Raw genomic sequence first — 46,380 nt, 5'->3', positions numbered from 1 at the left:
AGGTCTTTAACCGCCTGTCTCTGGTAAGCTTGTTGGATACGATGACTCGGCTTCAGAGCCAGCCATGAACCGCCGTATACGGAACCGTACGTACGGTGGTGTGAGAGGACGGGGGAGGTAACTCCCCCTCCTACTCGATCCAGTCTGAAAAAGGTTTGCCATGAAAATGAATTTTGCCGGGCGGGAGCTGGATATGTCCCGCTGCCACGTAATGGGGATTTTAAACGTAACGCCGGATTCCTTTTCCGATGGAGGGAAGTTCAACCGGCCTGGCGTGGCTCTCCAGCGGGCCAGGCAAATGGTGGCCGATGGTGCGACATTTATCGATATCGGTGGTGAGTCGACCCGTCCGGGTGCGACGCCGGTGTCGGTTCAGGAAGAGCTGGATCGGGTCTGCCCGGTGGTTGAAGCGGTTGCCCGAGAGCTGGATGCCGTGGTCTCGGTGGACACCAGTGCGCCGGAAGTGATGGCGGAAACGGCGAAACTCGGGGCAGGCCTGATTAACGATGTGCGTGCGCTTCAGCGGGAAGGCGCGCCGGAGGTGGTCGCCCGGGCTGCCATACCGGTGTGTATCATGCATATTCAGGGCGAGCCGGACACCATGCAGGATTGCCCGGAGTACCGGAATGTCCGCCGGGAGGTGAGTTCGTTTCTCTCGGAGCGAATGCGTGTAGCCGAAATGGCCGGCGTTCGTCCGGAGAATATTCTGCTCGACCCGGGCTTCGGTTTTGGCAAGAGTCTCGAGCACAACCTGCAGCTGCTCGCTTCCCTTGAGCAGATGCATATCCTCGGGCACCCGCTGCTGATTGGGGTTTCCCGGAAGTCCATGCTCGGCCATATCACCGGACGCGATGTGAATGAAAGGTTGCCCGCAAGTCTCGCGGCCGCGACAATATCCGCCATGAAAGGTGCCAGCATAATTCGCGTGCACGATGTCAGGGAAACTGTGGACGCCGTCCGTGTGGTGACGGCAGTGAAGGAGGCAGGCTAATGTCCGAAAGAAAATATTTTGGCACCGACGGCATCCGCGGCCGTGTCGGTGAGTTTCCGATTACCCCCGAATTCATGCTCAAGTTGGGCTGGGCCGCCGGTCAGGCGTTCAAGCGCGATGGCCATCGCAACAGTGTATTGATTGGCAAGGACACCCGCCTCTCCGGTTACATGTTTGAATCCGCCCTCGAGGCCGGACTTTCAGCCGCCGGTGTTGATGTAAAACTGCTTGGCCCGATGCCGACACCAGCCATCGCCTATCTCACCCGTACATTCCGGGCCTCGGCCGGTATCGTGATCAGTGCGTCCCATAACCCTCATCACGACAATGGCATCAAGTTTTTCTCGGCTGACGGCACCAAGCTCGATGACGCCCTGGAAGCGGAAATCGAGCGTTGGCTGGACATGCCGATTCAGGTGTGTGAGCCGGCGGAGCTTGGCAAGGCCTCTCGGGTGGACGATGCCCCGGGCCGGTATGTGGAATTCTGCAAAAGTACCGTGCCGAACGAATTCACCCTGGATGGCATGAAAATCGTGCTGGATTGCGCTCACGGTGCCACTTATCACGTTGCCCCTAAGGTATTCAGTGAGCTTGGCGCCAGGGTGTCGGTGATTGGCGCCGATCCCGATGGTCTGAATATCAACCTGAACGTTGGCTCTACCCATCTGGAAGCGCTGAAGGCAGCTGTTGTTGGAAAGGGGGCGGATCTTGGCATCGCTTTTGACGGCGACGGTGACCGGGTGCTGATGGTGGACCGCGACGGCTCCGAAGTGGATGGCGATGAACTTCTCTACGTGATTGCCTCCCAGCGCTTTGCGGAGGGCAGCCTGAAAGGCGGGGTTGTCGGTACCCTGATGACCAACCTTGGTGTCGAGCTGGCACTGAATGAGATTGGCATCGAATTCGAGCGCGCCAATGTCGGCGATCGCTACGTAATGGAGCGCCTGGTGGCCAACAACTGGGTACTCGGCGGTGAAGGCTCGGGTCATATGGTTATTCGTGACTGCACGAGTACCGGAGATGGGATTGTCTCGGCGTTGCAGACCCTGCTGGCGGTCAGAAAATCGGGGAAGACGCTTTCCGACATCCGTCTGGGCATGAGCAAGCTGCCTCAGAAGATGATTAACGTGCGTGTAAGCCAGCGTTTCGATCCGTTCAGCCGAGACGACATTGTTGCTGCGGTGCAAAAGGCCGAATCTGATCTGGGCAGCTCCGGGCGAATCCTGCTCAGAGCCTCTGGAACCGAACCGTTGATCCGGGTTATGGCCGAAGGACAGGACGCAGAGGATATCCTGCGGGTTGTCGAGGAACTGGCGAAAGTGGTGGAGAATTCTGCCGCTTAATTTTGTGTTTTCAGGCGGTTGTCTGCCGGGAGGGAGTGCTGTATAGTTCGCCCTCCCTCACGTTCGGGAACTGTTATGCGTCGTAAGATCGTAGCCGGAAACTGGAAGATGAACGGGTCAAGAGACCTGGCCCAAACGCTGGTAGGCTATGTGCGATCCCAGGTCGAGTCTCTTGATAATGGCGTTGAGGTTGTTATCATTCCTCCCGCAATTTATATCGGAGATGCGGTCGCCCAGGCCGGTGATGCGCTGGCATTGGGTGTTCAGAACGTCGGGCAGTGGGAATCCGGAGCCTATACCGGTGAGATTTCCGCTGGGATGGCAAGAGATCAGGGTTGCCGTTACGGTCTGGTGGGTCACTCTGAACGTCGTCAGATCTTTGCTGAAAGCGACGACATGGTGGCTGCAAAAGTTGAGCGCCTCGTTGGCAATGATCTGGACGCCATCGTCTGTGTCGGTGAAACGCTTGAACAGCGGGAGGCTGGCGAGGCGGAGTCGGTTGTTGCAGGTCAGGTCCGGAAAGGGCTGGCAGCAGTGACGCCGGATCAGTGGTCGCGTGTTGTCGTTGCTTACGAGCCTGTATGGGCTATTGGCACCGGCAAAACAGCCACCGCGCAAGATGCCCAGGCCATGCACGCGTCGATCAGAAAAGTGCTGGCAGGGATGGGTGCCCCGGCGGAAGAGATATCGCTGCTTTACGGGGGCAGTGTAAAAGCGGATAATGCAGCGGCGCTTTTTGCCGAGCCGGATGTTGATGGCGGCTTGATCGGCGGAGCGTCGCTGATAGCAGAAGAATTTGTAAGTATTTGCCGGGCGGTTCCGGCAGATGCCTAAAGTTAAAGGTTCGCGAGAGTCGTTATGGATTGGTTAGAGACACTGGTTGTCGTTGTGCACGTCGTGATCGCGGTGGCGCTGGTGGGTCTTGTGCTGATCCAGCAGGGCAAGGGTGCTGACGCAGGAGCTGCCTTTGGTGGTGGTGCCTCTCAGACAGTATTCGGTAGTCAGGGTAGTGGCAGTTTTCTGACCCGCTTTACGACTCTGCTCGCCATTGTATTTTTTGTGACAAGTTTCTCGCTGGCGGTCTTTGCCAAGCAGCGCGCCGAACTGGCCGGGGAAGCAGGTATTCCTGTAGTCGAGGAATCCGCTGCCACCGCACCGGCTGACAGTGCCGCTGGAAATGGTAAGGCTTCCTCCAGCGAAACCGGGGGCGGGGAGTCTGGTCTCCCTGAACTCGAGTAAGAATGTTGCCCGGGTGGTGAAACTGGTAGACACGCTATCTTGAGGGGGTAGTGGCGAAAGCTGTGCCGGTTCGAGTCCGGCCCCGGGCACCATATAGAAGAAAAGCGGCTTGGACTCTCCAGGCCGTTTTTTTTGGTCAGTCCTTGACCACTCTGCCCGGCGTCTCTATACTCCGGCGGAGATTGGGACCTGCCGCGTGGTGCTGGCGGGTTTCTGGCAGGCCAGGTGTCTGTCAGCAGGAAGCGGTACATCGGTTTGCTTCCTGCGAGTTCTTGCAACAAAAGGCCCCATTGTTCGGGGCTTTTTGATTAAGGGGCCTGGCGCAAAGGGCCCTGGTGCATAAAAAGGGCTGATAAAACAGCCCTTTTTTTGTTTTTGGGGCCGGTAAATCTGATAACGGAGAAGGCGTAACTTGTCAGCCAAGCTTAAACAACTGGAAGACATTCTTCGGCCTGTAATTGAGGGTCTGGGGTATGAGTTCTGGGGCATTGAATTCCGCTCACAGGGCCATCATTCCCTGCTGCGGGTATTTATTGACGATGCCGAGAACGGTATCGGAATCGAGGACTGCGAAAAAGTCAGTCGCCAGATCAGCGGTGTGATGGATGTGGAAGATCCCATCCAGACCGAATACACACTGGAGGTTTCATCCCCGGGGATGGATCGCCCGCTGTTTCGTCTGGAGCAATACGAAGCCTTTGTCGGCCACCAGGTTCAGATTCGTCTCCGGATGGCATTTGAAGGGCGCCGGAAGTTCCAGGGGCTCATCAAGGGTGTCGAAGGTGATGATGTGGTGGTGGTTGATGACCACGAATATCTGTTGCCTTTTGACAGCATCGAAAAGGCCCACATCGTACCGGTATTCGAATGAACGATATGAAAAAGTCAGTGGACGCACAGTTTATGTTGAGGGCAGGGCAATCCAATGAGTAAAGAGATCTTGCTGGTGGTTGAATCCGTCTCGAACGAGAAAGGTGTCGAGAAGGATGTGATTTTCGAAGCGATCGAGCTGGCACTGGCCACCGCGGCCAAAAAACGCTTTGATGACGAAGAGGCGGATATCCGGGTTTCGATCGACCGGAAAACCGGGGAATATGAAACCTTCCGCCGTTGGCTGGTTGTGGACAACGATGCGGTTCCTGCGCTGGGTACAGAGCTCACTCTGCAGGAAGCCGAGGAAATCGACACGGCGCTGAAGCCGGGCGATATTCATGAAGAGAAAATTGAATCCGAGGCCTTCGGTCGGATCGGAGCCCAGGCTGCCAAGCAGATTATCTTCCAGAAGGTCCGTGAAGCTGAGCGCATGAAAATTGTCGACAGCTACCGTGACCGTGTTGGTGAGCTGGTGTCTGGTACGGTCAAAAAAGTGACTCGCGACAATGTCATTGTTGATCTGGGCAGTAACGCCGAGGCGCTGTTGCCCCGGGAGCACCTGATTCCCCGGGAAACCTTCCGTATGGGCGACAGGGTGCGCTCCCTGCTTCTGGAGATCCGTACCGACCATCGCGGCCCCCAACTGATCCTGAGCCGCACCGCAGCGCAGATGCTGATCGAGCTGTTCCGCATTGAGGTGCCGGAAATCGCGGAAGAGCTGATCGAGATCCGTGGTGCCGCAAGGGATCCTGGCTCCCGGGCCAAGATCGCAGTAAAAACCAATGATCGCCGCATTGATCCGGTTGGCGCCTGTGTTGGTATGCGCGGGTCCCGCGTTCAGGCCGTTTCCAACGAGCTCGGTGGTGAGCGTGTCGACATCGTACTCTGGGACGATAACCCGGCCCAGTTGGTGATTAATGCCATGGCCCCGGCGGAGGTTGCCTCCATCGTAATGGATGAAGACCGGCACACCATGGAAGTGGCTGTGGCGGAAGACAATCTGGCCCAGGCGATTGGCCGGAACGGCCAGAATGTTCGCCTGGCTACCGAACTGACAGGCTGGACCCTGAACGTGATGACCGAAGAAGAAGCCGGTGAGCGTCAGGAGCAGGAGTACAATCGACTTGTCGAGCATTTCACTGGCAACCTGGATATTGATGAAGAGTTCGCCGGTGTGCTGATTGAGGAAGGGTTTACTTCGATCGAGGAGGTAGCCTATGTGCCAATGGAAGAGATGCTGGCGATCGAAGGTTTTGACGAAGAGACCGTCACTGAACTGCGTCGTCGTGCCAAGGATGTCCTGCTGAACCAGGCCCTGGCAAGCGAGGAGGCACTTGAGGGTGCCGAGCCGGCAGAGGATCTTCTTGGTATGGACGGCATGGACCGTAGCCTGGCCTTCAAGCTGGCTGGCATGGGTGTGCGCACCATGGAAGATCTGGCAGAGCAGTCCGTTGGCGACCTGCTCGATATTGATGGTATGGATGAAGAGCGTGCCGGTCAGCTTATCATGACCGCACGTGCCCCCTGGTTTGAAGACCAGGCCTAATTCGGGAGGAGGACCAGTATGGCTGAAGTAACGGTAAAACAACTGGCCGAAGATGTAGGCGCTCCCGTGGATCGTTTGCTGAAGCAGATTGTGGAGGCTGGCCTGAAGGCCCGCTCCGAGAGTGATTCTGTCTCCAGCGATGAGAAGCAGCAGTTGCTGGCCTATTTGAGAAAGACCCACGGTGAGGCCGGTGCCGAGCCGCGCAAGATTACCCTGAAGCGCAAGACCACCACGACCCTCAAGGCGGGCAAGGCAAAAACCGTCAATGTTGAGGTTCGCAAGCGCCGTACGTACATCAAGCGGGCTGAACTGCAGCCTGAAGCTGAAGCGTCGAAACAGGAAGAGCTGGTCGTAGAGCAGGCGCAAGAGCAGCCGCCGGTGGAAGAAGCGCCAAAGGCGGCAGCCGAGCAGGCTCCACAGGCGGAGGCTGAGAAGCCGTCCCCGGCTGAGGCAGCGACCCCGGAAGAGGCTGCACAGCAGGAACAGGCCGGGAAGGCAGAGCCGAAGAAAGCAGCAGAGCCAGCTCCCGCTCCGGAAGACATTCCCATGCCACCGCCTGAGGGCGAGGGCAAGGATCGCAAGCCGAAGAAGAAGAAAGAAAAGGTTCGCGAACGCAGCGACGAGGTCGAAGAAGGCAAGCCCAAGAAAAAGCAGGCTGGCCATCGCGGTCCTCGCGCTCGTCCGGTGGAAGAGCCGCTGGTGATCTCCGAAGACGAGGAAGATACCACGCTGCGTAAGCCGCTACGTGCGAAAAAGAAACCCAAAGAGAAGCGTCATGGCTTCGAGAGGCCGACCAAACCAATGGTCAGAGAAGTAGAGATTCCGGAAACGATTACTGTAGGAGACCTTGCCCAGCGCATGGCGGTCAAGTCGGCTGACGTAATCAAGACCCTGATGGGTATGGGCGTTATGGCCACCATCAACCAGGCACTGGATCAGGAAACTGCCGTTCTGGTGACCGAAGAACTGGGTCACACGCCCAAGACAGTCAGCGATGACGCGTTCGAAGAGGAGGTTCTGAGCGAATTCTCCTTTGAAGGCGGCGAAAAGACCCAGCGCGCTCCGGTTGTGAGTGTGATGGGTCACGTTGACCATGGCAAAACGTCACTGCTGGACTACATCCGCCGTACCAAGGTGGCCTCCGGTGAATCCGGTGGCATTACCCAGCACATTGGTGCCTACCACGTTGAAACGGATCACGGCATGGTGTCCTTCCTGGATACGCCGGGCCACGCTGCATTTACTGCGATGCGTGCCCGTGGTGCCCAGTGCACCGATATCGTGGTCCTGGTGGTTGCAGCCGATGACGGTGTGATGCCCCAGACCAAGGAAGCTGTCCAGCATGCCCGTTCAGCCGGTGTGCCCATCGTGGTTGCGATGAACAAGATGGATAAGGAAGAAGCCGATCCGGATCGCATCAAGACGGAGCTGGCCGGTATGGAAGTGATTCCGGAAGACTGGGGCGGTGATGTCCAGTTTGTGCCGGTCTCTGCTCACACCGGTGCGGGCATCGACGATCTGTTGGAAGCTCTGCTGCTGCAGGCCGAAGTTCTGGAGCTGCAGGCGGTAACGGACGCCCCGGCCAAAGGGGTTGTGGTCGAGTCCAGTCTTGAGCGTGGACGCGGCTCCGTTGCAACCGTACTGGTTCAGAATGGTACCCTGCGCCAGGGTGACATGGTTGTGGCCGGTGCCTACTTTGGTAAGGTCCGGGCCATGACCGATGAAGCCGGCAAACAGGTCAGGGAAGCTGGCCCCTCCATTCCGGTCGAAATCCTCGGTCTGAACGGAACACCGGATGCCGGTGACGAATTCTTCGCAGTTGCCGACGAGAAGAAGGCCAAAGAGCTGGCCGAGTTCCGCCAGACCCGCGAGCGGGAGCAGCGTCTCCAGCGCCAGCAGGCGGCAAAGCTCGAGAACCTGTTCGAGAATATGGGCAAGGACGAGGTCAAAACCCTCAATGTGGTGCTCAAGACCGACGTTCGTGGTTCTCTGGAAGCCATTACCAAAGCCCTGCAGGACCTTGGTAATGACGAGGTTCAGGTGAAGATTGTATCGTCCGGTGTCGGTGGTATTGCCGAGACCGACGTCAGCCTGGCCATGGCAACCAACGCCGTTATCTTCGGCTTCAACGTTCGTGCCGATACAGCGTCCAAACGCCTGGTTGAGCAGGAAGGTCTGGATCTTCGCTACTACAGCATCATCTACAACCTGATTGATGATGTGAAGGCAGCCCTGACCGGCATGCTGGCACCGGAATTCCGTGAAGACATTGTCGGCATTGCCGATGTTCGCGACGTCTTCCGTTCGCCGAAGTTTGGTCAGGTGGCTGGCTGCATGGTGACCGAAGGTACCGTTTACCGGAATAAACCGATCCGGGTTCTTCGGGACAACGTGGTTATCTTTGAAGGTGAGCTGGAATCCCTGCGCCGCTTCAAGGACGACGTTCCTGAAGTCCGTAATGGCATGGAGTGCGGCATCGGTGTTAAGGGTTACGACGTGAAAGTCGGCGACCAGATCGAAGTATTCGATCGCGTCCGGGTCGAGCGCAAGCTTGAGTCCACCGGCGCATGATGCGCCTGAGGTTAAGGGAAGCCTGATGCCAAGAGAGTTCAGCCGGATTGATCGCATCGGCGATCAGATGCAACGGGAGCTGGCCCAGCTCATCCAGCGGGAAGTCAAAGACCCGCGGGTGGGCATGGTTACGGTAAATGCAGTCAAGGTCAGTCGTGACCTTGGCTACGCCGATATCTACGTGTCCCTGCTTTCCACCGAAGAGCTGACGGAGGAGTCTCCGGAAGTCAAAGAGTCTATCGCTGTTCTCAACAAGGCGTCGGGCTTTCTTCGCGGGCAGGTGGGGCGTGCCATGAAGCTGCGGGTTGTGCCGCAGCTCCGGTTCCATTTTGATGCTTTGCAGGGCTATAGCCGCAAGATGGACAGCCTCATTCGCGAAGCTGTTGGTGACAAGCCCGCCGTGGACCGTGATGAAGGTGAAGGCCAGGACGATCCGGAGCGTAACGCTTGAGCCGCAGACGCAAGGGCCGTGACGTCAACGGCATTCTGGTGATCGACAAGCCGCTGGGTGTCACCTCCAATGGCATTCTGCAACAGGTTAAGCGTCTGTTCGGTGCGGCCAAGGCGGGTCACACCGGTGCGCTGGACCCGCTGGCCTCCGGTGTGTTGCCGCTGTGTTTCGGTGAGGCCACCAAGTTCTCCCAGATGATGCTGGACAGCGACAAAGCCTACATTGCCACCGCACGGCTCGGGATCAGCACCGAAACTGGCGACAGTGAAGGGGCCATCGTTGCCGAGAAGCCGGTACCGGCAGGTCTTTCCTCTGAGGTGCTGGAGCCGGTTCTGGACCGGTTCCGGGGCGATATCCTGCAGGTCCCCTCCATGTATTCGGCGCTTAAGCACAAGGGGCGCCCGCTCTACGAATACGCCCGGGAAGGCATTGAAGTGGAGCGACCGGCCCGGCCAGTCACCATCTACGAACTGACACTTCTGGACATTCGTGAGAATGAGCTGGATATCGCCGTCAGTTGCACCAAGGGTACGTACATTCGCTCACTGGTTGAGGATATTGGCGAAGCCCTCGGTTGTGGCGCCCATGTATCGGCCCTGCGCCGTACCATGGCTTCGGGGTTCACCCTGGCCAATGCCCATGTGGTCAAAGACCTGGAAGACATGCGAGAGCGTGGCGAAAGCCTGGACGGCCTTCTGGTCGCCCCGGATGCCGCGCTGTCCATGTTCCCGGAGCACCATCTGGCGGGGCCGGCGCTGGTATCGATATTGAACGGACAACCGGTTAGAATACCGGGTCAAGCCCATGAAGGCTTCGTGCGTGTCTATGCAAAAGAGAACCGCAGTGAAGGTTTTGTCGGGCTGGCAGAAGCATTCCCGGAAGGTGAGGAGACCAGTCTGGTCCCCCGCCGGCTGGTGAAGAGCAGCGGCAAGCCATAGGCGCAACGCTGTTTAGCCGGGCTGTAGAGATGCGCGGTTCGGCCGGATCTGAAAGCATCGCAACAATGAGGTGAGTTATGGCACTCTCTGCCAATGAGAAAGCACAGATCGTTAATGATTTTCAGCAAGGTGATGGCGATACCGGTTCTCCTGAAGTTCAGGTTGCACTGCTGAGCGCCAACATCAACAAGCTGCAGGATCACTTCAAGGTCAACAAGCAGGATCACCATTCCCGCCGTGGCCTGATCCGGATGGTAAACCAGCGCCGTAAGCTGCTGGACTACCTCAAGCGCAAGAACGCTGACCGTTACCTGGAGCTTATCCAGCGTCTGGGTCTGCGTCGCTGATCCGGGTCTTTACGACCTGAGGGCTGGGCCGGTAACGCCGGTGGCAGTCTTCAACCAGCAGGTCCTTTTGCGGGGCTTGCTGGTTGTGCTTGTCTCGCACTGCAGTTGTATTGTCCGTGGCACCGAAGGATTCCTTGTCGTAATGGAAAGCCGAAATTGATAGCAGGTTGTTGAAAAAACCCGGGCCCGGCGGCCTATGGAATTGCCGCCCGACAGACCGGGGTTTTGCAACAGCCTGTTAGCTTTCAGACGGGTTGCCCTTCGGATCACATCACATCATCTGCAGAACAGCGTGAATTCGGGGTATGAACCCGGGGTCAGATGAAAGCTTTCATCTGACCCCTTATTCGAAGCTTTCGACCCCGTCTTCGCGATCTATCCAATCTATATGAAGAATTAATGCAGGAGTTTTTTGTGGATCTGAAACCTTTCAAGAAATCGTTTGAGCTTGGCGGCAAGACCGTCACTCTGGAAACCGGCCGTATTGCCCGCCAGGCCACCGGTTCGGTGCTGGTAACCGTTGATGATATTTCGGTGCTCGGTACCGTTGTTGGCGCCAAGGAAGCCAAGCCTGGCCAGCCGTTTTTCCCGCTGACCGTGAACTACTTCGAGAAGACCTACGCCGTGGGCAAAATCCCCGGTGGTTTCTTCAAGCGTGAAGGTCGTCCTTCCGAGAAGGAAACCCTGACGTCCCGCCTGATCGACCGTCCGATTCGTCCGCTGTTCCCGAACGGCTTCATGAACGAAGTTCAGGTCATTACCACGGTCATGTCCTCCAGCAAGAATCAGGATCCGGATATTGCCGCGATGCTGGCCGCCTCGGCGGCGCTGTCTATCTCCGGCATCCCGTTCGATGGCCCGATCGGCGCCTCCCGCGTTGGTTACACCAACGAGCGCGGCTACTTCCTGAACCCGACGTTTGAAGAGCTGCAAACCTCCCTGCTGGACATGGTGGTGGCCGGTACCGAAGACGCGGTTCTGATGGTTGAGTCCGAAGCCAAGGGCCTGACGGAAGACCAGATGCTGGGTGGTGTTCTGTACGCCCATCAGGAAATGCAGGTGGCCGTAGCCGCGATCAAGGAATTTGCCGCTGAAATCGGCAAGCCGCGCTGGGACTGGCAGCCAGCGGCAGAGAACACTGAGCTGCTGAATGCCGTCAAGGCCGAGGCCTCCGCAGCCATCGAGGAAGCCTACGGCATTCGCGACAAGATGGAGCGCTACGCGCGTCTGGGCGAAATCAAGACGGCACTGGTTGAAAAACTGGCCGGCGAAGAGGAAGGTCAGCCTTCCGCGGATGAAGTCAAAAAGTATTTTGGCAAGGTGGAGAAAGCCATCGTTCGTCATCAGGTTATCGAGGGCAAGCCCCGCATCGATGGCCGTGACAACAAAACCGTTCGCCCGATCGAAATCGAAGTGGGTGTTCTGCCCAGTGTTCACGGTTCCGCCCTCTTTACCCGTGGCGAGACCCAGGCCATCGTGACCACTACGCTGGGTACCTCCCGCGATGTGCAGATCATTGATGCCCTGGAAGGCGAGCGTAAGGACCCGTTCCTGTTCCACTACAACTTCCCTCCGTATTCGGTTGGTGAAGCAGGCCGTGTTGGCACCCCGGGCCGTCGTGAGGTTGGTCATGGTCGTCTGGCCAAGCGGGGCGTTCTGGCGGTTATGCCGACTCTGGAAGAGTTCCCGTATGCAATCCGTGCGGTTTCCGAGATCACTGAATCCAACGGTTCCAGCTCCATGGCTTCGGTCTGTGGTTCCAGCCTGGCGCTGATGGATGCGGGTGTGCCGATCAAGGCACCGGTTGCCGGTATTGCCATGGGTCTGGTCAAGGAAGACGACAAGTTTGCGATTCTGACCGACATCCTGGGTGACGAAGATCACCTGGGCGACATGGACTTCAAGGTTGCCGGTACCCAAGAGGGCGTGACTGCCCTGCAGATGGATATCAAGATCAACGGCATCACCGACGAGATCATGGAGCTTGCTCTTGAGCAGGCGCACGCAGCCCGTCTGCACATTCTGGGCGAGATGAACAAGGTTATCTCCGCTCCCCGCGCCGAGCTGTCTTCCCGTGCGCCGAGCATCACCACCATCAAGATCAATCCGGAGAAGATCCGTGACGTTATCGGTAAGGGCGGTTCCATGATTCGCTCCATCTGTGACGAAACCGGTGCTTCCATTGATCTGGATGACGACGGTAACGTGAAGATCTACGCGGATAACCAGGAAGCAGCCCAGGCGGCGGTGAACCGGGTGAAGGAAATCACTGCGGAGATCGAGGTTGGCGCTATCTACAAGGGCCGCGTTGAGCGCATTGTGGACTTCGGTGCCTTCGTCAATATCCTGCCTGGCAAGGATGGTCTGGTGCACATTTCCCAGATTTCTGATCGCCGCATCGAGAATGTGACTGACGAGCTGAGCGAAGGTCAGGAAGTTCTGGTTAAGGTTCTGGATGTCGACAACCGTGGCCGCGTCAAGCTGTCCATGAAGGAAATCAAGGAAGGCGACCAGCCGACCGATTTCTCTGCCTGATAGCAAACCCTGAAAACGGGGTCAGATGAACGCGTTCATCTGACCCCAGCTTTACCCGCTGCCAAATTCGGGGTCAGAAGAACGCTTTCTTCTGACCCCATCTTCACCTGTCCCCGCGTTCTGCAATAAACTCCAGCACGGCCTCCTTATACCCCGGAATCACAAACGTCGCCCCATGAGGCGTATCCGTCTGCAAAAACTCTTTCGGTTCCTCTGCGGCCTCATAAAGCGACTCTCCATGATGAAACGGAATGATCCCATCCCGAACACTGTGAATGATCATTACCGGAACCGGGCTGATGCTCGCGATCCGGTCGATGCCTTCGAAATCCGCGGGGATGGTCCAGCTCAGGGGAATCTGGAGCGGCCAGGTGAGCCAGAATGTGTCGAGTTTTTCCCGGGCGATTGCGCGGAACCCTGAAAACGTGCCGTCGAGGATCACACCGTTCAGCCGGGGTTGCTCCTCGCGCCGGGTCCATTCGCCGGCGAGGGCTATGCCCAGTGCGCCGCCGAGGCTTTGGCCGAGGATGTAAACTGGTCGGTCGCCCACCAAGTCGGGTCTTTTGGCCAGCCAGCGCAGGCCGGTTTCGACGTCGTGGAGGGCGCCTTCGATGTCGGGATCGCCGGTGGATTTGCCATAGCCCCGGTAGTCGATGGTGAAGACGTTGTAGCCTTCCTGGGGCAGCCAGGCAACGTTGAGGATGTGGCTGCTGATGTTCTGGGCGTTGCCATGGAGGAAGTAGACGGTGCCCTTGGCATCGTTCTCGGGCGCTTCCGCGGGCAGCCACCAGCCGTGGAGGGTTTCGCCGTCTGCGGTGTCGATGTAGATGTCGTCATAATCGAGGTTCAGGCGGTCCGGGGTGATGTAGGTGACCCGGTCCGGATAAAAGAAGAGGCTGCTGCAACCCGGAAGCAGCAGGAGGGTGAGCGCAAGCCCGGCGAGGCGGGCTGCGCCGGGTATCAGAAATAGGCGTGGAGTCCGGCTTGCCATGCGCTTTGGTACCTGTCGAAGTGGTCTTCACGGGTGAACTCGGCAAACAGGCTGAATTCACGGCCGAAGTGCCAGTTGGCTTTGGCGTACAGCTGGTCCTGGCGATGCTGGCTGCTGACAATCCAGGCCTTGGTTTTGGCACCGGCGAGCACGCTGAAGCGGTTGTTCTGGTGCAGCAGCCCGACATCGGCGCCCGGGGCGGCATCGTAACCACGGCGCAGGTCGTCGTCGATTTCCAAGTCGGCGGTGGCGATGGCAAAGGCCTGGGTCTGGTGGCCAAGACGCCAGCTTCCGCCAGCGCCGCCTTCCAGGTAGGGGGTCAGTACCCTGTCGTTGCCTGTGTCGGTTCGGCGGCCACCAAAGCCGACCTGCCAGGAAAGCGGCGAGAAGAAGGCGTTTCGGGGGCTCAGTGAGCGGATTTCCACGCCGGTGAGCTGTTCCAGCTGGAGCTCATTGTTGTCGGTATAAAGTCGGGCGTCCAGTCTCAGGAATTGCAGTTGGGCTCCGGTGCGGTAGCCGGCTGGCGGGTCCAGCAGGTCATGATAGGCGGGCCTGAACGTGAGCTGGGTGAACTCCCGGTGTGCCTGCTGGCCGGTGCCAACACTCAGGCGGAAGGTGTCGTGGCCCTGATCGTCCCTTACCAGGGGCTCAACAGGCTCCGGTGGCGGTGGCGCATCGTTGATACGGCTACGCTCTCGCAACAAGTCGTGGGACAGGGGCGCGGCGATTTCCCGGGGCCAGCCGTCCGCTTCACTTTTGTAACGGACGTAGTCGTAGGTGGCATCCAGAACCTGGGCCCGTTGCTCCGGTGGCAAGCTGGCCACTTCACGGGCATCCGGGTCGACATAACCATTGGCGATCGCGGCCGCGAGAGTCTGCTGGTCTTCGGCAAGGGTGGCGAGGCTGTAAGCCACCGACGTGGCCGCTGAGGGCCGGTAATACACGTCGCTGACCAGGTTTTTGTCCACCACCCAGCGCACGGTGTCCGAGGGGATTGCGTGAGTGTTCACTTCGCCCAGAAGGTCTGTGCCCGGTCGGGCGATATCAATCAGAGCCAGCAGACGATAAGCGCAATTTTCATCAAAGAAGTAGTAATCGAAATTCCGGTCCCGAATCTCCCAGGCGTGGGCGACCATCATGTCCACTTCGTCCTGGGTGAGGTTCAGTTTGTATTCCCATAGGTCCCGATGTTCGATGTCGGAATACAAGCGGATTTTTTCGTAGTAGGGCTGAACCGTAGTGATGCCGGGGTAGCCGCCGAAGATGCCCTTGTAGGCAAACATTAGTTCGTTGTCGTGGGCGGCAGCGTCGGCGGCATAGGAAATGGTGTTGGCCAGCAGCAGGTTGGTTTCGTCGTCGTCCTGGGGAGGATCCAGTCGCAGGAAGGTGTGGCCGAACATGGAAGACGGGCTGTTCAGGTAAGAGGCGGCGAACACCAGCGTCACAGTTTCCGTGTTCAGGGCCTCGGACCATTCCTGGTAGCCCGGGCAGTCAATATCCGGTAACGACAGGTCAACCTGTTGCCGGAGCCAGGCCTCCCGCGCAGGGAACCGGCAGCGGGCGTGCTTATCGCCTTCCCCGGGTCGCTGGATCGCCTCAAGGGTTGCCTTCAGCTCCGCCTTCGGTGAGTGCTTGCCGTCGTCGCTCAGAAAGAATGCCGGATCGTCTGCCTGGCTGGTGTAGCCGTCGCCAAAAGAGTCCGGCTGATAGTGAACCAGCGCCAGCCAGGCCGGGTCAAAGTGGAGGTCGGGTTTGCTCTCAGGCGTCTCTGCCTGGGTCGGCAGGCTGACTGCGAGCCAGATCAGAACTGGCCCAATACGAAGCATGTTGCCCATGGGTGTGTGCTGTATCCGGGGTTGAACGGTGTTGAGGGTGGAGCGATGCGCCCTCCCTGGCGCACGAACATCCTTTAAATAGATCTGGGTCAGGCCGCCACGTACTTGCTGAGCGACTCATTCTTTTCCAACAGGGCGACGATGGCACCGACGGCTTCGCCGGAGGTGGTGTCAGAACTCGGGAAAATGGTGGCGAAGTTGTCCTGCAGCACCTTTCGGAAGCTGTCACGGTCAGCCTCGTCGACGCCCAGCAGGACTGCCAGGGTATCCAGGTTTTCGCCACCACCGCGAGACATGTCCCGGGCGACCTTGTCGATGTTGCTGTCCATGTACATGGCCATGGACTGGACAGACTGGTTGGTCTGGCAGCCGAGTGTGCCTGTGGTCATGCCAAAGGTCTGGTTACCAAAGGTTGCGTTCGTGGTTGCAGCCAGTACATGGGGGGCAATGCCGGACTGTCCTTTCCAGATCATGGCACCGACACCACAGCCCGGTTGGGCAAAGGCCATGGAGGAGGCACCCAGAAGAATTGCACCTGCGATCAGTTTTTTCATTATCCACTCCTTTGTGTGGTTTAAAGCTGTCGTCGCAATACACAATGCCGCCCCTGACGCAGGGCAGCATTGCGAAAACGGCCCTAACTGGTCTTATGGAGACAGGATGACCGTTGGCTTGAGTATAGTTCAAATCCTGCCAACGCAAGCTTACCGATGGGTGAGTGACTGATTTGGCCTGAAAAAACGGAGAAAACTGATCACGTGGTTATATTCTCCGTGGGTCTTATATGGTCTATCAAAAGTCCATAATGTTAGATGTGGAGTAATTCAGTATCGTGTGTGCGGCCGTGAAGGCCGAAATATAGCTGCATTCAACGCGATTGCCGCGTCAGGAGCTGATGTGATCGGTGCGCAGTGGTACACCGTGAGAAAGAACATTGCGTCGTTTATGGCACCATTAATGTAACCGTTGCGGTCTATAAAGTCGCAATCGAAAGTGTTACGTAGATTTAGATTATTTTTTGAAACCAGAGCTACCGTTCAGGCAGCTCTGGTTTCATTTGAGAGTGCTGGGAATCACGGCTACTGGAGTGACCAGCAGGTGTTAATCCCAGTCAGTATGCAGAGTATTTGTTGTCAATCTCACGCTTTGCGGAAACATATTCTCTATTGTCGATCGTTTCCATCATTAGCTGATCTTCCAGCTGAGTGATTTCTTTGTCTTTCAATTGGTCAATTTTCTGCTTCGTCGCATAATAGTTGATTGACTGTGCGCCTTGGTATCCGCTCATTGGATCCCACAGGATTGAGGCCGGCCATAGCAGGAGATTTACAACGCCAGCGCCGTATTCACGCACATAGAAAGAACCAAAACCGGGCAGGATTCCAAGAGCTGCGGCAGCACCCGGGTTTTTCTCTTCGACGGCCAGACCTTTGGCCTGATAGCCGCGGTACTCCTGTTTTTGCCCTGAGGAGAGCGGTGTTGCGCAGCCAGATATCATCAGGACGCTCAGAACAACACTCAGTACCACGCCTTTTGATCGAGATAGAATCATTTTTATTCCTTAATTAGTTATAACTCCAGGATGACGGAAGCGTACCTATTCCGACCGGCGGAATATTACAGATTGGTTAAACTTGTGTCGCGGCGGTAATTGTTGGATTTCTTAAAAAAATGTAAAAACTGAAGGGGCCACCTCAATCAGCCGCCCAGATAGGCGTTCTGAACATCCGGGTTGGCCAGCAGATTCTTGCCGGTATCGTGCAGGCGAATCTTGCCGGTTTCGAGCACGTAACCACGGTCGGCCAGGTTGAGAGCCTGATGAGCGTTCTGCTCAACCAGGAAAACCGTAATGCCTTCGTCGCGCAGGTGGCCGATGATCTCGAAGATCTGCTTGATGATCAGCGGAGCCAGACCAAGGGAAGGCTCATCCAGGATAATCATGTTCGGCCTGCTCATCAGCGCCCGGCCAATGGCAAGCATCTGCTGCTCGCCACCAGACATGGTGCCGGCGCGCTGGTGCTCACGCTCCCTGAGGCGGGGAAAGAGCTCGTAGACATGGTCCTGGCTCTTGCGGATCTCGGCCCTGGTGTTGAAGAACCCGCCCATATGGAGGTTTTCTTCGACAGTCAGGCCCGAGAAGACCCGCCGCCCCTCGGGGACAATAGCAATGCCGGAGCGCATGATCCGCGCCGTCGGCTCGCGAGTGATGTCCTGTCCTTGCAGAAAAACGCGGCCAGAGGTGGCCTGGGGGTGGCCGCACACAGTCATCAGTAGCGTTGTCTTGCCTGCGCCGTTGGCGCCGATGAGAGAAACTATTTCCCCCTTTTTGACCTCGACAGAAACCCCGTGCAGTGCCTCGATTTTGCCATAGTGGGTATGGACATCTTCTAGTACCAGCATGGTTTCCCCTCAGGCCTCGCCCAGATAGGCTTTGATCACGTCGTCGTTCTGGCGGATTTCATCCGGCGTACCACATGCCAGGGGCCTGCCCTGGTTGATGACATTGATACGGTCGGAAATGTCCATAACCAGGCTCATGTCGTGCTCAATCAGCACTACGGAAACGTTGTAGTCCTCTTTCAGGCTGACGATCAGCTGATTGAGATCCTTGGTCTCTGCCGGGTTGAGGCCGGCTGCCGGCTCGTCGAGCATCAGCAGCTTGGGCTCAGTCACCATGCATCGGGCGATTTCCAGCCGGCGCTGTTGGCCATAGGCCAGGTTGCCTGCTTCCCGGTTGGCCAGGTCCATCAGGCCCACGCGATCCAGCCAATAAGCGGCCCGATCCAGTGACTTCTGTTCCCGGTCCCGGTAATTCGGGGTTTTCATCAAGCCGGCAATCAGGTTCGTGTTCAGATGCCGGTGCTGGGCAACCAGGAGGTTTTCCACCACGGTCATCTGGTTGAACAACCTGACATGCTGGAAGGTTCTTACCATCCCCAGGCGGGAGATCTTGTGATCCGGTCTGCCCTGGACTTCCTGCCCCTCGAACAGGATCTTTCCGCCAGTCGGCTTGTAGAAGCCGCTCATACAGTTGAATACGGTAGTTTTACCGGCGCCGTTAGGGCCGATGATGGACACGATTTCGTGTTCCTGAACGTCCAGAGACACCTGGTCTACTGCCAGCAGGCCGCCAAAGCGCATGGACAGATTCTGTACATCAAGCATCGTCTGTCACTCCTGCTTTTTCAGTTCAATGTGGATTCGGCGCATGGGCATCAGGCCCTGCGGACGCCAGACCATCATCAGCACCATGGCGGCACCGAAGATCAGCATGCGATATTCGGAAAATTCACGGGCCAGCTCCGGCAGGATGGTGACGGCAATGGCCGCCAGAATCACACCGAGTTGGGAGCCCATGCCCCCGAGTACAACGATTGCCAGGATGATGGCCGATTCCAGGAAGACGAACGATTCCGGGCTGATAAAACCCTGTTTGGAAGCGAACACGGTACCGGCAAAGCCGGCGAAGAAGGCACCGATGGTAAAAGCGGTCAGCTTGACGGCGGTGCGGCTGAGGCCGAGGGACCGGGCCGCAATTTCATCCTCCCGCAGGGCTTCCCAGGCGCGGCCCACCGGCATGCGCATGAACCGTCGAATCACCAGGGCAGTGAAAATGGCCAGTATCAGGGATATCAGGTAGAGGAAAATGACCTTGTCTTCACCGCTGTAGGCGATGCCGAAGGTTTCGTGGAAAGAGGTATTGCCCTCTTCCTTGACGCGCCGGCCGAACTCCATGCCAAAGAGCGTTGGTTCCGGAATGCCGCCGATACCGTTGGGGCCACCGGTCAGGCTGGTCCAGTTGTTGAGCAGAATGCGGATGATCTCGCCGAAACCGAGGGTTACGATAGCCAGATAATCCCCCCGGAGCCGCAACACCGGGAAACCCAGTACCAGCCCGAACAGGGCCGCGAGAAGCGCCCCGAGCGGCAGCGACATCCAGAAGGAAATGCCGAAATACTCCGAAAGCAGAGCAAAGGTGTATGCACCTACGGCATAAAAGGCCACATAGCCCAGGTCCAGCAGGCCGGCCAGGCCGACTACCACGTTCAGGCCAAGAGCCAGCATGATGTAAATGAGCACCAGAGTTGCCAGATCCACAGAGCCACGGGATACAAAGAAGGGCCAGAACAGGGCCAGCACAATAATAACGGTGAGTACCCGGGATTCGATTCTTGCCCGCTTGTTTTCAGCCATCGGCTCTTTCTGGGTTTGTGGCAGCGGTCTTGGAATGCTTTTCAGTGTCGCCATCACGCTTTCACGGAACAGCTGGAACAGGAAGACGACCACTGCAGCCAGGAAAACCATCACAATGGTCGAGGTCTCGGCCCCGGTAAGGGTGACATTGATGCCCTGTGCTTCCAGATTAAACCCGAGAATCGGGTAGGAAATAACCAGGGTGATAACGGCGCAGAAAAGCGCGTGTTTCAGATTTTGAGCGGCCATCAGATCTTCTCAACCTCCGGTTTGCCAAGCAGGCCGGTGGGTTTGAACAGCAGAATGAGGATCAGCAGGCCAAAAGAGACCACGTCCTTGTATTCACCGCTGAGGTAGCCGGAGGTCATGCTTTCGGAAACGCCCAGGATAAGCCCCCCCAGCATGGCGCCGGGAATGCTGCCGATACCGCCAAGGACGGCGGCGGTGAACGCCTTGAGCCCAGCGATAAATCCGAATAGCGGATCAATGGAGCCGTAGTACATGCCCAGGAGAAGGCCCGCGACCGCAGCCAGGGCAGCACCGATCACGAAGGTCGCCGAGATGATCCGGTTGGTGTCGATGCCAAGCAGGTTGGCCATGCCCAGATCCTGTGAAACTGCCCGGCATGCGCGACCGGTACGGGACCGCGAAATAAACAGGGACAGCGCGGCCATACAGATTAGAGTGGTAACGAAGATGGTGATCTGCATGTAGGAGAGCGACATCTTGAACGCATCATCCGGGCCGAACTGGAAGCCACCGTCAATCAGGGCGGGAAATCCGATGTTGCGGGAGCCCTGGGCGAGATGGACATAGTTCTGGAGGAAGATCGACATGCCGATGGCGGAGATGAGTGGAATCAGGCGGTGACGTCCGCGGACCGGCCGATAGGCAACCCGCTCCACCGCCCAGCCCATGGCGCAGGAGACGATCATGGCGCAAACCAGTGCAACTATCAGGATCACTGGAAGCCACGCGATACCCAGGGTGGCAAGGCCGGTGATGGCGATCAGGGCTGTATAGGCACCGATCATGTAGATTTCACCATGAGCGAAGTTGATCATGCCAATGATGCCGTAAACCATCGTGTAGCCGATGGCGATCAGGGCGTAGGCGCTCCCGATCGTCAGTCCATTGATGAGCTGCTGGGAAAAATAGAGGAGATCTTGCATTGTTTTGGAGCTCCGAAAGCCTGCTCCCTCCGCTGCCACACCACTGGCGCGGGATGTCCGAACCGCGGGCGGGGGAGGTTCAACAGGAGCCTGGAAAAACACCTTCTCCCGGATCCCGGTGAGAAGGTGTTCTCCGCATTACCGTTTTTTAACGATTTGGCTTAGTTTACCGGAGTTTTACTGCCATCTGAATGCCATTCGTAAACAACGAACTCGAATGACTTCATATCACCGGCCTTATCATACTCAACCTTGCCGATGGGTGTTTCGAAAGAGCCGTTACGCAGGGCTTCCGCCACTTGGAACGGATCCGTGGATTCCGCTTTCTCAATACCTTCGGCTATGAGTTGAACGGCGGTGTAGGACGTGAGCACAAACGGACCGGAGGGGTCTTCACCCTTGGCTTCGAAAGCCTGAACCAGTTCCTGGTTTGCCGCTTTCTGGTCAAACGCCGGCGGCAGGGTAACCAGCAGGCCTTCGGCAGCTTCGCCGGCTATGGTGTTGATGTCCTTGTTGCCCACGCCTTCCGGGCCCATGAAGGTGGTGTCCAGGTCAGCCTGGCGTGCCTGACGCAGGATCAGGCCCAGCTCCGGATGGTAGCCACCGAAGTAGACGTAGTCGACATCGGCCTGCTTCAGCTTGGTCACCAGGGAAGAGAAATCTTTGCTGCCAGCGGTGATACCTTCAAACATGGCGATTTTCACACCCTTGTCTTTGAGGGTGTCACGTACGGCGGTGGCAATGCCCTCACCATACTGCTGTTTGTCGTGAATGATGGCGACGCGCTCGGGGTTGAGGCTGGCCAGATAGTTGCCAGCGACGGGACCCTGCATGCTGTCCAGGCCGATGGTGCGGAACACCAGCTCATAACCACGCTCGGTAATTTCCGGGCTGGTAGAGGCCGGTGTAACCATCAGGATGCCTTCGTCCTCATATATGTCCGAGGCGGGCTGGGTGGAGCTTGAGCACAGATGGCCGACGACAAAGCGGACGCCATCGTTGACCAGGTTGTTGGCAACGCTAACGGCCTGCTTCGGGTCGCAGACATCGTCGTATTCCACGGCTACCAGTTCCTCGCCCATCACGCCACCGTTGGCGTTGATCTGTTCAATCGCCATACGGGCACCGGAAAACTGCATGTCACCGTATTGGGCGACGGGGCCAGTCATGGGGCCGGCGATACCGATCTGGATTTCGGCGGCGGCGTGGCCGGCGCCCATCAGGGCGATGGAAGTGCTGACAGCGGTTACGAGTTTCTTTGCTGAAGTTCTCATGAGTCTGTCCTGTTTTGTTCAGGGTTATTCTTATGTTCTCAGCGAGCTAAAAAACACCACAGCTGGTTGGTTGTCAAGCATCCGTGCCGTCGTCCTGATCCGGGTAGACCAGTGTGCGGAAGCTTTCATGATCGCGCAACTGCTCGAAACTGACATCCACGGAGGCATCGTCCCGGTATGCCTCGGAAATATCAATTGCTTTTTGCAGGGTACTGATAGCGTCCTCCCAGCGGCCGATCTCGGCATAGGCACATGCCAGCTGATAGTGCGCGTGGCCATTATCCGGTGCAAGTTTCAGGGCCCGCTGGCACAGGCTGATGGCCCACAGCGGCTCCTGCATCTCCAGAACGGCGTCGGCTTTATAGCTGAGGGCTTCGACGTCGTCCGGGCGAAGATCCAGAATGGTGTCGTAGGCGGCAATCTTGTTCTGCTGTGAGGTTTCCTGGCTGGCTTTCAGCCACAGGGAGTGCACTTCATTGGTGCGTTCAATCTCCGCCTGGTTCTGCTGGATGATGTCGGATTTCTGCCGGAGCTGGTCCTCAATAAATTCCAGGCGCTTCTCGTACTCAACCACCAGTTCGTTCACCCTTTTTTCCGCCAGGCTGGTGAGCTGGTTGCGCATATCGCGGATGGAGTTCCATCCGATAACCACCAGAATTGAAGTCGCACCGGCGATCAGGTAGAAGAAATAAGTCACCGTGTCGGTCGCGTAGGACATGGTCTTGTCGGCGACCGACAGCTCTTTATCCACCACCTTTTCGATCAGCTCTGCGCGGGTGTTCATCATCTCTTTGCGCAGCGCCTTGCTTTCCTCCAGCAGGTAAAGCTCTATGAATGGCGTGTACATGGGCTTTTCCAGGGTCTTTATGCTTTCTTCCAGGTTTTCCGAGGTTAGCTCTTCTTCCGGGCCGAGCCTGTCCTGGCCATACAGGGTGCCGGTAAATGCCATGGTGAGGAGGAAAAGCAGAAAATACTTGATCATCGGGTTCTGTCCGTCGGTCTGTCGGAAATGGAACAAGTTCGTGACCTTAGCATAGTGGCTGGCGGAAAAAATGCCGGGGACCTCCGTGGCTTGCATTTCCCGGTGCAAAGACCTCTAATAGTTAGTGGTATAAATAAATTATCAATTCCGAATCGGAGTAATGCCGTGAACAGTTACGAAGATGTACTGGTGGCACTGAGGCGTGTGATCCGGGCAACGGATCTGCATTCCAAGCGCCTCAGCAAGCACGCCGGGCTTACGGGCCCGCAGCTGTTGATCATGAGAACGATTCGGGATCTGGGGGAGGTCACCATCGGAACCATTGCCGACAAGGTGAGCCTCAGCCAGGCGACGGTGACGACGATTCTGGATCGCCTGGAGCATCGCAAGCTGGTTTACCGGGTGCGCAGTACCCAGGACAAACGCAAGGTACACGCCCACCTGACGGACGAAGGCGCCGAGCTCCTTGCCCGGGCACCCAATCCGCTGCAGGAGGATTTTATCCAGAAATTCCAGAGCCTGGCGGAGTGGGAACAGACCATGATTCTGGCCTCACTCCAGCGGGTGGCCAACATGATGGATGCCGACGATATTGACGCGTCGCCGGTGCTGACGGTTGGGTCTGTTCTGTGAAAAAGGGGTCAGGCTCAGGAGCCGGAACCGGTATAGGCGATCCGATAGACAGCACCGGCCAGATCATCAGAGACCAGCAGTGAGCCATCTTTCAGCTGGGCCACGTCTACGGGGCGCCCCAGATACTCGCCGTTTTCATCCAGCCAGCCTTCCGCAAAGGGCACGGTTTCCCCGGCAATATTGCCTTCCGAATCCACGGGCGTGAACATCACCCGTGCACCGATGGGCGTGGTCCGGTTCCAGGAGCCGTGCTGCGCGGAGAAAATGCCGCCCTGATACTTTTTCGGGAACATATTGCCGGTGTAGAACACCATCCCCAGGTCTGCGGCGTGGGCTACCGTTTCGGAAACCGGGAAGATCACGTCGACCGGAACTTCGTCACCTTTGTATTCGTTGGTGCGGACATTACCACCGCCATACCAGGGATGGCCAAAATGCTGGCCCATGGCGGTTTGCCGGTTAATCTCACCCGGGGGAATGTCGTCTCCCATTCCGTCCACCTGATTGTCGGTGAACCAGAGCTCTCCCGTGGTGGGGTGGAAATCATGTCCGACAGAGTTCCGGATGCCGCGGGTATAAACTTCGCGCCCGGTGCCATCCTGATTCACCCGGATCATGCCGCCGATACCCCATTCGCTGAATGTGTCCAGGTACTCGCGCGGCGCCACATTGTAGGGCTGGCCCAGCGAGATATAGAGCTTGCCGTCCGGACCAACATCGCAGACCCGCGCGGTGTGGTTGTAACTTACAAACTCCTCGGGAATCAGCTCGCCCTGGGGGATGACTTCGGATGCGACCACATCGCCGCCTTCAAAGAAGAACTCGGCGGCGGGGTACGCCAACACCCGGTTCTGCTCGGCGATGTAGAGCACACCGTCTGGTGAGAAGCAGGGACCATTGGGAACCGCCTTGGCCAGGGAAGGTGCGAAGTTCTTGACCTCGTCGGCCACCCGGTCCTTGTCCCGGTCGGTGACCGCCCAGACTTCTGTTTTCCGGGTGCCGACAAAGGTGACCACACCCTGTGGGCCTACCGCCATGTGGCGGGCATCCGGGACCAGGGCGTAGAGGCTGATTTCAAAGCCCTCGGGAAGCTGGATTTTTTCCAGTGTTTTCCGGATGGCGTCAGCGCTGTCACTTTTCTGGTCGATGACCGTGAACCCGGCCTTTCCCGTGGTCTGGAAATTGCCCAGCTTTTTCAGGGTGTCGTCGGATTGGCTATGAGCGTAAGGAATGACAGCGAGGCCCGAGGCCACGCAGAGAATTGAGGCTTTCCTGTTCATTGTTTTACCACTCTCTTTGCCAACGAGTAGGATGTCGGTAGCCTTGGGACTACCGATCGTTCACTTTTTGATCAAGGTCAAATCGAGTAAAGACAAAGGTCCGGAAAGCGTCAATGTAATTGCTCACTGGTTAGACCAGTTATTTCAATGGACGCTGGATTCTCTGCGGGGTTTGTTGCCGAAGCACACCTGGAATACATCATTGTAGTGCCGGGCAAAATTCACCGTCAGGCCTTCTTTCAGATACTCCGGCAGCTCCTCATAATCCCCACGGTTTGCCTCTGGCAGAATCAGGTTATTGATTTTCTGCCGTCGCGCGGCAATAACCTTTTCGCGGATACCGCCCACTGGCAGTACTTGCCCGGTCAGGGTCAGCTCTCCGGTCATGGCCAGATTCTGCTGCGGTGCCTCTTTGCGGGCGATGGACAGCAGCGCGGTCGCCATGGTGACGCCAGCGCTGGGGCCATCCTTCGGTGTTGCGCCTTCCGGTACGTGCAGGTGCACGAAGGATTTGTCGAAGAAGGTGGGGTCGCCCCTGAAGCGTTTAAGGTTTGATGAGACGTAGCTGTAGGCGATTTCGGCCGACTCCTTCATCACGTCCCCGAGCTGGCCGGTCAGTTTGAAGCCGCGTTGGGAAGTGTGAATCCGGGATGCCTCAATACTCAGCGTGGCGCCACCCATGGCAGTCCAGGCGAGGCCGGTGACAACGCCGGTGCCCTTGAGCGATTTCTCTTTTCTGAACGACGGCTGGCCGAGGTAGCTTTGCAGATCAGAGACGCCTACTTTTACCGGCTGGTCCGGATTGCCCAGCAATTTCACAATGCCTTTGCGCAGGATCTTGTGCAGCAGCTTTTCGAGATTCCGTACACCGGACTCGCGGGCATAGCCCTCAATTACCTGCCGGATGGCGGCGTCCGTGATATTGAATTGCTTTTTCAGCAGACCGGCCCGCTTGAGCAGTCGTGGCAGCAAGTGATGCTTGGCGATGGCCAGTTTCTCTTCACCAATGTAACCGGACAGGCGAATGACATCCATGCGGTCCAGCAGTGGCCGGGGGATGGTGTCCAGTTGGTTGGCGGTGCAGATGAACAGCACCTTGGAAAGGTCCATGCGGACATCCAGGTAGTGGTCCAGAAACTCGCGGTTCTGTTCCGGATCCAGGGTTTCCAGCAGAGCCGAGGCCGGATCGCCCTGGTAGGAGGCGCCGATCTTGTCGATTTCATCGAGCATGATCACCGGGTTTGCCACTTTTGAATCCTTCAGCGCCTGCACGAATTTGCCGGGCATGGCGCCGATGTAGGTGCGGCGGTGGCCCTTGATTTCAGCTTCGTCGCGCATGCCGCCCACGCTGAAACGGTAGAACTTGCGCCCCAGCGCGTCTGCCACGGAATGGCCGATGGAGGTTTTGCCCACGCCAGGCGGGCCCACCAGCAACAGGATGGAGCCGCTGACCTCTCCCTTGAAAGTGCCTTCGGCCAGAAACTCGACGATGCGGTCTTTCACGTCGTCCAGACCATCGTGGTCCCGGTCCAGAATCCGGCGCGCTTCGGTCAGATCGAAATGATCTTCGGAATGAACGCCCCAGGGCACTTGGGTCAGCCAGTCGAGATAATTGCGGGTAACACCGTATTCCGGCGAACCCTGTTCCAGCACCTGCAGCTTCTGAACTTCATCATTGAATCGCTCGTGGACGGCCTCCGGCGGATTCAGTTGGGCCATCCGTTCCTCGAACCGCTCCACATCGGCGGTCTTGTCGTCCTTGGCCATGCCCAGCTCGCGCTGGATGACCTTCAGCTGTTCTTTCAGGAAGAACTCCCGCTGGTGCTTCTGAACCTTGGCGTTGACCTCTTCGCTGATTTCTGACTGCAGGCGGGCCACTTCCTGTTCCTTGCGCATCAGCAGCAATACCTTCTCCATGCGGCGGAGCAGGGGGACGGTGTCGAGCACATCCTGCAGCTCCCGGCCCGGAGCACTGGTCATGGAAGCGCCGAAGTCGGCCAGGGGCGAGCTGTCGTCCGGCCCGAAGCGGGACAGGTATTGCTTCACCTCCTCACCGTACAGCGGGTTGGTGCGCAGCAATTCCTTGATCGAGCTGATGATGGCCAGGGTGTAGGCCTTGAGTTCATCGGCTTCTTCTTCCGGCTCGGCAGGGTACTCCACTTCCACCAGGTACGGTGGCTTGCGGCGTAACCACTGGGCAATCCGGAACCTCTGCAGACCCTGGGCAATGAACTGGACCTTGCCGCCTTCGTTCTGGGCATGATGAACGCGAACGGCACAGCCGGTGGTTTCCAACTGGTCACTGGCGGGTATGCCGTCTTCAGCTTCCTGCTCGTCCACAAAGCAGATGCCCAGCACCTTGTGGTCGGTCTCACCTACCCGCTTCAGGGTTTCCTGCCACGGGTTCTGGTTAACCACCACAGGCTGCACCTGGGCCGGAAAGAACGGGCGATTTGAAACCGGCAGCACATACATTCGCCGGGGCATCATCTGCTGGGGCAGGGCAAGGCTCTTGCTGTGTTCGTCCTTGCCGATGTATTCCGTCACGTCCTCTTCGAAGTCCTCAAGTGAATCTTTGCGCGCGTCTTCATTCATGCCGTGAAGTATCCATCCGGGAAGGTTGTGAGTCGCCCGGGTGCGTTTTCAAAGTCATTTCCCAAGCGTTGCTTAATAGCCTATGTAACGGCAGATACGGTTATTTCAAGGCGCTGGCTTTTACCGGGTTACGCTTGATTTTCCGGCATCCGGCCCCATGTCCACTGGCAGTTCCCAACGATTCATTCGACTTTTTCAGGTGCCCTGCATGAGCAACTCTCCCTACATCTTTGAAGCCACCATGGAAAACTTCCAGCAGAAGGTCATGGAGGCCTCGGCCAGCACGCCCATTCTGGTGGATGTCTGGGCCGAATGGTGCGCCCCGTGCAAGCAGCTGATGCCGCTGCTGGAGAAGCTGGCCAATGAATACGAGGGCGCCTTCATGCTGGCGAAGGTCAACGCCGACGAACAGGAGCAGCTCACCTCCAGCCTGGGCGTGCGTAGCCTGCCGACGGTAATACTCGTGAAGGATGGCCAGGCCGTGGATGGTTTTAACGGCGCCCTGCCGGAGAGCGAGATCCGCAAGGTCCTCGACAAGCACGTTGAGGCTCCGAAGGAAGACCCTTACGACAAGGCTCACCGCATCTGGGAAGAGGGGGATGTGGAAGGTGCGCTGGCCATCCTCTCGGAGATGAACCAGAAAGACCCCGAAAACCTGAAGGTGCTGATTGATCTGGCTCAGCTGAAGGCGGAAATGGGCGACCTTGAAACGGCTGAGAAAGTGCTCGAGAGCCTGCCGCCGGAAGAGAAAATGCAGCACCAGGCCAAACAGCTGGCGGCCCGGGTGAAGTTCCTGAAGCAGTCAGCGGAGCTGCCGCCGATCAAGGATCTGGAGATGGCACTGGAGCAGGACCCGAAAGACCCGAACGCACTGCACCAGTTGGCCCTTCATCACGTATTACAGGAAAACAACGCTGAGGCCATGGATCTGCTGATTCGCCTGATGCAGGTGGACAGCAAATACAAGGACGAAGTGGCCAAGACAACGCTGATCGAGCTGTTCGACAAGCTGGGTAACAACAACCCGGACGTGCGGGCCTATCGGCGCAAGCTGTATACCCTAATGCACTGATCCGTTCGAGTAGCCAGGAGCGGGTAGAGCCCCAGGCGAAACCCGACTGGTAAACTGTCTGCCAAGGAAACCCTGTCGTTCCAGCGATCACAACAGATGGTTGGAACCAGAGAACTTGCTGCCTGTCCGAATTGCAGGAAGTCGACAGACTGGAGGCAACAGCGATGCGACGGTGGGCAGCGTTCCCGGCTTTTCTGATAGTGGTGGTTGTCGGCATCGGCGGGTGTGCCTCACAGAATTATTCTTCCGCGCCTATCGAAGCTGTCACCTTCGAGTGTGACAAACTGTTCCGTCAGTGGCAGCAGGAGGTGGTTGGTGGCAACCACTTTGATGCTCAGGCCTGGTCTCCGCCTGGCTTTCCCTATTTGCGGGTTGACCGCTTCCTTGCCAGTTTCGAGTTCTCCGGTTTGTCGGCTGCACAGCGCCAGGAATGGCTGCAGCGAGCGCACCTGAAAGCCGTGAATGCCCGGGCTCATGAGGCGGACAGTCTGGGTGGCGTAAGCCCCGGCCGGTTGGCAGCGCTTCGGGAATGTGGGCAAGCGGCGACTGCCCGGCTTCAGCGCGGTGGCAAGGATTGGCATAGGCTGGACGTTGCCAGGTCGGTGCCTGACAGCTATCGCGGCCTGGCACAGGTGGTTGGCCTGTATCCCCTGATGGCGCCCTTGGTTCAGTGGCGTGCCAGGAAGGTGATGGGGGAGTTGATTGAGGATTACCAATTGCCCTATCAACCTGCCTATCCCTGGACGGTTTACGCACCGCCGGAACCCGTCGGCCAGGAGGATTTCGCCGGATTGCTGGAACGGGCCTCGCGTCGCAGCACACTGCGGATTCCGATGTTCAGCGAGGCGGAGTCCCAGGCCCTGTTTGCCCGCTATGCGCCCACCTGGGTGCTGGAGACGCGGGACGGCAATGACGTGCCAGGCCGCCCTGCCCGCCGGAGCGATGGCAAGTTGTTATTCGAGCCCACCCCTGTTGTCTATACTCGACTGTCCTATACCCGGTTCGATGGCCAGGTGCTGCCGCAACTGAACTATCTGATCTGGTTCGCTTCCCGGCCACCGGCGGCGGCCGTGGATATCTATGCTGGTGCGCTGGATGGCTTCTTCTGGAGGGTCACACTCGGCGAGGACGGTTTACCGCTGGTCTACGATTTCGTCCATTCATGCGGCTGCTACCATCAGTGGCTGCTTGTCGAGTCCGGGCTGTTGCCTGTGGATGGGGTTCCCGCTGGTGAGGAGCCCCTTTGGATAGCCGGTGCTGTGCCGCAGACGGATACCGGCATGACGCTTTACCTGTCTGCGGGCGAGCATCAGTTGGTGGCGTCCCGAACGGCGCCGGATCAGGTGGCGGATCATGTCTACCATTTCCTGCCATACGATCACCTGCGCGGGCGTTCACCCGAGGGCGGGCGGCTGTTTGCTTCCGACGGCCTTGTATCCGGGTCCGAGCGGTTGGAGCGGTTCCTGCTCTGGCCCACGGGGGTGGTGTCGGCCGGTGCCATGCGCCAATGGGGCCAGCATGCGGTTGCGTTCACTGGCCGTCGCCATTTTGATGACCCGGACCTATTGCAGCGCTACTTCCTCGACCCGACTGGTCGAGGAAGTAGCGATTAGCCGTTACCCTTCTTCATCTCTTCGTACTCGTCCTCAAAGAAGAACTTTTCCTCCCCAAGGGCTGGCTCCAGCTCATGCAGCCAGGTGGCCGTTTCGCTGTACCTGGCAAAGAACGGGCGCTGCACCCAGTCCGGGTTGCGGGCCTGGATAAAGCGAAGCACAAATACCTTCTCACCGTTGATCTCAGTGATGCCCTGCACCTCAACCTTACCCGGGCCGGCGCTCATTGACGGGCCGCGGGCGGTACGGGCCAGGCCAGACACCTGCTTCATGGCTTCCCGGTAGATATGGAAAGCCTCGGCAAGTGGCACTTCGAAGTAATTCTTGGCGCCGGTGTCCCGCTCGACAAACATGTAGTAGGGGATGATGCCCAGTTGCACTTCCTTGTTCCACAGCTTGGCCCAGTCGTCGGCATTGTCATTCACGTGCTTGATCAGCGGGCCCTGGGCGCGTATTTCGGCACCGGTGGCGCGAAGGCGGCGGATAGCTTCTTCGGCGATGTCGGTGGTGATTTCCTGCCAGTGGTTGTAGTGGGCCATGATGGCCACGTGCTTGCCGGCATCCACCAGACTTGCGAACAGGTCAATCAGCTCATCCGCATCCTTGTCCGTCACAAAACGGTACGGCCAGAAGGTGAGGGCCTTGGTGCCGATCCGGATGGTCTGGATATGATCGAACTCCGGCTGTAGCAGTGGTTCCAGGTACTGCACCAGGTTCTTGGTCTTCATCACCATGGGGTCGCCGCCGGTCACCAGCAGGTCGGTTACCTCGGTGTGCTCCTGCAGGTAGCCGTGCAATTCCCCGGCTTCGGTACTGGCCATCTTCAGGTCCTTGTCACCGACAAACTGCGCCCAGCGGAAGCAAAAGGTGCAGTAGGAGTGGCAGGTCTGGCCCTGGGCAGGGAAGAACAGAACCGTTTCCCGGTACTTGTGCTGAACGCCGTCCAGCACCTCGCCGTCCAGCTCCGGCATGTTCATTTCCATCTGGCCAGCCGGGTGCGGGTTCAGTTCATCCCGAATTTCCCTGGCAACGGCCTGGATCTCTTTCTTGCCGGCACCTTCCCGGTGCATTGTTGCCATGCGCTCGTAATGCTCGTCTTTCAACATGCCTTTTTGAGGGAAGACAAGTTGATAGATCGGGTCGTTCGGTACCCTGTCCCAGTTGATCAGTTCGTTGATCACATATTCGTTAACCCGGAACGGCAGCACGCTGGCTACCACCTTCATTTCAAACAGAGTCTCTTCAGGGAGATTCTGAATGACTTCAATTTTGTCGAGCTGGCGGTCTGTGTAGACCTTGAAACGCCGTTCCTCGAATTCTGTAGTGGGAATCCGGTTCGGAAGGGTGACGATGGAGTTCATAGATCGCCCTCTGATTAGTGCCATGTCATAAAGTGGTTGGACCACTTTTGGGGTGGTTAAAAATCGGTCAGGCAGTATACATAAACCGGAATTTATTTTCAGGTCTAACCAAAAAGTATCGATAAATCAGGCGTGCGTATAAGAAGATCTGATTGAAAATTCAGCAATAAACGTTAAGTGCGCCGAAAATACAGGTAAATCCAGAATTGAGATCTTTTAGCGTGTAATGAAAATGCCGTTTGATAAGAATGCTACGACATTGGTCGCAGTCTGGTTGTCTGCTGGTCCGAAAACGGTCATTCTTCCGTAAGTAACCGCAAGGTGCCTGCCATGAATGGATTTAAAAGCGGCCTGAATTGAATTTGGCAGGCAAAATGTAGTAAAAATACTACGAATCGGGTAGGCGGATCCGCGCACTTCACCAGAATGCCGGTCAACCTGAGGCCAAAAGCCCGTGAATCAGGGGCGATCAGGCAGGAAAAGTGTGAAAGCTGTTCTATGCTTTATACAGGTTCTGTGTGCTGCAAGCCGGTACGCCTGTCAGGCTGGAAATACCCACAACAACACACTGCAATTCATCGCAGCTTATCGACACCGCTGCGCGCCAGGCTGCTGATCGTGGCCGCGCCGCACTTTTTGATGCCAAGGGGAGGGTTTGATGTACCAGGACGATGATCCCATTGAAACCAGTGAATGGCTGGACGCGCTGGAATCTCTGATCGAGAACGAAGGCGTAGACCGGGCCAAATACATACTTGAAAGGCTCTCCGAGCGGGCGAGCCGCGATGGCACCGAGCTGCCTTATTCCATCACCACGCCATTCCGGAACAGTATTCCTGTTTCCCAGCAGGCGCCGATGCCCGGTGATCTGTTTATGGAGCGCCGGATTCGCTCCCTGATCCGCTGGAATGCCATGGCCATGGTCATGCGCGCTAACCAGAGGCCCGGAGATCTGGGTGGGCATGTTTCATCGTTCTCGTCGGCAGCAACGCTGTATGACGTGGGCTTCAACTACTTTTTCCATGGCGGCGACGAAAAACGCGAATCCGATCTGATTTATTTCCAGGGGCATTCTTCGCCGGGCATCTATGCCCGCTCCTACCTGGAAGGCCGTTTCGACGAAACGGATCTGGACAAATACCGGGAGGAAGTGGATGGCACGGGGCTGTCCTCTTACCCGCACCCCTGGCTGATGCCTGAATACTGGCAGTTCCCGACGGTTTCCATGGGTCTGGGTCCCATCCAGGCCATTTACCAGGCACACGTCATGAAGTACCTGGACAGCCGGGAGCTCGTCGAAATGGGTGATCGCAAAGTCTGGTGCTTTGTTGGTGACGGTGAATGTGACGAGCCGGAAACCCTGGGTTCCATTTCCATGGCCGGCCGGGAAAACCTGAGCAATCTCATTTTTGTGGTTAACTGCAACCTTCAGCGTCTGGACGGGCCTGTGCGTGGCAACGGCAAGATTATACAGGAGCTTGAGGGTGTCTTCCGGGGTGCCGGCTGGAATGTGCTGAAAGTGGTCTGGGGTCGTCACTGGGACCCCCTGTTCGAGAGCGACAAGGACGGCAAGATGCAGCGGGTCATGGACGAAGTCTGTGATGGCGAGTTGCAGAACTATAAAAGCAACGGACCTGCTTATACCCGCAAACACTTCTTTGGCAAGTACCCCGAAACAGCGAAGCTGGTTGAAAACCTCTCTGATGAGGAGATCAACAAGCTCAACCGCGGTGGCCATGACCCCTATAAGATCTATGCCGCTTACCATCACGCCATCCACAACAACGGTGGCCGCCCGACCGTCATCCTGGCCCATACCATCAAGGGCTACGGATTTGGCGAGGCCGGTGAGGCACAGAATACCGCGCATTCCCTGAAGAAACTGGACATCGAGCAACTGAAGTCGTTCCGGGACAGGTTTGCGTTGCCGCTGAAGGACGACGAGCTCAAGGACGTTCCCTATTACCGCCCGGCACCGGATAGCCCGGAAATCGTCTACATGAAAAAACGCCGACAGGAATTAGGCGGTTTCTATCCCAAGCGGCGCAAGGACTGCCAGCCATTGCAGATTCCGGAGCTCGACATCTTCAAGGCGGTGCTGGAAGGTTCTGGAGAGCGGAAAATTTCCACCACCATGGCCTTTGTCCGGATACTGACGGCTCTGACCAAAGACAAACGTATCGGAAAGCGGGTGGTGCCGATCGTGCCGGACGAAGCCCGTACCTTCGGTATGGAGGGCATGTTCCGTCAACTGGGCATTTACACGGCCGAGGGGCAGAAGTACGTTCCGGAAGACCGTGACCAGATCATGTACTACCGGGAAGACAAAAAGGGCCAGATCCTTGAGGAAGGGATTAACGAAGATGGCTCCATGGCGGCCTGGATGGCAGCAGCAACTTCCTACAGCACCAATAACTTCCCGCTGATTCCGTTCTATATCTTCTATTCCATGTTCGGTTTCCAGCGGGTGGGCGATCTGGCGTGGGCATCCGGTGATATTCAGGCCCGTGGTTTCCTGATCGGCGGTACCGCCGGCCGGACCACCCTGAACGGCGAAGGCCTGCAGCACCAGGATGGTCACAGCCACGTTCTGGCCAACACCATTCCGAACTGTAAGGCCTACGATCCGGCATACGGGTACGAAATGGCCGTGGTGCTCCGTCATGGTATGAAAGAGATGTTCGAGGACAACAAGAATGTCTATTACTACCTGACTGTCGAGAACGAAAACTACGAACAGCCTGCGATGCCCAAGGATTGCGAGGACGGCATCATCAAGGGCATGTACCTGTTCGAATCTGTTGAAACCAAGGGCCGCAAGAAAGCGCCCCGGGTTCAGCTGCTTGGCGCCGGCGCCATCCTGAACGAGGTGCGCGCTGCGGCCCAGATGCTGAAAGACGACTGGGGCGTGGCTTCCGATGTATGGAGCGTCACCAGCTTTAACGAGCTGGCCCGTGAAGGCCAGCACGTAGAGCGCTGGAATCGTCTGCACCCGGATGACAAACCCAAGAAGGCCTATGTCACCCAGTGCCTGGAGAAGCAGGCTGGGCCGGTGGTGTCTTCCACCGATTACATCAAGCTGCACTCCGAGCAGCTCCGGGCGTTTATTCCCAAAACCTACCTGACCCTCGGTACTGATGGCTTCGGCCGCAGTGACACCCGGGAAAAGCTGCGCAGCTTCTTTGAAGTGGATCGTTACTACGTGACGGTAAGCGCGCTGTCTGCCCTGGCCCAGGATGGTGAGGTGAAGAACGATGTGGTTCTCGAAGCCATGCGCAAATACGGAATCGATCGCAACAAAACGAACCCGGTGCTGAGCTAAGGAGACCGCCATGAGTGAACAGGAAATCAAGATTCCGGATCTCGGCGGTGCGGATGAGGTCGAGGTTATCGAAATCACCGTCAGCGTGGGGGATTCGGTTGAGGAAGAAGATCCGATTCTGACCGTTGAGTCAGACAAAGCCTCGGTTGAGTTGCCGTCACCCGGTGCCGGCAAGATCACCAAGATCACCGTCAAGGTGGGTGACAAGGTCAAGGAAGGCGATGTTGTCGGGATGATGGAAGCCAGCAGCGATGCCGGTGGCTCTGATACCGGCAGTGACGAGCCCGAGGAAAAGGACGACAGCAAACAGGAAGAAAAGTCAGAAGAAAGCAAGCCGGCGCCGAAGAAGGCTTCCGGCGGCTCCCGCAAGGAAACTGTGAAGGTTCCTGCGTTGGATGGCTTCGACAACGTTCCGGTTATCGAAATCAATGTCGCTGAGGGCGATACCATCGAGGCGGACGATCCGCTGGTAACGGTGGAATCCGACAAGGCCACCATGGAGATTCCCTCGCCCTATGCGGGCAAGGTGAGCAAGATCCTGGTGTCCGAGGGCGACAAACTTTCGGAAGGTGACGAACTGCTGGAAATGACCGTTCAGGAAGACGGTGGCGGTGAGGAGGAGGCCTCTGAGGAGTCCGGCAAGGAAGAGTCCGGCAGGGAAGAAAAGCCCGGGCCGGAACCTGAAGAAAAGTCCAGGCAGGCCGCTGAGTCCGCGCCCGAACCCGAACCCCAAGGGGCTACCTATGAGCCGCCCACACCAGGCGCTAAGGTCCACGCTGGCCCCGCCGTGCGCAAACTGGCCCGGGAGCTGGGCGCGGATCTGGCCCGGATCAAGGGCTCTGGCCCGAAGAACCGGGTTGTCAAAGACGACGTTCAGGCTTATGTGAAAAGCAAGCTGAAGCAGGCCCAGCAGGGTGGTGGCGTTGCCACCGGCTCTGGTATCCCCGGCGTCAAGCTGCCGGACTTCAGCCAGTTTGGTGAGGTCAAGCGCGAGGCCATGTCGCGGATAATGTTCGCCACTGCCAACAACATGCAGCGCAGCTGGCTGAACGTGCCCCATGTGACCCAGTTCGAGGATGCGGATATCACCGATATGGAGGAGTTCCGCAAGGCCCAGAAGGCAGCCGGCGAGAAGAAGGGCGTGAAGATGACGCCGCTGCCGTTCCTGCTGAAGGCCTGTGCCACGGCACTGGCGGAGTTGCCTCAGTTCAACGTGTCGCTGGACATGGAGCGCAAGGAGGTGGTTCGCAAGAAGTACATTCACATCGGGATTGCGGTGGATACGCCCAATGGGCTGATGGTGCCGGTGATCCGGGATGTGGATCAGAAGGGCTTATGGGAGCTGGCGGCGGAAAGCGCCGAGCTGGCCCAGAAGGCCCGGGACAAGCAGTTGAAGCCGGCCGAGATGCAGGGTGCCTGCTTTACCATCACCAGTCTGGGTGGTATTGGCGGCACGGCGTTTACGCCGATTGTGAATACGCCGGAGGTGGCGATTCTGGGGGTTTCCAAGGCGGCGATGAAGCCGGTTTGGGATGGCAAGGAGTTCCAGCCCCGGTTGATGCTGCCGTTGTCTCTGTCTTACGATCACCGGGCGGTGAACGGGGCGGATGCGGCGCGGTTTACGTCGCTGCTTAGTCAGCTTCTTGGGGATATTCGGTCCCTGTTGCTTTGATTTGAAGTCTGGCGTCCACCCGGCCCACGGGTTGGGTGGCGCGACGAAGGCTTACCGGCCTTCGTCGTTCGGGCTCCCCGGTATTCGCACTTCTCTTTAGCGCGTTAGTTGCGTCAGGTCGATCAATGATCTGATGCTTTACGCTATGCACCATCCAGGTAGTTGCTATTTTAGCGGCACAGGTAGCCATTGGCTCCGTCCGTACAATCTCGGCCCGCAGCCAGGGAACCGGATGTTCTTACGCCCTGAGTGGCGTATTATGGTGCAAGAGTCCGCACACCTACGTACTTGTCCGGTTCGGTCACTCTACTATTTTTATACGTTTAGCCGCTTTCCCGAGAGAGATCTATGAATAAAGAACCCGTTAGCCGCGAACTGTTCGATGAAGTCATGGTGCCCAATTACGCCCCCGGTTCCGTCATTCCGGTACGGGGCGAGGGTTCCCGGATCTGGGATCAGGAAGGCCGCGAGTTTATTGATCTTCAGGGTGGTATTGCGGTGACCTGCCTCGGGCATTGCCATCCGGGACTCGTAGGCGCGTTGCACGATCAGGCCGAGAAAATCTGGCACCTGTCCAACGTGATGACCAATGAGCCGGCTTTGCGTCTGGCCAAAACCCTGTGTGATCTCACCTTTGCCGAGCGGGTGTTCTTTGCCAACTCCGGCGGTGAGGCGAACGAGGCCGCCTTCAAGCTGGCCCGCCGTTACGCCTGGGAGCACTTCGGCCCGGAAAAAAACGAAATCATCTCGTTCAGGAACTCCTTCCACGGCCGCACCCTGTTTACCGTCAGTGTCGGTGGCCAGCCCAAATATCTGGAAGGTTTTGAGCCGGCTCCGGGTGGTATCCACCACGCTGAGTTCAATGATTTGGAATCGGTTAATAAGCTGATCTCAAAGGAAAAAACCTGCGCCGTGGTGGTAGAGCCCATTCAAGGTGAAGGCGGTGTTATGCCGGGCGACCAGGCTTTCCTTGAAGGTCTGCGCCAGCTGTGTGATGCCAACGATGCCCTGCTGGTGTTCGACGAGGTGCAGTCCGGCGTCGGAAGAACCGGCCACCTGTATGCCTACCAGATGTACAACGTGGTGCCGGATATTCTCTCCAGTGCCAAGGGCCTGGGCGGTGGTTTCCCGATAGCAGCCATGCTGACAACCGCAAAGGTAGCTGCCAGTCTCGGCGTCGGAACCCACGGCAGCACCTATGGCGGTAACGCCCTGGCCTGCGCCGTTGGCCAAAAGGTTGTGGATACTGTCAGCCAGCCGGAGATTCTCAAGGGTGTGAAATCGCGCTCCGAAAGGCTCCGCAAGGGCATGATGGATATTGGTGAGCGTTATGGCGTGTTCAGTGAAGTTCGCGGGGCCGGATTGTTACTCGGTTGTGTGCTCACCGAGCAGTGGCAGGGCAAGGCCAGGGATTTTCTTAATGCAGGTCTGGACGAGGGCGTGATGGTTCTGATGGCTGGTGCTAACGTGATTCGTCTGGCGCCGTCACTGATCATTCCCGAGCAGGATATCGGCGAAGCCCTCGATCGTTTCGAAGCGGCGGTTAAAAAACTGACGGCCTAAGGAGTTCCTATGTGGCTGGTACGTCCGGCGCAGCCGGATGATCTGGACCAGATTCTCGCCATCGCGGGCACCCAGAGTGCCCGCCTTTCCTCCACCCTGCCCAAACAAAACGATGCCCTTGCATACAAGATTGAGCATTCACTGGCGTCTTTTGCCGGCAAGATCAGCACAGAGGATGACCCACCGAGGTTCCTGTTCGTGCTGGAAAACACCGAAACCGGAGAGATCGCGGGCACGGCTGGTATCGATGCCAGGGCCGGCAATGGTCAGCCCTTCTACAGTTACCGGCGCGATGCGCTGATTCACGCATCCCATGAGCTGGGTGTATCAAGGCGGGTAGAAGTCTTGTATCCCTCCCACTTTCTGACCGATGTCACCCTGCTGTGTTCGTTCTCGATCCGGCCGGAACTCCGTGACAGTGAGGCGTTCGAGCTGCTATCCCGTGCACGGATTCTGTTCATCGCCGATCATCGGGAATGGTTTACCCAACGGGTGGCAGTGGAAATCCAGGGTGTGCAACTGGATGACGGCAGCGTGCCGTTCTGGGACAGCCTTGGCCGACATTTCTTTGATATGGATTTTGAAACGGCAGATCAGTATTCCGGGCAGCTGAGTAAAACCTTTATCGCTGAACTGATGCCGCCCAATCCGATCTATGTCACCCTGCTGAGCGAGGCGGCCCAGAAGGCGCTGGGGCGACCGCATGAGATAACCGTACCGAACTTCGAATTGCTCCAGCGGGAGGGATTCCAGCCCGGCTGCTACCTGGACATTTTTGACGCCGGGCCAGTACTGGAGGCGCGCACCGACAGCCTGAGAACCCTGGTGACCAGCCACCCGAAACCCCTGCATGCCGCCAATCATGACCTTGGCGAAACCTGTCTGATTGCGGCAGGGGAGCGGGACCAGTTCCGCTGCACCCTGACACCGGTTGCGGAAACTCTGGAAGACACACTCAAGGTGCCGGTCAACACCTGGAAGGTGCTGAACAAGACCGCGGGTGACCGGGTAAGGATCGCGCCGCTATGACAGCGATTCGGACAGGCATTCCAACGGTTATTCAGTTAAATCGCGGAAACAGAGAGGCGACACCATGCTGGTAATTCGCCCGCTTCAGGAAAACGATCTGGACGATCTTTACACTATGGCGCAGAGCGCCGGCAAGGGGCTCACAACGCTGCCCGCGGACCGGGAGCTTTTGGAGAGGAAGATCAGCCACGCCCGGGAAACCTTCAATCAGCGCTGTGCGCCGGAGGCCGGGCTTTACCTGTTTGCGCTTGAGGATATCCAGCGAAAGAAGACTGTCGGAATCAGTGGAATCCAGGCCCGGGTTGGTCTGGACGAGGTGTTTTACAACTACCGGCTGAGTGTTGCAGTGAACGCCTCGAAGGAGCTCGGCGTGCACGTGCGCACCCCGACGCTGCATCTGTCTAACGACATGACTGATACCAGCGAGATCTGCTCGCTGCTGCTTTCTGACGAGTACAAGGGCGGTGGCAATGGTCTGCTGCTCTCCCGTTGCAGGTTCATGTATCTGGACGAGTTTCGGAAGCACTTTTCGGACAAGGTTTTCGCGGAGATGCGGGGCGTTTCTGACGCGCAGGGGCGCAGCCCGTTATGGGATGCCCTGGGCAGCAAGTTCTTCGACATGGAATTCAGTGAGGCGGACGTGCTTTCGGGGCTTGGCAACAAGTCGTTTATCGCCGAGCTGATGCCGAAATATCCGATTTATCTGCCCATGTTGCCGGATTCGGCCCGGGCAGTGATCAGCCGGGTGCATGGCAACACGGCTCCGGCGCTCAGGATGCTTCAGGAGGAGGGGTTCAATTTCAACGGACTGGTGGACATCTTTGATGGCGGTCCGGTGGTAGAGGCCTTTGTTCACAACATCCGCACCGTAAGAGAAAGCGTCAACCGGCATGCCATGGTCATCCGTAAACCGGTGAACCTGGATGTTCCGGCGGCTGAGAGGGCGATGATATCGAACCGATCATTCAGGGATTTTCGGGTGACCACCGTGCCGATCAGTTGCATCGGGCCGGATACCGTCGGTCTGGCGCCGGAGGTTGCGGACGCGTTACAGGTCGAATCCGGCGATCCAGTCCGGCTGACCCCCTTGAAAGATTCGGCTACGCTGACCAGACATACCTATGGAAGTCCAGTATCGGGAGGTGCATCGAAATGGCAAAGCTGACAGGCGAACTGTTTATCGACGGGCTATGGCTTCAGGGCCATGGTGCTCCCTTCGAATCTGTCCAGCCAGTGACCGGCGAGACAGTCTGGGATGGTGAAAGTGCCAACCTTGAAGACGTTGACGCGGCCGTGCGTGAGGCGCGCACCGCCTTTCTGAAGTGGCGGCGAAGAAGTTTTGTGGAGCGCCAGGCAGTGGTCGAAGCCTTTGGCGAGTTGCTTGAAGCCCACAAGGAGGAACTGGCCTACCAGATCGGACTGGAAACCGGTAAACCCCTGTGGGAGTCCCGGACCGAAGTGGCAGCGATGATTGGCAAGATCGGCATCTCCGTGAAAGCCTATAACGAGCGTACCGGCCACTCTGAATCGGACGTTGCCGGCGGCCATGCGGTGCTCCGGCACCGCCCCCATGGTGTGGTGGCCGTATTCGGCCCCTACAATTTCCCGGGGCATTTGCCGAACGGGCATATTGTGCCTGCACTTTTGGCGGGTAATACCGTGGTGTTCAAACCCAGTGAACTGACCCCCGGGGTCGCGGAAGTGATCGTGAAGCTCTGGGAGAAGGCAGGCATACCAGACGGCGTGATTAACCTGGTGCAGGGCGCTGCCGATACCGGGAAGTCGCTGGCTAGCCACCCGATGATCGATGGCCTGTTCTTTACCGGCAGTTCAACGGTTGGTCACCTTCTGCACAAACAGTTCGGCGGCCAGCCGGAGAAAATCCTGGCCCTGGAAATGGGCGGCAACAACCCGCTGATTGTTCAGGATGTTCATGACGTGGACGGTGCTGTTCACCATGCCCTGCAGTCGGCGTTTCTCTCGGCCGGTCAGCGCTGCACCTGCGCCCGTCGGCTGCTGGTTCCCAGGGGCAAAAAGGGTGCTGCCTTCCTGGACCGGTTGGTGGAGGTCGCCTCCCGGATCAAGGTGGGTGAGTTCGATGCCGATCCTCAGCCGTTCATGGGGGCGGTAATTTCAGCCGAAGCTGCGGATAAGCTCCTGGTGGCCCAGACCGGTATGCTGGAGAAGGGCGGTAAATCCCTGCTGGAGATGACGTCCCTCAAACCCGATACCGGACTGCTGTCGCCGGGTATTATCGACGCGACCGGGCTCGATCTGACCGATGAGGAATTCTTTGGGCCATTGCTCACGGTCCACCGCTACAAGGGCTTTGATGATGCCCTGGAGCTGGCCAACGATACCCGTTACGGGCTCTCGGCCGGTATTCTGACCGATGATCGGAAACTCTATGATCGGCTGGTGGAGGAGGTTCGGGCCGGTATCGTAAACTGGAACCGGCCGCTCACGGGCGCAAGCAGTGCGGCACCCTTCGGCGGTGTTGGCGCCAGCGGCAACCACCGCCCCAGCGCCTATTACGCTGCCGATTACTGCGCCTGGCCCATGGCGTCACTGGAAGGCGGCAAGAGTGAGCTGCCAGACACGCTTGCCCCCGGCCTGAACTTCGATTAACGGAACCGACTGCCATGGCAAAACACGCGGTAGAAGCAAACTTCGACGGCCTGGTTGGCCCCACCCACAATTACGCCGGGCTGTCCTGGGGTAACGTGGCGTCGAAAACCAACGTGCGATCGGCGTCCAACCCGAAGGAGGCGGCGCTCCAGGGGCTGGCCAAGATGAAACGGCTGGCGGACAGGGGCTATGTGCAGGGTATTCTCCCGCCCCATGAGCGGCCGCACATTCCGACGCTGCGGGCTCTTGGCTTTGAGGGTACGGAAGCCCGGGTGCTGGAGCAGGCGGCGAAAGCCAGCCCGTCGATTCTTGCGGCGGTATCCTCAGCCTCGTCCATGTGGACGGCCAATGCCGCCACGGTTTCGCCCAGTGCCGATACCACGGATCACCGGGTGCATTTCACCCCGGCCAACCTGAGCGCCAAGTTCCACCGCTCCATCGAACACAAGGTAACCGGGCGTTCCCTGAAAGCGATCTTTGCCGATGAGAGCTATTTTGCCCATCATCCGGCGCTGCCCTCGGTCAGTCATTTTGGTGACGAGGGCGCCGCCAACCATACCCGGTTGTGTGCCGGCTATGGGGAGCCCGGCGTAGAGTTGTTTGTTTACGGCCAGATCGCCTTTAACGAACAGGCGTCGGCCCCGGAAAAATATCCGGCCCGACAGACTCTGGAGGCCTCCCAGGCGATTGCACGACTGCATGGCCTGAAGGGTCAGCATGCGGTGTTTGCCCAACAAAACCCGGAAGCCATTGATGCCGGCGTTTTCCATAACGATGTTATCGCGGTAGGCAACGGCAACACCCTGTTCTATCACGAGACGGCGTTCCTGAATGAAGACCAGGTGCTGGCGAATATCCGGGAACGTCTTACCGGTGCCGAACTTGAAGCGATTCGGGTCAGCCGTGCTGAGGTGCCGGTTGAAGACGCGGTGGCCTCTTACCTGTTCAACAGCCAGTTACTGAACACGCCCGACGGCATGCTGCTGGCCGTGCCTGGCGAGTGCCGGGAAGTGGCTTCGGTTAGCCGGTATCTGGATGATCTGGTGAAATCCGGTGGGCCGGTCACCTCGGTGGAAGTGTTCGACGTCAAGCAGTCAATGCGCAATGGCGGTGGCCCGGCCTGTCTGCGGTTGCGTGTGGTTCTGGACGATGACGAACTCAAAGCCACGCACCGGGGGGTCATTGTCACTGACGAACTCTATGAGCGCCTGACCACCTGGGTGGAAGCCCATTACCGGGATGAGCTGAGCCAGGATGACCTGGCAGACCCCATGCTGCTGGAAGAGGTCCGGAAAGCCCTGGACGAACTCACCGGTATTCTCGGGCTCGGCTCAATCTACGATTTCCAGCGTTAGCGTCCGTGTCCCACCGGTACAGTAGATCAGCCTTAAGTCCGACAGGCTGCAATCGACGAGGTCAGCATGTCCATGGTGTGCCGGATCAGCTGTTCGGCCGGGAAGCCGTCGTTGCCCTCGCCCGTTTCTGACTGGCACAGCAGGATCGCACCATGCAGCGCGCCCCGCAGGTACAGGGCGGTCTGTGCCGGATCGCTGATCCGCTCCCGGTTCATAGTGCCGTCCTGAAGCCCCAGTTTGATTGCTGCCACCATCAGTTCCATCAGGTCTGACTTGGAACACAGCATCTCCTCCGCCTGACTTTCGTCGGCCTCGATCATGGCCGTGGAGGCCTTGGTGAGTGCTGAGAAGTAGTCCGGCTCCTCCAGATAAAAACGGTAATAGGATTCGCCCATCGCCCGGATCTGGGCCAGGCCGGTGTCGGCGGTTTGCCGCGCTTCTTCAAAGCGACGGAACAGGCTGTGCCCGGCCCTGAGCATAATGCCCCGCTGTATCGCCGCCTTATCCTTGAAATACACATACAGCAGCGCCCGGCTTAGGCTGGCCGTGCGGGCAATGTCATCCATTGAGGTTCGCTCGTAGCCCTTCTCTGAAAACACCAGTTCGGCGGCGTCCAGAATGGTGTCGTAACGGGCCTGTTTTTCCCGCTCCCGGCGGGTTTTCAGCGGTTCGCTCATTCAATCATCCGGTTAGGTGGCAACAGCTGGCACATGATACCTGAAACTGGATCAAACCCGATTATTGACAAAATGTCAAAGAATGACATGATGTCTTAAACAATCATCGGGGCTGCCACGGACCGGGCCCCGCCAACAACATGAGCATGGACGAAAGGATGAATCATGACGCCACTTCGTATTTCCGTTGCCATAGTTTCCCTCGCGTTCTTTTCACTACTCTTGTCCGGCTGCAAAGCCAGTGACGTGTCATCGGAGCCTGAGCAGCAAAGGGTTTCGGTGCGCGTTTCAGAGGTGGGCGGTGGTGAAAACCGGGATATGCCCCTCAGGTTTTCCGGAATTGTCCGCGCCAGCCAGCGGGCAACCCTGACCTTTCAGGTCAGCGGCACCCTGAAACAGAGGGCGGTTGAGTTGGGCCAGAAGGTGCAGGCTGGTGAGGTTCTGGCCCGGGTTTACAACCCCGCCCTGGAGCCGGTGCGGGATTCCGCCAGAGCCCGGCTGGACGAGCTCACAACCGGGTACCAGCAGGCTAAACGTGAGTGGGAACGTTCCAGCCGGCTGCATCAACGTGGTGTGGTTTCCGAACAGGACCTGGAGCAGATTGCCGCCCGGCGCGATTCCCTGAAAGCCAGTGTTGCCACGGCTCGTGCCTCGCTGGCGGAGGCCACGCAAATGCTGGAAGAAAGTGCCCTGCGGGCACCATTCTCCGGACGTGTGGAAGCCCTGCTGGTGCAGCAGGATGAATTCGTCGCCGCCGGCCAGCCGGTGATGCGCCTGTCTTCGCCGGAAGGCCGGGAAGTGGAAGTGCGAGTGCCCGCCCATCTGCTGAACCACGTGCAACTGCGGCAGGCCCTGCCGGTCTGGTCGGTGCAGGACCGCAGCCAGCCTTCGCAAACCGGTTCTGTCGTGGAGATCGCCCAGGCTGGCGCCATTCGTGGTGAATTGCACCCGGTGCTGGTCAGTCTGCCGGTCAATACCCTGGAGCCAGGCGAACCTGTGGAGGTGGGGATAACCCTGGTACGCGAATCGGCACTCACGGTTCCTTTGCTCTCTGTGGTCCGGAATGCCGAGGGTACCAGTGTTTTCCGGGTCCGTGAGAAGGTCGCCAAACGGGTTCCCGTGGTCGTGGATCGGGTTGTCGGCGAAAGGGTAGTCGTCAAGTCCGGTGATCTGGCTCCCGGTGATCAGGTGGTGTACGCGGGCATGACCCGGCTGGCCGACGGTGATGCCGTGGAGGTGCGCTGATGACTCGCCGGCTTCTGAACTGCCAGCGACTTCTCGGGATGGTTGTTGCCATGCTCTGCCTTCTTGGCATTGCGGCGTACAGCACCATGCCACGTCAGGAAGATCCGTCGTTTCCTTACCGGGCGGGGCTGATCAGTATTAACTACCCGGGCGCCAGCGCCGATGCTGTGGAGCGGCTTGTATTGCAGCCGCTGGTGGACGAGCTTCGCCAAGTGGAAGAGGTCGATTTCTCCCAGGCGACTGCCCGCACCGGGGTGGCCATTGTCCGGCTGCGCCTGAATGACACCATCTATGACACCGACCCAGCCTGGGATCGGGTGCGCCAGGCCATGGAGCGGGCGCGGCAGGACTTTCCGGATGATGTGGGGCAAATGGTGCTTGATGACCGCCTGATCGACAATCCTGCAATCGTCATGGCCGTAGGTGGCTCGCCGTCGGTCACGGAACTAACGGAGGTTGCCGAGCGGCTGAAGCAGAACCTGTCGGATATTCTGGGTGTTTCCCGGATTGCACTGGAAGGGGATGCCGATGAACAGGTCACCCTGGCCCTGGATGATGCCGCGCTCTACCGCCTGGGCATTTCCCCGGCCCGGGTGCTGGACACGCTGGCGCGGCGCAACCAGACCATCCCCGGCGGCTTCGTGGTGGTCAATGGCCGCCGCCTGTCGGTGCTTCCCAACAGCGAATTTGCCGATATTGACGCCATCCGCGCCACGCCTGTAGAACTGCCTGACGGCTCCCAGGTGCCCCTCGCGGCAACGGCGGATGTCTGGCGCGGACCAGCGGAACCCCGGCAGCCGGAAACCTGGTACGACGGCGAGCGGGTTGTGCTGGTTTCCATCATCATGGAAGAGGGCACCACCGATGCAATCCGGTTTGGCCAGCGGGTACGGGAACGGGTGGCCCGGATTCGCGCAGAGTTTGAGCCCTACGAGATCCGGGAAATGTTCTTCCAGCCCGACAAGGTGGAGGAACGGCTGGACAACCTGGCCTGGAGCCTGGTGCTCTCTGTGCTGATCATCGTTGCAGTGGTGTTCACCGGCATGGGTATTC

At 58.1% G+C, this 46,380-nt stretch carries 37 protein-coding genes and 1 tRNA gene (1 of these 38 cut by a window edge); 24 read left to right on the top strand and 14 right to left on the bottom strand.

What is annotated here, in order from left to right:
- Positions 1 to 160 precede the first annotated feature (160 nt).
- From folP to pnp, 12 genes are all read left to right on the top strand, one after another.
- Positions 161 to 991 (top strand): dihydropteroate synthase, encoded by an 831-nt coding sequence (gene folP / locus AC13C0_RS11025; RefSeq protein WP_117618411.1) that lies wholly within the window; start codon positions 161 to 163, stop codon positions 989 to 991.
- On the top strand, positions 991 to 2,334 hold the full coding sequence (gene glmM / locus AC13C0_RS11020) for a phosphoglucosamine mutase (RefSeq protein ID WP_117618410.1): 1,344 nt from the start codon (positions 991 to 993) through the stop codon (positions 2,332 to 2,334). The genes folP and glmM overlap by 1 nt, the downstream gene beginning before the upstream one ends.
- 75 nt (positions 2,335 to 2,409) lie before the next feature.
- Positions 2,410 to 3,168, top strand: coding sequence for a triose-phosphate isomerase (gene tpiA, locus AC13C0_RS11015; protein ID WP_341582749.1), 759 nt, complete (start codon positions 2,410 to 2,412; stop codon positions 3,166 to 3,168).
- A 24-nt stretch (positions 3,169 to 3,192) separates the two neighbouring features.
- Positions 3,193 to 3,573, top strand: coding sequence for a preprotein translocase subunit SecG (gene secG / locus AC13C0_RS11010; RefSeq protein WP_117618408.1), 381 nt, complete (start codon positions 3,193 to 3,195; stop codon positions 3,571 to 3,573).
- 7 nt (positions 3,574 to 3,580) lie between these two features.
- Positions 3,581 to 3,665, top strand: a tRNA-Leu gene (locus AC13C0_RS11005).
- Between the two features lie 320 nt (positions 3,666 to 3,985).
- Positions 3,986 to 4,444, top strand: coding sequence for a ribosome maturation factor RimP (gene rimP, locus AC13C0_RS11000; RefSeq protein ID WP_341582748.1), 459 nt, complete (start codon positions 3,986 to 3,988; stop codon positions 4,442 to 4,444).
- A 54-nt stretch (positions 4,445 to 4,498) separates the two neighbouring features.
- Complete coding sequence (gene nusA, locus AC13C0_RS10995) at positions 4,499 to 5,992, top strand: transcription termination factor NusA (protein ID WP_117618406.1); 1,494 nt, start codon at positions 4,499 to 4,501, stop codon at positions 5,990 to 5,992.
- A gap of 18 nt (positions 5,993 to 6,010) precedes the next feature.
- Positions 6,011 to 8,563: a translation initiation factor IF-2 gene (infB, locus tag AC13C0_RS10990; protein ID WP_117618405.1), complete on the top strand. Its 2,553-nt coding sequence runs from the start codon at positions 6,011 to 6,013 to the stop codon at positions 8,561 to 8,563.
- Positions 8,564 to 8,588: 25 nt separating this feature from the next.
- Positions 8,589 to 9,014, top strand: a complete 426-nt coding sequence (gene rbfA / locus AC13C0_RS10985; RefSeq protein WP_117618404.1) for a 30S ribosome-binding factor RbfA — start codon at positions 8,589 to 8,591, stop codon at positions 9,012 to 9,014.
- A complete protein-coding gene (gene truB / locus AC13C0_RS10980; protein WP_117618403.1) occupies positions 9,011 to 9,952 on the top strand; it encodes a tRNA pseudouridine(55) synthase TruB in 942 nt (313 codons plus the stop codon). Before rbfA ends, truB begins: the two co-directional genes overlap by 4 nt.
- A gap of 77 nt (positions 9,953 to 10,029) precedes the next feature.
- On the top strand, positions 10,030 to 10,299 hold the full coding sequence (gene rpsO, locus AC13C0_RS10975; RefSeq protein WP_099617538.1) for a 30S ribosomal protein S15: 270 nt from the start codon (positions 10,030 to 10,032) through the stop codon (positions 10,297 to 10,299).
- Positions 10,300 to 10,698: 399 nt separating this feature from the next.
- A complete protein-coding gene (pnp, locus tag AC13C0_RS10970) occupies positions 10,699 to 12,834 on the top strand; it encodes a polyribonucleotide nucleotidyltransferase (protein WP_264756472.1) in 2,136 nt (711 codons plus the stop codon).
- Positions 12,835 to 12,937: 103 nt separating this feature from the next.
- Here pnp and AC13C0_RS10965 read toward each other — a convergent pair whose 3' ends face one another.
- The 10 genes from AC13C0_RS10965 to AC13C0_RS10920 all read right to left on the bottom strand — a co-directional run bounded on the left by AC13C0_RS10965 (position 12,938) and on the right by AC13C0_RS10920 (position 23,282).
- Positions 12,938 to 13,825, bottom strand: coding sequence for an alpha/beta hydrolase (locus AC13C0_RS10965; protein WP_117618402.1), 888 nt, complete (start codon positions 13,823 to 13,825; stop codon positions 12,938 to 12,940).
- The gene (locus AC13C0_RS10960) at positions 13,795 to 15,660 is read right to left on the bottom strand and encodes an Lnb N-terminal periplasmic domain-containing protein (RefSeq protein ID WP_117618401.1); all 1,866 of its coding nucleotides are present in this window, start codon (positions 15,658 to 15,660) and stop codon (positions 13,795 to 13,797) included. The genes AC13C0_RS10965 and AC13C0_RS10960 overlap by 31 nt, the downstream gene beginning before the upstream one ends.
- 89 nt (positions 15,661 to 15,749) lie before the next feature.
- Positions 15,750 to 16,214, bottom strand: coding sequence for a DUF3015 domain-containing protein (locus tag AC13C0_RS10955; protein ID WP_341582747.1), 465 nt, complete (start codon positions 16,212 to 16,214; stop codon positions 15,750 to 15,752).
- A gap of 557 nt (positions 16,215 to 16,771) precedes the next feature.
- Entirely contained in the window at positions 16,772 to 17,212 is a 441-nt protein-coding gene (locus AC13C0_RS10950; protein WP_205422302.1) for a hypothetical protein, read from the bottom strand.
- 146 nt (positions 17,213 to 17,358) lie between these two features.
- The gene (locus AC13C0_RS10945) at positions 17,359 to 18,060 is read right to left on the bottom strand and encodes an ABC transporter ATP-binding protein (RefSeq protein ID WP_117618399.1); all 702 of its coding nucleotides are present in this window, start codon (positions 18,058 to 18,060) and stop codon (positions 17,359 to 17,361) included.
- Between the two features lie 9 nt (positions 18,061 to 18,069).
- Positions 18,070 to 18,825, bottom strand: coding sequence for a high-affinity branched-chain amino acid ABC transporter ATP-binding protein LivG (gene livG / locus AC13C0_RS10940; RefSeq protein WP_117618398.1), 756 nt, complete (start codon positions 18,823 to 18,825; stop codon positions 18,070 to 18,072).
- Positions 18,826 to 18,831: 6 nt separating this feature from the next.
- On the bottom strand, positions 18,832 to 20,103 hold the full coding sequence (locus AC13C0_RS10935) for a high-affinity branched-chain amino acid ABC transporter permease LivM (protein ID WP_117618397.1): 1,272 nt from the start codon (positions 20,101 to 20,103) through the stop codon (positions 18,832 to 18,834).
- Positions 20,103 to 21,026 carry a high-affinity branched-chain amino acid ABC transporter permease LivH gene (gene livH, locus AC13C0_RS10930; protein WP_117618396.1) on the bottom strand — a complete coding sequence of 308 codons (924 nt, stop codon included), beginning with the start codon at positions 21,024 to 21,026 and terminating at the stop codon, positions 20,103 to 20,105. Before livH ends, AC13C0_RS10935 begins: the two co-directional genes overlap by 1 nt.
- A gap of 161 nt (positions 21,027 to 21,187) precedes the next feature.
- On the bottom strand, positions 21,188 to 22,300 hold the full coding sequence (locus AC13C0_RS10925) for a branched-chain amino acid ABC transporter substrate-binding protein (protein WP_117618395.1): 1,113 nt from the start codon (positions 22,298 to 22,300) through the stop codon (positions 21,188 to 21,190).
- Between the two features lie 73 nt (positions 22,301 to 22,373).
- A complete protein-coding gene (locus tag AC13C0_RS10920; protein ID WP_117620340.1) occupies positions 22,374 to 23,282 on the bottom strand; it encodes a tetratricopeptide repeat protein in 909 nt (302 codons plus the stop codon).
- Positions 23,283 to 23,447: 165 nt separating this feature from the next.
- Here AC13C0_RS10920 and AC13C0_RS10915 point away from each other — a divergent pair, with 165 nt between their 5' ends.
- Entirely contained in the window at positions 23,448 to 23,915 is a 468-nt protein-coding gene (locus tag AC13C0_RS10915; protein WP_117618394.1) for a MarR family winged helix-turn-helix transcriptional regulator, read from the top strand.
- 14 nt (positions 23,916 to 23,929) lie between these two features.
- Here the strand turns inward: AC13C0_RS10915 and AC13C0_RS10910 are convergent, their stop codons facing one another.
- Positions 23,930 to 25,195, bottom strand: a complete 1,266-nt coding sequence (locus AC13C0_RS10910; RefSeq protein ID WP_341582746.1) for a PQQ-dependent sugar dehydrogenase — start codon at positions 25,193 to 25,195, stop codon at positions 23,930 to 23,932.
- A 144-nt stretch (positions 25,196 to 25,339) separates the two neighbouring features.
- A complete protein-coding gene (gene lon / locus AC13C0_RS10905) occupies positions 25,340 to 27,790 on the bottom strand; it encodes an endopeptidase La (RefSeq protein ID WP_341582745.1) in 2,451 nt (816 codons plus the stop codon).
- Between the two features lie 208 nt (positions 27,791 to 27,998).
- On the opposite strand from lon, the gene trxA reads away from it, so the two are divergent.
- Positions 27,999 to 28,862, top strand: a complete 864-nt coding sequence (trxA, locus tag AC13C0_RS10900; protein ID WP_341582744.1) for a thioredoxin — start codon at positions 27,999 to 28,001, stop codon at positions 28,860 to 28,862.
- 164 nt (positions 28,863 to 29,026) lie between these two features.
- On the top strand, positions 29,027 to 30,475 hold the full coding sequence (locus tag AC13C0_RS10895; RefSeq protein WP_117618390.1) for a hypothetical protein: 1,449 nt from the start codon (positions 29,027 to 29,029) through the stop codon (positions 30,473 to 30,475).
- Here AC13C0_RS10895 and AC13C0_RS10890 read toward each other — a convergent pair.
- Positions 30,472 to 31,836, bottom strand: coding sequence for a KamA family radical SAM protein (locus tag AC13C0_RS10890; RefSeq protein WP_117618389.1), 1,365 nt, complete (start codon positions 31,834 to 31,836; stop codon positions 30,472 to 30,474). The two genes, AC13C0_RS10895 and AC13C0_RS10890, sit on opposite strands and share 4 nt — an antisense overlap.
- A 658-nt stretch (positions 31,837 to 32,494) precedes the next feature.
- Between AC13C0_RS10890 and aceE the strand changes: the two genes are divergently transcribed.
- The 7 genes from aceE (at position 32,495) to astB (ending at position 43,405) form a co-directional block, all read left to right on the top strand.
- Positions 32,495 to 35,158 (top strand): pyruvate dehydrogenase (acetyl-transferring), homodimeric type, encoded by a 2,664-nt coding sequence (gene aceE / locus AC13C0_RS10885; protein WP_341582743.1) that lies wholly within the window; start codon positions 32,495 to 32,497, stop codon positions 35,156 to 35,158.
- A 10-nt stretch (positions 35,159 to 35,168) separates the two neighbouring features.
- Positions 35,169 to 36,830 (top strand): dihydrolipoyllysine-residue acetyltransferase, encoded by a 1,662-nt coding sequence (gene aceF / locus AC13C0_RS10880; protein ID WP_341582742.1) that lies wholly within the window; start codon positions 35,169 to 35,171, stop codon positions 36,828 to 36,830.
- A 348-nt stretch (positions 36,831 to 37,178) separates the two neighbouring features.
- Positions 37,179 to 38,393 carry an aspartate aminotransferase family protein gene (locus AC13C0_RS10875; protein ID WP_341582741.1) on the top strand — a complete coding sequence of 405 codons (1,215 nt, stop codon included), beginning with the start codon at positions 37,179 to 37,181 and terminating at the stop codon, positions 38,391 to 38,393.
- A 9-nt stretch (positions 38,394 to 38,402) separates the two neighbouring features.
- The gene (locus tag AC13C0_RS10870; protein WP_341582740.1) at positions 38,403 to 39,422 is read left to right on the top strand and encodes an arginine N-succinyltransferase; all 1,020 of its coding nucleotides are present in this window, start codon (positions 38,403 to 38,405) and stop codon (positions 39,420 to 39,422) included.
- 64 nt (positions 39,423 to 39,486) lie between these two features.
- Positions 39,487 to 40,587: an arginine N-succinyltransferase gene (gene astA, locus AC13C0_RS10865; protein WP_341582739.1), complete on the top strand. Its 1,101-nt coding sequence runs from the start codon at positions 39,487 to 39,489 to the stop codon at positions 40,585 to 40,587.
- Positions 40,575 to 42,050, top strand: coding sequence for a succinylglutamate-semialdehyde dehydrogenase (gene astD, locus AC13C0_RS10860; protein WP_341582738.1), 1,476 nt, complete (start codon positions 40,575 to 40,577; stop codon positions 42,048 to 42,050). The genes astA and astD overlap by 13 nt, the downstream gene beginning before the upstream one ends.
- A 14-nt stretch (positions 42,051 to 42,064) precedes the next feature.
- Complete coding sequence (astB, locus tag AC13C0_RS10855) at positions 42,065 to 43,405, top strand: N-succinylarginine dihydrolase (RefSeq protein ID WP_482954381.1); 1,341 nt, start codon at positions 42,065 to 42,067, stop codon at positions 43,403 to 43,405.
- 32 nt (positions 43,406 to 43,437) lie between these two features.
- On the opposite strand, the gene AC13C0_RS10850 is transcribed toward astB, so the two are convergent.
- Positions 43,438 to 44,082 (bottom strand): TetR/AcrR family transcriptional regulator, encoded by a 645-nt coding sequence (locus tag AC13C0_RS10850; protein WP_482954380.1) that lies wholly within the window; start codon positions 44,080 to 44,082, stop codon positions 43,438 to 43,440.
- Positions 44,083 to 44,247: 165 nt separating this feature from the next.
- On the opposite strand from AC13C0_RS10850, the gene AC13C0_RS10845 reads away from it, so the two are divergent.
- Both AC13C0_RS10845 and AC13C0_RS10840 read left to right on the top strand, forming a co-directional pair.
- Positions 44,248 to 45,327 (top strand): efflux RND transporter periplasmic adaptor subunit, encoded by a 1,080-nt coding sequence (locus AC13C0_RS10845; protein ID WP_117618380.1) that lies wholly within the window; start codon positions 44,248 to 44,250, stop codon positions 45,325 to 45,327.
- Positions 45,327 to 46,380 carry the beginning of an efflux RND transporter permease subunit gene (locus AC13C0_RS10840; RefSeq protein WP_341582736.1) on the top strand. Its footprint extends 1,973 nt past the window's final position, so the window shows 1,054 of its 3,027 coding nt (coding positions 1-1,054); the start codon lies at positions 45,327 to 45,329; the stop codon falls past the right edge of the window. Before AC13C0_RS10845 ends, AC13C0_RS10840 begins: the two co-directional genes overlap by 1 nt.

This window comes from Marinobacter sp. B-21, assembly GCF_056857895.1.
This window is presented reverse-complemented; position numbering and strand designations above follow the sequence as displayed.

Excerpts from the sequence above, each read along its gene's own strand:
- AC13C0_RS10965 (WP_117618402.1), bottom strand. The coding sequence starts at position 13,825 with ATGGCAAGCCGGACTCCACGCCTATTTCTGATACCCGGCGCAGCCCGC.
- AC13C0_RS10960 (WP_117618401.1), bottom strand. The coding sequence starts at position 15,660 with ATGGGCAACATGCTTCGTATTGGGCCAGTTCTGATCTGGCTCGCAGTC.
- AC13C0_RS10955 (WP_341582747.1), bottom strand. The coding sequence starts at position 16,214 with ATGAAAAAACTGATCGCAGGTGCAATTCTTCTGGGTGCCTCCTCCATG.
- livG (WP_117618398.1), bottom strand. The coding sequence starts at position 18,825 with ATGCTTGATGTACAGAATCTGTCCATGCGCTTTGGCGGCCTGCTGGCA.
- astD (WP_341582738.1), top strand. The coding sequence starts at position 40,575 with ATGGCAAAGCTGACAGGCGAACTGTTTATCGACGGGCTATGGCTTCAG.
- AC13C0_RS10945 (WP_117618399.1), bottom strand. The coding sequence starts at position 18,060 with ATGCTGGTACTAGAAGATGTCCATACCCACTATGGCAAAATCGAGGCA.
- rbfA (WP_117618404.1), top strand. The coding sequence starts at position 8,589 with ATGCCAAGAGAGTTCAGCCGGATTGATCGCATCGGCGATCAGATGCAA.
- AC13C0_RS10845 (WP_117618380.1), top strand. The coding sequence starts at position 44,248 with ATGACGCCACTTCGTATTTCCGTTGCCATAGTTTCCCTCGCGTTCTTT.
- lon (WP_341582745.1), bottom strand. The coding sequence starts at position 27,790 with ATGAATGAAGACGCGCGCAAAGATTCACTTGAGGACTTCGAAGAGGAC.
- aceE (WP_341582743.1), top strand. The coding sequence starts at position 32,495 with ATGTACCAGGACGATGATCCCATTGAAACCAGTGAATGGCTGGACGCG.
- infB (WP_117618405.1), top strand. The coding sequence starts at position 6,011 with ATGGCTGAAGTAACGGTAAAACAACTGGCCGAAGATGTAGGCGCTCCC.
- livH (WP_117618396.1), bottom strand. The coding sequence starts at position 21,026 with ATGCAAGATCTCCTCTATTTTTCCCAGCAGCTCATCAATGGACTGACG.
- astB (WP_482954381.1), top strand. The coding sequence starts at position 42,065 with ATGGCAAAACACGCGGTAGAAGCAAACTTCGACGGCCTGGTTGGCCCC.
- rpsO (WP_099617538.1), top strand. The coding sequence starts at position 10,030 with ATGGCACTCTCTGCCAATGAGAAAGCACAGATCGTTAATGATTTTCAG.
- AC13C0_RS10910 (WP_341582746.1), bottom strand. The coding sequence starts at position 25,195 with ATGAACAGGAAAGCCTCAATTCTCTGCGTGGCCTCGGGCCTCGCTGTC.
- glmM (WP_117618410.1), top strand. The coding sequence starts at position 991 with ATGTCCGAAAGAAAATATTTTGGCACCGACGGCATCCGCGGCCGTGTC.
- astA (WP_341582739.1), top strand. The coding sequence starts at position 39,487 with ATGCTGGTAATTCGCCCGCTTCAGGAAAACGATCTGGACGATCTTTAC.
- aceF (WP_341582742.1), top strand. The coding sequence starts at position 35,169 with ATGAGTGAACAGGAAATCAAGATTCCGGATCTCGGCGGTGCGGATGAG.
- nusA (WP_117618406.1), top strand. The coding sequence starts at position 4,499 with ATGAGTAAAGAGATCTTGCTGGTGGTTGAATCCGTCTCGAACGAGAAA.
- AC13C0_RS10925 (WP_117618395.1), bottom strand. The coding sequence starts at position 22,300 with ATGAGAACTTCAGCAAAGAAACTCGTAACCGCTGTCAGCACTTCCATC.
- AC13C0_RS10890 (WP_117618389.1), bottom strand. The coding sequence starts at position 31,836 with ATGAACTCCATCGTCACCCTTCCGAACCGGATTCCCACTACAGAATTC.
- trxA (WP_341582744.1), top strand. The coding sequence starts at position 27,999 with ATGAGCAACTCTCCCTACATCTTTGAAGCCACCATGGAAAACTTCCAG.
- tpiA (WP_341582749.1), top strand. The coding sequence starts at position 2,410 with ATGCGTCGTAAGATCGTAGCCGGAAACTGGAAGATGAACGGGTCAAGA.
- AC13C0_RS10870 (WP_341582740.1), top strand. The coding sequence starts at position 38,403 with ATGTGGCTGGTACGTCCGGCGCAGCCGGATGATCTGGACCAGATTCTC.
- AC13C0_RS10920 (WP_117620340.1), bottom strand. The coding sequence starts at position 23,282 with ATGATCAAGTATTTTCTGCTTTTCCTCCTCACCATGGCATTTACCGGC.
- AC13C0_RS10950 (WP_205422302.1), bottom strand. The coding sequence starts at position 17,212 with ATGATTCTATCTCGATCAAAAGGCGTGGTACTGAGTGTTGTTCTGAGC.
- AC13C0_RS10895 (WP_117618390.1), top strand. The coding sequence starts at position 29,027 with ATGCGACGGTGGGCAGCGTTCCCGGCTTTTCTGATAGTGGTGGTTGTC.
- folP (WP_117618411.1), top strand. The coding sequence starts at position 161 with ATGAAAATGAATTTTGCCGGGCGGGAGCTGGATATGTCCCGCTGCCAC.
- AC13C0_RS10935 (WP_117618397.1), bottom strand. The coding sequence starts at position 20,103 with ATGGCCGCTCAAAATCTGAAACACGCGCTTTTCTGCGCCGTTATCACC.
- secG (WP_117618408.1), top strand. The coding sequence starts at position 3,193 with ATGGATTGGTTAGAGACACTGGTTGTCGTTGTGCACGTCGTGATCGCG.
- AC13C0_RS10875 (WP_341582741.1), top strand. The coding sequence starts at position 37,179 with ATGAATAAAGAACCCGTTAGCCGCGAACTGTTCGATGAAGTCATGGTG.
- pnp (WP_264756472.1), top strand. The coding sequence starts at position 10,699 with ATGCAGGAGTTTTTTGTGGATCTGAAACCTTTCAAGAAATCGTTTGAG.
- AC13C0_RS10850 (WP_482954380.1), bottom strand. The coding sequence starts at position 44,082 with ATGAGCGAACCGCTGAAAACCCGCCGGGAGCGGGAAAAACAGGCCCGT.